The organism is Stutzerimonas stutzeri (assembly GCF_019090095.1).
Taxonomy (GTDB): domain Bacteria; phylum Pseudomonadota; class Gammaproteobacteria; order Pseudomonadales; family Pseudomonadaceae; genus Stutzerimonas; species Stutzerimonas stutzeri_AN.
The window spans coordinates 512,648-567,242 of record NZ_JAGQFP010000002.1; the positions used below are offsets into that span (position 1 = coordinate 512,648).

The following is a 54,595-nucleotide window of genomic DNA, read 5'->3' on the forward strand; positions in this document are numbered from 1 at the left end:
ATGGATTCGCCGGCGAACTGGCTAGCTCGCCTCCTGTCCGAGAATACGTAACGCATATTTTCGGACTTGAGGAGATCGCCAATGGGCATCATCGGAACCATCATCATCGGCCTGATCGTGGGCCTCATCGCACGTTTCCTGAAGCCCGGCAACGACAGCATGGGCTGGATCATGACCATCCTGCTGGGTATTGGCGGCTCGCTGCTGGCCACCTACGGCGGTCAGGCGCTTGGCCTCTACGAGGCGGGTGAGGGGGCAGGCTTTATCGGTGCGGTGGTCGGTGCGATCATCCTGCTGGTGATCTACGGCATGGTGACCGGCCGTAAGCACTGATTCGCCCGGGGCCGCGTCCCGTGGCGGCCCCGTTCCCTCACCACCTGGTTGTCATGCGCCCGATACTTCTTTTTCTGTTGCTCGCTTTTACCGCTTTGGTTCATGCCGCCCCGGCTGAACTCGACTGGCTCGAGCTGATGCCCGCCGAGGACCGCAAGGCGCTGGAGGAAATGCCCGAGATCGAGCACGACTCTCCGGAGGCCCGTGGCTTCAGCGACCAGGGCGGGCTCAAGCAGGACGCCGGACTGCCGGCCGTGATGTATTCGGCCAAGACCGTCCCGTCGCTGGCTGGCAAGGGCGTCCGGCTCGGCGGTTATCCGGTCCCGCTGGAAACGGACAACCAGGGACGCAGTACCGAATTCTTCCTGGTGCCCTATCCAGGCGCCTGCATCCACGTGCCGCCACCACCGCCCAATCAGATCGTGATGGTCCGCTATCCGCAGGGGATCACCCTTGACGACATTTATGCGCCGCTCTGGGTGGATGGCCGGTTGCAGATCGAGTCGGTCAGCAATGACCTGGCCGACGCCGCCTACGTGATCGCCGCCGACAAGGTGACTGTGGTCGATGAAAGCGACCTCTGAGCATCGGCCGGCCTCGGCTTCGCTCGATGAAGCGGAGCGTGAGGCCTTCCGCACGCTGGCAGCCCGGACGGACGGCATCGATGTCGAGGTCTACCGGAAATTCGACAAGGATCCGCTGGAGCCGATCATTGGCCTGGGCCGTGTCGATGCGCCGATCGCCTTCTTCGGGCGCGATCCGGGGCGCGAGGAAGTTCGCCATGGTGAGCCGTTCATAGGCGCGGGCGGGCAGTGGGTGCGCCGCGTGCTCTACCGGCATCTGCACGGCGAAGACATGCCGGATTTCGAGGCTGGCCGCGCGCTTGGCCACGAATTCTTCTGGATCAATACGGTGCCCTACAAACCACTGGGCAATCGCGCCTGGTCGATGGCGGTCAAGCGGCGCTTCCAGCCGCTCATGCAGCAGCTGCTGATCGAGCACTGGCAGGGCCGCGATATCGTCACGCTGGGTCGCGAGGCCTTCCTCTGGTTCGGCCTGGAACAACCTCGCGAGGTGCGCCAGCAGCTCGAGACTTTCTGGCGGCGGGAAGACCGCTTCAGCGAGCACATCGAGATCAGGCTGGCGTCGGAGCAGCGGGCTGATCGCGTGTTCCGCCTGCACCCGCTGCCGCATCCCTCGCCGCGCAATCGCACCTGGTTCGATCGGTTTCCAGCGCTGCTGGAGGCGCGTTTGCATCAGCTGCTCGGCTGAGCGAATCAGGCATCGGTACCCAGTTGGCGCATGAAACCCCGGTCGATGTGATCCTTCCAGCGCCCCAGCCAACGGCCCTCGGCTGTCAGGCCGGCCCAGCTCAGCAGCGCGCCGCGTTGTCCGTCGGCAAGCAGCGCGAGGCTGTGGGTCTGCGGATGATAGTGGCGCAGGGGCTGGCCAATCGCTGCCCGACCGAGGTTGGTGGCCAGCACGGCTGCCTGGCGTACCGCGTGCACGCCGTTGCGTTCGGCACCGGGCAGGCTGGCGCAGTCGCCACTGGCGAACACATGCGGATGCGAGCGGCTTTGCAGCGCCGGGGTGACTTCGATGAAGCCGCGGGCATCCAGGCGCAGGCCGGAGTCACGCAGCCATTCGATGGGGTTGGGCCCGGTGGCGACCACCAGCCGCCGACCGCGCCAGCGGACCTGGCCGTCACCGATCAGGGTGTTGCCGTGCACCGCCTGGATCGGCGTTTGCTCGCATACCTGAACCCCCGCAGCCTGCAGATGCTGCAGCGCCAGGCGGCGCAGGCGCGGCGGATGGCCCGCGAGCAGGGCGCCTGCGGTGAACAGGTAGGTTGCCGGGAGCCGTTCGGCCATCGCCAGGGCGAGTTCGACGCCAGCGGCGCCACCACCAAGAACGGCGACGGGCTCCGGAATCTCCTGCCATTGCTGCCAGCGCCGGATGAAGTCGGCGAATGGCTTCACCGAGAGCAGCTCCATGCCGTCGCCCGACTGCTCGGGCAGCCAGGGCAACGAGCCCAGGTTGAGCGACATCCAGGTGCTGCGCAGGGTCTCGCCGGTAGCCAGGAGCAATTCGGGCGTCTCGGGCAGCAGCGCGACCATCGTCCCCTGTACGAACTCCACTTCCGCGGCGGCGCACAGCTTGGGCAGTGCGACACGGCATTGGCGGGTGTGGTAATGCTCGGCGATCAGCCCGGGCATCATGCCCGAATACCAGGCGTGAGGCTCGGCCGAGACCAGGCCGATGCGGCCGACCGGGCGTTCGCGGCTGGCCCATTGGCGCAGCGCGCCGAGGTGGCTGTGGCCGGCGCCAGCGAGCAGCAGGTCGAAGTCAGTGTTCATGGCGCATCAGATCGAAGCTGATGCAGGCGGGGAGCGGATTGGCTGGGGGCTGTCAGCGTGACGTCCATGACAAGTGTCCTCCAGAGCAATGCAACCGGCAGGCAGGGTCGCGTCGCGCGCCGTCGACGGTGGCCCGTGCGGCGAACGATGCGTGTGTTGCAGTATAGATTCGATACGCCTGGGCGCCTGGCTCTTCTTCGTTTGACGGGCGCGAGGCAGGCCCTACAGAGCTTCGACGCCGATCGCCACGCTCAGGCTGTGGCGCGCGCCCGCTTCCAGCACGACGCAGTCTTCCATCACATTGGCCGTTTCGATGCAGAGCATGCGCTGCCAGGCGTCGTCGGCGAACTGCGACAAACGCCGGGCCTTGTCGATCCAGGGGTTCCACAGCACGGCCGAGCGCGAACCCTGCGTTTCCAGGATGATCCGCCGACCAAGTCCGTTATCGCGCAGGCACAGCACGGGCGGCAGGTCGAGGTAGATGCGGTCGGTTTCTCCGTTAAAGTGCAGATCACCTTGTTGTTGGCGCCGCTGCCAGGCCTCCAGGGTATCGATATAGGGGCGACCATCGAGGCCCTCCACTGCGACCTGGTCAATGTGGCTGATGGCGAAGTAGCTGTGCAGCGCCTGGGTCAACGCGACAGCGGAGGGGCCCTGGTTATGGCTGGTCAACGTCAGGTGCAGGCGCTGGTCCAGGCGGATCTGCAGGTTCAGTCCGACCGCATGCGGCCAACCCGGAAGGCTGGCCGCGTCGCAGGTGAATTCCAGTGTGGCGCTGTCGCTGCGCGTGTCCTTTAGCTGCCAGTCGATGTTGCGTACCAGGCCATGTGCCGGCGCGGGTGCGCTGCCCTGATAAGCCTCGCGCACCGGTTCCGGATTGCGCGCCAGGTCGCCAAACCAGGGCCAGCATACCGGTACGCCCCCGCGCACGGCCTGGCCGCGCTCGAATGCCGCCTCCTCGCTGAGCCAGATGATCGGGGCATCGCCATGGCGATAGCTGAGTACTTGCGCGCCCTGTTCGGCGACGAGCACTTCGGCCGCTCCGTTGCGGATACGCCAGCAGGCGAGTTGGTCCATTTCGATGCGCTGGATGTCGACGGGCATGACGGTTCTCGAAAGCAAGGGTTGGTAGGCGTTCTGACCCGGCCGGCACGGCTGAGGTCGGGCGAAGCGGGAGCGGGCCGATGCCCGGCGACCCTAGCGGCCCGGGCTCGGCTCGTTGCGGCGCTTAGCGCCCCTGGCAGGCGCCCACGCGCAGCCAGCGCTCCAGCAGTTTGAAGCCCTGCATGAGCACGAAGGCGATGATCAGGTAGATCAGGCCGGCGGTGAGGAACATCTCCTCGTGCATGTAGGTGCGCGCGGCGATCTTGCGTGCCATGCCGGTGAGCTCGAGCAGGGTGATGGTGCTCGCCAGCGCGCTGGCCTTGAGCATCAGGATCACTTCGTTGCTGTAGGCGGGCAGGCCGATGCGTGCCGCCCGTGGCAGGATGATGTGCCACAGCGCCTGGCGCCTAGACATGCCGAGTGCCCGCGCCGCTTCGACTTCCCCGGCTGGCACGTTCTGAATCGCGCCACGCAGGATTTCGGCGATATAGGCGGCGGTGTGCAGGGTCATGGTGATGATCGCGCACCAATAAGGTTCACGCAGGTAAGGCCAGAGCGCGCTCTCGCGCACGACCTCGAACTGCGCCATGCCGTAGTAGACGAGGAACAGCTGCACCAGCAGGGGTGTGCCGCGGAAGAAGAAGATGTAGCCGTAGGGCAGCGCGCGTATCGCCAGGATACGTGACGAGCGCGCGATGCCCAGCGGCAGCGCAAGAATCAGTCCGGCAACGACCGAGGCGCCGACCAGTTGCAGCGTCAGCCAGGCGCCCTCGATGAAGCTCGGTAGCCATTTGATGAACAGTTCCCAGCTCATGCGGCACTCCTGGCGAAGCCGCGACCGGCACGTTTTTCAAGAAAGTACATGGCGGTCATGGCGACGACCGTCAGGCCCAGGTAGATGAAGGCCGCGACGAGGAAGAAGGTGAAGGGCTCCTTGCTGGCGGTCACGGCGATCTGTGAGCGGCGCATGATCTCCTCGAGTCCGATTACCGAGACCAGCGCGGTGTCCTTCATCAGGATCATGAACAGATTACCCAGACCGGGCAGGGCCAGGCGCCACATCTGAGGCAGGATCAGCCGCAGGAAGATGCGCCGCTTGCCCAGGCCGAGTGCCAGGCCGGCTTCCCGGTGCCCCTTGGGAATCGCCAGCAGGGCGCCGCGGAAGACTTCCGTGGCGTAGGCGCCAAAACACAGGCCCAGCGCGATGGTGCCCGCGGCAAACGGGCTCAGGGCCAGGTTGTCGATGCCGAAGACTTCGCCGATACCGCGCACCAGGCCGATGGTGCCGAAATAGATCAGCAGCACCCAGAGCAGCTCGGGTACACCGCGGACGATGGTCGAATAGGTGCCGCCGAGCCAGCGCAGGGCGACATAGGGGGAGGTCTTGGCAAGCGCGCCGAGCAGACCGAGTACCAGCCCCAGCGCCAGGGCGGCAAGGGCCAGCTGAATGGTCATCCAGGTCCCGGCGATCAACGCCGGGCCGAATCCATGAAGGTCGGGAATCATATAGGCTCAAACACCAAAGCCCGACCTGCCAGAGCGGCGGCCGGGCTTTGATTCAGACGGATCAGTAAATGTCGAAAGGGAAGTACTTGGCGTTCAGTTTCTCGTAGGTGCCATCGGCCCGGATTTCCGCCAGCGCCTTGTTCAGCTTCTCGCGCAGTTCATCGTTGCCCTTGCGCACCGCGATGGCGATCTTGTCGTTGTCGAACACCGGCTTGCCCTTGAATTCGAAGTTCTTGCCGGCATCGCTTTTGAGCCACTCCCACTGCACGAACGAGTCGGCCAGAATGCCGTCGACGCGGCCCGAGGCCAGATCGAGGTAGGCGTTTTCCTGGGTGTCGTAGAGCTTGATGTCTACCACGTCGTCGAGGTTGTCTTCCAGCCAGGTGCCGGCGATGGTCGCGCGCTGGGCACCGATGGTCTTGCCTTTCAGGTAGCTCTCATCGGTCTTGAAGTCGACGGACTTGGGCGCCACGAACTGCAGCTTGTTGGTGTAGTAGTGGTCGGTGAAGTCGACGGCCTGCTTGCGCTCTTCGGTGACCGACATGGAGGCGGCGAGGAAATCGAACTTGCCGGCGTTCAGCGCGGGAATGATGCCGTCCCAATCGGAGGTGACCACTTCGCACTCGACTTCCATCTTGGCGCAGAGGGCGTGGGCGATGTCCAGGTCGAAGCCGACCACCTGGCCGCTGGCGTCGATCAGGTTGAACGGCGGGTAGGCGCCCTCGGTGCCGATGCGCAGCTTGTCAGCGGCAAAGGCGTTGGCGCCGAGCATCAGGGTGGCGGCGGCGGTCAGCAGAATCTTCTTATAGCTTTTCATTCGGTGTTGCTCCATTAACGGTGGCTGGACATGAACTGTTTACAGCGTGCCGATTGGGGGTTGTCGAACACCTGCTCCGGCGTTCCTTGCTCTTCGATCAGGCCCTGGTGGAGGAAAACCACCTCACTGGAAACCTGTTTGGCGAAGTTCATTTCATGGGTGACCAGCAGCATGGTCCGGCCCTCGTCGGCCAGTGACCTGATCACGGCAAGCACTTCTTGTACCATTTCCGGGTCGAGCGCCGAGGTCGGCTCGTCGAACAGGATCACCTGCGGTTGCATCGCCAAGGTGCGGGCGATGGCGGCGCGTTGTTGCTGACCACCGGAGAGCTGGTTGGGATAGACGTGGCGCTTGTCGGCGATGCCGACCTTGGCCAGCAGTGCCTCGGCTGTTTCGATGGCTTCGGCCTTGCTCTGACCGAGCACGCGGCGCGGGGCCTCGATGATGTTGTCGAGCACGCTCATGTGCGGCCAGAGGTTGAAATTCTGGAACACGAAGCCGAGTTTGCTGCGCATCAGGTTGATCTGCTTGCCGTCGGCGGCCACCAGATCGCCGTCTTTGGCGCGCTTGAGCCGTAGCTGTTCGCCGGCGACGATGATTTCGCCTTCGTTCGGGTTTTCCAGCAGATTGATGCAGCGCAGGAAGGTCGATTTTCCGGAGCCGGACGAGCCGAGTATGGAAATTACATCGCCGTCGCGCGCAGTCAGCGAGATGCCCTTGAGTACTTCCAGATCGCCGTAGCGCTTGTGCAGATTGCGGATTTCCAGTGCTGGGATGGCCTCGGCCATTGAGCTTCCTCTTCTCGGACCCGAGCGTTGCCTGGTCCTTTTTCTATGTAAATTGCGCTCCGGCCGACTGCTCGCCTTCCTGGCGAGGCGCAAACCTAGCATGGGCTGGGGCATGCGCCAAGCCGAGGTTTGTGACCGGTCGGTCACGGGCGGCGGGCCTGATTGCGTTGCCCTTCTATGTATAGATGAATTTGCCGACTTCGGTCGAAATCCCTACACAAGCTCTCGCGTCGTACCTCGGCATGTGCCTACGGCTGCTCGGGTTTGGGCAGGTCCGGTTCGCTGTCCAGCATCTCGTCGTGCTCCTGCATCCGCCACGGCAGGCTGCCGGGCGAAATATGCAGGAAATGCAGGTACTTCTCGAACTGGTCGAGGATGTCACTGATGATGTCCTGCTGGCCGTAACCATAGATGTCGTAATGCTGCCCGCCGCGGCGCAGGAATACTTCGGCGCGGTAGTACTGTTCCTCGGCATCCGGCCCTTCCGAGAGGGCGAAGGCGGGCATCGCGTAGCCGACCATGCGGATCTCGTAGATGAAGTCCAGCTGGTCGTCCTTGACGACTTCGAGGTAGACCCGGGCGTTGGCGTCGTCGCTGTGCACTTCGGCGTTCCAGCCCTGGCCGCCAAGCTCACGCTGCACCCGGCGCATGGCCTTGAGCACGGTGCTGTTCATGAAGTCCTCGACCTGTTCGCGGCCGGGGAAGCTGACCAGCCCGGCGAGGCGCTTCTTCCACAGGCCGGGACCGGCATTGCTGGCCAGGCGTGTGCTCTGCATGTGGCTCTGCAGGCTGGTTTCGTGGTGCCCTTCGATGACCAGCGCGCGCCACATGCCCAGCGCGGCGATCAGCATGATGATGGCAAACGGCAAGGCGCTGGCGATGGTCATGGTCTGCAGCGCGCTGAGACCGCCGGCGAGCAGCAGCGTCGCGGCCACCAACCCCTCGGCGGACGCCCAGAACACCCGTTGCCAGACCGGGGTGCGACTGGCGCCACCTGCGGCCAGCGAGTCGATGACCAGGGAGCCGGAATCCGAGGACGTGACGAAGAAGGTGATGATCAGCACCACCGCCAGGAACGAGGCGATGGCGGACATGGGGAGCAGCTCGAACAGCTTGAACAGCGCGATCGCGTTATCCGCCTGTACGTCCGAGATCAACGAGGTATAGCCCTCGACCATGATCAGGTGCAGGGCGGTGTCGCCGAACACCGAGAACCAGAGAAAGGTGAAGATGGTCGGCACGAACATCACGCCGAAGACGAACTGGCGAATCGTCCGGCCGCGGCTGATCTTGGCGATGAACAGCCCGACGAAGGGGGACCAGGCGATGGTCCAGCCGAAGATGAACAACGTCCAGTTGCCGATCCAGTCACTGCGCGAATAGGCCTGCAGGTTGAATGTGCGCTCGATGATGTTGTTCAGGTAACTGCCGGTGTTCTGCAGAAAGGTCTCGAGGATGAAGATGCTCGGCCCGACCAGGAACACGAACAGCATCAGGCCGATCGCCAGAATCATGTTCAGCAGCGACAGGTTCTTCACGCCCTTGTCCAGCCCGGCGACGACCGAGCAGATGGCCAGCGCGGTGATGATGGCGATGGCGATGATCTGTACCGTGATGCTCACCGGAATACCGGGCCACAGGTAGTTGATGCCAGCGTTGATCTGGGTGACCGACAGGCCCAGCGTGGTAGCGATGCCGAACAAGGTACCGAGGATGGCGAAGACATCCACCACATGGCCGATCGGCCCGTAGATGCGTTCGCCGATAATCGGATACAGCGCTGAACGCATCGACAGGGGCAGGCCATGGCGGAACGAGAAGTAGGCCAGCACCAGCCCGGTCAGGCCGTAGATCGCCCAGATGTGGAAGCCCCAGTGAAAGAAGGCGATCTGCATCGCCTGCTTGGCCGAGTCCACGGTCTGTGCGGCACCCGCCGGCGGCGAGGCGTAATGCAGCACCGGCTCGGCGACGCCGAAGAACAGTAGCGCGATACCGTAGCCGGCCGAGAACAGCATGGCGAACCAGGCGGGGAAACTGTATTGCGGCTCCGCGTGGTCGGGGCCGAGCTTGATACTGCCCCAGGGCGTCATCGCTATGCCGACGATGAACACCAGGAAGAACGCCACCGAGAGCATGTAGAACCAGCCGAAGTTGGTGGTGATGAACGCCAGCGTCGCGCTGAATACCTCGCCGGCCAGCTCCGGGTTGCTGATCGTACCGATCACCAGCAGCAGCGTGACGACCACCGCGGGGATGAATACCGGAAAAAGGATGATGGCTCGTGGCAGCTTCTTGTCGGCTTCCATGTGTCGTTCTGGCCTCTGGTTGGCAAGTGGGACGGACGCGCGGTGGCTCCCGAAAAAAGGCGGCACATAGGGGTAGACGGCCGTTTGCGGCGAAATACTCACGCCGCCAGGGCCGTCGCGAAAAAACGGCGTACGCGCATAGCTGCAGCGGGAGGGCCCGAAAGGCGGGTGATGGGGGCGGGTCAGTGGCTGTCTAGGCGGTCCCATAGCCGGCAGTCACCGGCTCAGTAGGCCGGCTCCAGCTGGTGCCGACGGAGAATGGCCGGCACCGTGCCGTCGCCGATCGCCTCGTCCAGGGCCCGCTCGAAAGCGTTGAATTGCGCCTCACTGACGGTCTTGCGTGACAGGCCGATGCCGTAGGTGATCGGCCCCAGTTCTCCCGCCTCGCGCAAGCCATCGAGCTGCTCGTCTTCGATCAGATGCCAGGCCACGTCCTCATTGAGCACCGCCACGCCGTCCTGGCCGAAACGCCCGGACTGCAGCATGCGTAACAGGCGGCGGTTGTCGGCGGTCAGGTGCAAGCGTACGTCCGGCACGGCCTTGAGCCGTTCGGAAAGCACGTAGGAGGTTCCGGAGGGGCCGTAGACACCGATCAGCCGACCGGCCAGATCGCTAGGCTGGTGATAGACGAAGGCGCTGTCCTTGCGAGCGAAGACGGCGTAGCGAGAGGTCACCAGCATGCGGCTGATATGGAAAAGCTGCTCGCGCCTGGGTGACCGCACCAGGGTGAAGATGCCATCGGCCTGGCCTTGTTCGGCCAACAGCAATGCGCGCCGCCAAGGGTATAGTGAAATGGTGCAGTCCTGCTGTAGGCGCCAGCACACCGCCTGCACGATTTCGACCAGGGGGCCACCGGCTCCGTCGCTGCCAGGTTCGCCGGCAGGGTAGGTAAAGGGTGGAAAGTCCTCGGTCACGAAATGCCAGGGCGCGGCACTGGTCGTGACAAGGGCCAGCGATAGCCATATCACGAAAATCGAGAGGGTCGTCTGCACGGCGTGGCTCCTTGCGTCTTGTTCGGCCATCCCTGGCGGCGGCGGTGCGGTCACGTGGCATCCACGCCATCACGCAGCTATCAGCCTAGCCGAGAATTAAGTCAAAGCGGCCAGAGCGAGCCGAGACTTAACGAGCAGATCTACAAGGTGCTTGGAGCAGCAGGCGCAGCCCGGCGGGTGCCCAGCTCAGGGTCAGTGCCACACTCATCGCCGCAGCGCTGGTCAGGAACAACCAGAGCAGGGTGCCGAAGCCTCCGCCCTGTGCATCGAGCAGCACGAGCAGCGCCGCCGACAGGCACAGCGTCGCGCAAAGCTTTCGCGCCCATTGGCCCTTTGCAGTGGCAGGACAGGCCTGCGCATCGACCCGTTTGCGTTGCGCTGGCTGACAGAGCGCCAACAACGCGAAGGCCAGGTAGCACAGTGCGAACGCGCAAAGGGTGCCGAGCCACTCAGGCATGTTGGCGTTCCTCATGGGCCGGTAGCGGTCCGGGTTCGGTTGAGGGCGCTCCACGCCGGATCCGCCGCGCCGCCAGCAGGCAGAAGCCGGCGAGTGCCAGCAGTGCCAAATCCATACCGGCGACTGCCGCGTTTTCGCTGCTGAGGCTGCGCAGCGGATGGTCGCCGGTAGTCATCCAGTTCAGCAAAACCGCGGCGACGGCCATTACCGAGGCCAGTTGCAGCTGCCGATGCCAGGCCTGCCTCGGGCGCAGCACGGCGTGAGCCAGCGCCAGCAACCAGCACAAATAGAAGGCCCAGCCCTCCAGCGCCGCGCGCCGGTTACCGACCGCCAAGCCCTCCGCTGGCAGCAGGCGATTGGCGATGAAGAAGGCCAGCGTCGCAATGATCAGCCCGGCACCCGCGGTTACGCTCAGTGCGTGGACCAGGCGCGCGCCAATACGCCCTTGGCGGGCGTGCCTGGCCTGCCGCGAGCCGGTCCAGAACAGCAGCCCGGTGCCGATCAGCACGCAGCCGCTCATGCCGCCGGCAAAGTACAGCCAGCGCAGCGTCCAATGGTCGAACTGGATGAAGTGCAGCCCCGTCAGGAAACGCTGGATTCCAGCGATGGGGGCGGCCGAATGCTCGCTCAGCAGCGCTCCGCTCACGCCATCGAAGGTCTGTCGATCAGCGCTCATGGTCACCGCGTCGGCGAAGGCGCGGCGTACCTCGACGTAGGCATTGCGGTCACCCGGATGCCAGACGCGCACCAGATAGGCTTCCGCCGGCGTGCCGTCGGCGCTCCAGCGTGCCGTCGCGCTCGCCAGCATGGCATCCAGCGAGGCGAGCTCGGCGTCCACACCGGCTGCCGGGCGCGAGTAGTTGCCCAGCGCTTCGAACTGGTGCCGGGCCTGCCCTTCGGGATAGAGCGCCTGGGTGATCCCAGGGAAATAGATCAGGTAGAAGATGATCAGTCCGGACAGGCTGATCACGAAATGAAACGGCAGCACCAGCACGCCGGTGAGGTTGTGCAGGTCGAGCAGGCTGCGTTGCAACCGCTTCTGTGGCCGGAAGGTGAAGAACTCAGCGAATACCTTGCGGTGGGCGACGACGCCGGAGACCAGCAGCACCAGCATGCCCATTCCGGCCATGCCGACCAGCCAGTAGCCAATGTTGCGCCAGCCGAGGTGCAGGCTGAAGTGAAAGGGGAAGATGAACCGGGTTGCGCCCCAGCTGCCCTGGTCGGCGATCAGCTCGCCGGTACGTGGATCGATGTAGCGGCGTACGGCGCCCTGCTGCGGGTCCTGATAATCGAACTGCAGGGTCGGTGCGCGCGGCGTTGGCAGGCTGAACGTCCAGACCGGCGCATCCGGCGCCAATCGTTGGGCATGGGGAAGGGCGAGCCGGTCGAGCGATACCTGCGCCGGTGGTGCCGCCAGCCGTGTACCGGGCTGCATCCAGCGGTCTATCTCTCGATCGAAGACCGACAGCGAGCCGGTCCAGAAGATCGCCAGCAGCAACCCGCCGAGTAGTACGCCGGCCCAGGTATGCAGCCAGCTCATCGATTGGCGAAAGCCTGTGCCTGGCGCCATTTCAACCCTCGACCAACGACGGAGCCAGTGCGTATCGCAGCGCAAGGCCGATCGCGATACCGGCCAGCAACAGCGCCCAGACCCGCCAGAGCCTGGGCTCGGCGAAGCTCCATAGCAGCAACGTGAGGTACAGGATGAAGCCCAGCATGGCGGTCAAGATCACCGCCTCGCTGCGCGCCATGCCGCCAGCCAGTACCAGCAGGTGAGCGCCGGCCGAGGCCAGCGCCACGGTGCAGGCATAGCCACCGCCGATGGCGGCGACGACGCGCAGCACCAGGCTGCTTCGCCGGGTCCACGGATGGCTGGGGAGAACGTCGCGCTTCATTGCGGCTGCGTACCTTTAGAAACTGACCTGGTAGCCGAGCGTGAGGGTGCGTCCACGCCCGTTGAAGACCCGCCCATCTCGGGTGACTTTCGAGCCGGTGTTGGCCGCCTGCGAGTAATAGGTCAGGTAGTCTTCGTTCATCAGGTTTTCGACGCCGACGCTGACTTCGCCGACCGGCAGGCGATAGCCCACGTACGCATCGACGAGGGTATAGCCGTCGAACTCCAGCCCGGGCGTGTCGAAGTCACGGCTGGCATAGTGGTTGGCCTGTAGCACGCTGTGCAGCTTGTCCGTCCAGTTCGCTTGCCAGCTGGCGCCGTAGCGGTCGGGCGATATGTTAGCGCCATTGAGATCGGTATCAACCTTGCCGTCGCCATCGGTATCGGAGCGACCATCGACCTGCGCGTACATCAGCTTCAGACGATGGGCGTCGTTGACCTGCCAACCGCCGGTGAATTCGATCCCGTCGATTTCGGTGCGTTCGCGGCGGATCTGATAGACCCCGCCAACGCTTTCCAGGCGTGAACCGAGATCGGCATCGGACTCGTAATAGCTGATCTCGGCATCGAACGGGCCATGCTTCAAGCGAAAGCCGATCTCGCGGTTTTCGGTTACCACCGGCTGCAGGTCGAGGAAGTTGTCGACGCTGGTGTTTGGCTGGCCAATGCCGCGCAGCACACGACCCACATCGGGCATGCCGAAACCTTCCGAATAGTTGGCGAACAGCTGCACCCAATCGGTCATCTGCCAGACCACGCCGGCGTTGTAGAGGGTTTCCTCGAAGGTCGGGTTGCCGCCTTCGACCTCCACGCCGCCCAGCGCGGGATTGGTCGAGGCGATGGTTCTGAAACTGTCGACGTCCAGGTCGGCGAACTCATGGCGAACGCCGGCAAAGAAGGTCAGGTCTTCGACCGCGCGGATCTCGGCCTGCAAGAAGGGTGCGTAGTTGCGGAAGACGGTCTCCGGTACCCATTCCCGATCGGTGAGGATCAGTTGCTGGCTGGTGGTGTCCTGCAGCACGTCGAGGCCGCCGGTGAGCATCAGGTGGTTGTCGAGCATGCCGTCGCGGCTGAGCGTTAGCTTGCCGCCGATCTTGTCCGATTCGTTCTGCGACTGATCGAACAGCGTGCCGACCGGTGCGATGTCGGCGTCCTGGAACGTACCGTTCGTTCCACCGCCGAAGCGCGCGCGGAAGCGCTGGGTATACAGCTGCAGACCCAGTTCATTGCCGTACAGGTCGGCATGCTTGTAGGACAGGCTGGTCGCCAGCACTTCGTTCTGTGGCGCCTTGCCCTGCGGGTCGCCCTTGCGTGACGTCGCCGGTACATCGGCGTCGGCATCGCCCGGCACGTTGATGTATTCGTGCTCACCCTCAACCTGGTAGCGATTGACCATCAAGCCGATGTTCTGGTTGTCATCGAGCCAGTAGCCGAGCTTGAGCAGCAGATCGGTGCTGGTCGAGTCCATGACGTCACCCTGGGTGTCGTCGACGCCGATCAGGTCGCCGTTGGCATCGTAGAACATGCCCTGGGTCTGCCAGCTGCTGCCAAGGAGATAGTCGAAGTTGCCCTGGGTACCCTCGACGCGATAGTCGAGCTTGTAGCCGAACCCTTCGGACTCGTAATTGGTGGGGGCGGTGACGCTGACCCCGGCGTGCTGACGCAGGGTCCCGCTCTCGGGGCGGCGAGTGACGTAGTTGATGATGCCGCCGGTTGCGCCCAGGCCATGCTCGGCGCTGGCGCCGTGGATGACCTCGATGCGTTCGACCATGGACAGATCGATGGTGTAGCCATCGCGCTGGCTGTCACGCAGGGGGGTCGATTGCGGCACGCCGTCAATCAGGATCAGTGCGGAGCGCCCGCGGAAGGTCTCGCCGGCGCTGCTCATCTTCTGCCGGCTCGGTGAGTAGGAGGGGATCAGGTTGCTCAGCACCGCGCCGTGATCCGACGTGATCGCCAACTGCTGTTCGATCTGCTCGCGACTGATTACCGTGATCTTTTGCGGCGTTTTGCCGGCCTCGCTCCTGGCCCGTGTTGCGCTGATGGTGACCGCTTCGAGCTCCGTTGCCTCCTCGGCCAGGGCAGACATGGACGACAAGGAGAAGGATGCAAGCGAAATGGACAGGCACAGACAGGATTTGCGAAACACGAGGCGCTCCCGATGTTGGTGTTGTTGGGAAATCGGGGCGGGAATGTAAACTAAATGAAAACAATTTGCATTGTCTTTGTGTTTCATGGTGATGCATTGCGTTCGCTGCGCGGGTGTGATCGCCGGCATGCATCGCTCCGTATCAGGCGCACGCGAAGTCGCGGCGTGAGCGGCCGTTTGGGCATGGGTTCTGGCATGGAGCAGGGAAGGCGCGTAGCGGACGCCGCTACGGTGGCGACACGAGCGGATCGATCGGGATGCCGGCCGCAAAACCGAGGTTGCGCCTCCGGGAGCTGGGTTGGTGTCCATCGCGGCAAGACGGGAGGGGAAGCGAACCCCAGAAAGCAAAAAGGCCCACCACACGGGTGAGCCTTTTTCGGTATTAGTGGTGCCCAGGGACGGAATCGAACCGCCGACACGGGGATTTTCAATCCCCTGCTCTACCGACTGAGCTACCTGGGCAACGGGGCGCTATTAGACGGATTTGGCATTTGCCTGTCAAGCGCGGTCGGGAAAAATATTTAGTCAGAACGGGCGTTTAGCGTTGCGAGGACGTTCTTGCGTGCGATTCGGGATGTCACGACACCCTCGCGGAGCGAGTCTTGCGCTGGCAGGACCCGCTCCGGTGGCCGATCACTCGCTCGGCGGTACGTAGCCTTCGGCCTGGGCGTAATCCTCGCCGGAGAAGAACTTGTCCATCTCGGCCTGGAGAAACTTGCGATCCTCGGCGTTCATCATGTTCAGTCGGCGCTCGTTGATCAGCATGGTCTGGTGTTTCTGCCAATCGTCCCAGGCCTTCTTCGAGACGTTGTTATAGATGTCCTCGCCTTTCGGGCCCGGATAGGGTGGGCGCTCGAGGCCTGGCAACGGTTCTTTGTACTTGCGGCAGTTCACGGTGCGGGTCATGACATCTCTCCTGCGTTCAGTTCAGCGGCGGCGCGCTTGAGCAGCGTCTTCACCGGGGCAGCAAGCCCCAGTCGCGGCGGGGTGGCGAGGTTATACCAGAGCCAGTCTGGCTCGGCCACGGCGTCGCTCCTGGACTTGACTCTGATCAGCCAGGGCTCGATGGCCAACTGGAAATGGCTGAAGGTGTGGGTCAGGCCCGGCAGCTGATGGCGCTGTTGCAGTTCCAGGGCGTGACGTTCGGCGAGGGGCGCTAGCGCAGCCAGGTCGTTCAGTTCAGGCAAGCTCCAGAGCCCGCCCCAGAGCCCGGACGCCGGGCGACGATAGAGCAGGATGGCGCCTTCGTGGTTGGCCAGCAGCGGCATCAGCGTGCGTTTCTGGGGCAACGCCTTGCGCGGCTTGGCGGCCGGGTATTCGGTTTCGCGACCGAGCAGATGTGCGCGACAGCCTGCCTTCAGCGGGCAGAGCAGGCAGCTGGGTTTGCTGCGCGTGCAGAGCGTCGCGCCGAGATCCATCATCGCCTGGGTGTAATGATTGACGCGCGTGTGCGGGGTCAGGCGTTCGGCCACATCCCAGAGTTGTCTGGCGACTTTCGGCTCGCCTGGATAGCCCTCCTGAGCCGCATAGCGAGCCAGCACGCGCTTGACGTTACCGTCGAGAATCGGTGCCCGCAGACCCATGCTGAGGCTGGCGATGGCGCCGGCCGTAGAGCGGCCGATACCGGGAAGCTCGGCGAGGCGCTCGACGCATCGGGGAAATTCGCCACCGTGCTCGGTGACGATCAGCTTGGCGGTCTTGTGCAGATTGCGCGCGCGGCTGTAGTAACCGAGCCCGGTCCACAGGTGCAGCACTTCATCTTCAGCGGCATCGGCCAGGGCTTCGACCGTTGGCAGGGCCTCCATGAAACGGTCGAAATAGCCGAGCACGGTGCTGACCTGGGTCTGCTGCAGCATGATCTCGGATACCCAGACCCGGTAGGGCGTGATGCCCTGCTGCCACGGCAGGTCCTTGCGGCCGTGTCGGTCGTACCAGTCGAGTACGGCTGCGCCGAACTGCGCGTCGCTCATGGCCGGTCCGCTCATCGCTTGAACAGGCCCTTGAGCGCGTCTTTGAGTTCCGGGCTGACCTTGTCGCCCAGCTTCTCCTCGATTTTCTCGTTGAGCTTTTCGCCGGCGAGCCGGGCGGCGATCTTGCCGAGGCCGTCCTTGTCGAAGCGGCAGGCCTTGGCGCCGAGTTCCAGCGGGCCGCGGCAGCGCAGCGGCCACTCGATACCCACATAGCGTTCGTTGACCGAGCAGGCCGGATCGGGCATGTCGCCCTTGTCGCCCTCGACGACGATGCCGACGCGGTAGTCCATGCCGAGCACGCGCAAGTCGAGGTCGCCGTTGCCATTGACCGTCAGGCCGGGAATGCTGGCTTTGAGGTCCGGATTGCTGGCAACTCCGTCACGCAGGGTCAGGTTGCCCTTGAGCTCGCGGAACGGCGTGTCCTTGCCGCGTGGATCTCCGGTCAGGGGCTTGCGGTTGAGCGTGGCAATGGCATGGCAGAGCTGCTGCTCGAGATTGGCGTCGACCAGCACGCCGTTGTCGATGATGAAGCCGATCTTGCCGTTGAGGTTGTCGATCCAGGCCTTCTCGCTGTTGCCCTGGCTGCGAAGGTCGGCGTCGAGGTTCAGCAGGCCCTTGATCACCACCTTTTCGTCCTGGCTTTGCAGCAGCCGCTCGACCGGGACGCGCGCCAGGCGAGTCTGACTGGTCAGTAGCGGCACCGGCGGCCGGACGTCGAGGCTGGCCGAGGCTTCCAGCCGACCGTTGTACAGGCCGGCGCGCAGCTCCTCCAGCGTGAGCAGGCCGCCTGCACTGCGTGCCCGCAGCGCGAAGCTGTCGAGCGGCAGTTTCATCGCCGTGAGACTGCCGATGTCCAGTTTGATGCGCGTATCCAGGCCGCGCAGCGCGCTGACCGGCAGCACCTGTGCATCGCTCCAGGCGTGCTGGGTCGGCTTGTCTGGCAGAGGCGTGGTGCCGCTACCGATTGCAACGGCCTCGGTGGTTTCGACTTCGCTCTTGCGTGCCGCATCGGCCGAGTCTTCCTTGGCCGGCGGCGGCAGATAGCGATCGAGATTCAGCTTGTCGCCCTTGAGCTCGGCGCGCAGCGCCTGCTTGGCGAAGTCACTGATGGCGATCCGTCCGGTGAAGGCGCTGTCGTCCAGTTTCAGGTTGAGGTCTTCAAGGCTCAGGCTGGTCGAACTGCTCTCGACTCGGGTAACCAGTTCGACTTTGCTGAGGGCGGTGCGGTCAGCCATGGCAGGAAGCTGCTGACCGATATTTTCGAGGAATTCGTTCAGGTTGAACGCGGCGATGGTCAGGGTGCCGGCGAGCTTCGGTTGTTCGTCCAGATCGCGCACTTTCAGCTCGCCGAGACCGCGCAGCTGGTTGGCGGTGAACTTGAGGCTGGTCCATTCGGCGATGTTGGCTGCCAGGTCGGCCAGCAGTTGCCCTTGGGCACTGAACGAGAGCGTTTTTCCTTGCAGCGGCTCGCCAGAGGCCTCGCCGCTCAGGCGCAGGTCTTCGAGCTGGTAGCGCTGCAGTTTGCTGTCGAAACGCAGCGAACCTTGCAACTCGGTTCGTGCGCGCATCACCGGCTTGTTACTGCCGAAGAAGGCGTTGAGCTTGAGCGGGATGGAGGTCGCTTCACGAATCGCGCCGGTAGTCAGTTCGATCCCCTCGGCGCTGAATTGCTGGCCGCTTTGCGCATCGTGGTAGGCCACCCGGGCATCGCTGATGGTCAGGCTGTCGATATCCAGCTGCAGCGGGCGCCGAGGATTGGCCGCCGGCGCCTCGCTGGCGGGTGCGGTTGCTTCGGCCGGCGTCGCCTCGTCGGGCTGCGCCTGCCGATCGCTCGGCTGACCGACGCCTTCCCAGTTGCCTCGGCCCTGTTCGTCGCGGGTCAGGGTCAGGTTGAGGCCGTTGAGGGTGATGTCGCTCATCTGCACTTCACGGCTGAACAGTGGCAGCACGCGTACCGAAAGGCCAAGCATGCGCAGGTCGGCGAAGGGCTGCTCAGGTGTCCGCACACTGGCCAGCGTGGTGTCGTGCAGCTCCAGGCCCAGCCAGGGGAACAGGCTCCAGCCGATGTCGCCGCCGATATCCAGCTCGAGCCCGGCCTTTTCCCGAGCCAGCGCGCGGATTTCGTCCTTGTAATCGTTGGGGTCGAACAGGTGGGTCAGGGCAAAACCCAATGCGACGATGAGGAGCAGCAATCCGAGGATTACCAGTCCCAGGATCTTGCCGAGCGCTTTCATGGACAGGTCCTTTGTTTAGGCTATTCAAAAGCAGCGAGTATAGCGTCACGAACCTCGGCTTTCGCCGCGGTGGGCGTTGGAGTGGCAGTCGGCGCCGGGGTTCCGGCTACCCGCTTCGCCGCGCAACGCAGGCGGCGCCGATGATGCTAGATCGGCTCCAGCGGCAGGTGGGTCCGCGCCGCCAGGGCTTGTGCCTCGAGCTGATCGACGGGCGCCGCCAGTCGCAGGACGGTGCCCGCTTCGCCTGCCAGGCGCTGGCTTTCCTCGAGGATCCGTCTGCCCACGCCACGGCGGCGGGTGATCCGGCGCACGCAGAGGTGCGACAGGCGCCAATGGTCGGCGCCGCGTTGCAGCAGGGCGGCACCGAGCAGGCGATCGTTGAAGCGGCCGGCGATCAGGCTTCCCTCTGTCAGTCCCGCCTCGATCAGGGCGGCAGCATCGGCGTAGGGTGCCAATAGCCAGTCCGGGGCGTCGGCAAAGATTTTCGCCAGATCGATGCGGTCCTGCTGGCTGGGCTCGGTGATGTGTTCGATTAAGACGGGCATGCTGACCTGATGCGCTGTGTGAGTGCCGGCAAGCATAACCGTGCCGGCCCGCTGGCGCACCCGGTCGGCCACGGTTCGCCTGGATGCCGGAAGGCGCGCCGGGCGCGTATCCCCCGGCGGGGTTTGCGCCTATAATGTCTGCCTTTTTCGCCCCACGATCAGCGGAGCTGTTGATGTCCGAACGTACGGCTTGCGTAGAGCGCAACACCCTGGAAACCCAGGTCAAGGCCACCATCAACCTGGACGGCACTGGCAAGAGCCGCTTCGCCATCGGCGTGCCGTTTCTCGAGCACATGCTCGATCAGATCGCCCGCCACGGCTTGATCGATCTCGACATCGAATGTCAGGGTGACCTGCACATCGATGATCACCATACCGTTGAAGACGTCGGCATCACCCTCGGTCAGGCCTTCGCCAAGGCGGTGGGCGACAAGAAGGGCATGACCCGCTACGGGCATTCCTACGTGCCGCTGGATGAGGCGCTGTCGCGCGTGGTCATCGATTTCTCCGGTCGCCCGGGCCTGCAGATGCATGTGCCCTACACCCGCGCCACTGTCGGCGGCTTCGATGTCGATCTGTTCCAGGAGTTCTTCCAGGGCTTCGTCAACCACGCGCTGGTCACCCTGCATATCGACAACCTGCGCGGGCACAACACCCATCACCAGATCGAAACCGTCTTCAAGGCCTTCGGCCGCGCGCTGCGCATGGCCGTGACGCTGGACGAGCGCATGGCCGGGCAGATGCCATCGACCAAGGGTTGCCTGTAATGCAGACCGTCGCAGTCATCGATTACGGCATGGGCAACCTGCACTCGGTCGCCAAGGCGCTCGAACACGTGGGCGCCGGCCGGGTCCTGATCACCAGCGATGCGCAGGTGATCCGGGAGGCGGACCGTGTGGTGTTTCCGGGCGTGGGCGCGATTCGCGACTGCATGGCGGAGATCCGTCGCCTGGGCTTCGACGAGCTGGTCCGCGAGGTCAGCGCCGACCGTCCCTTCCTCGGCATCTGCGTGGGCATGCAGGCACTGATGGAGCGCAGCGAGGAAAACGGCGGTGTCGACTGCATCGGCCTGTTTCCCGGTCAGGTGCGCTACTTCGGCAAGGAGCTGGAAGAGGATGGCGAGCGGCTGAAGGTGCCGCACATGGGCTGGAACGAAGTGGAGCAAGCGGTCAGCCATCCGTTGTGGCACAACATCCCGGCTGACGGCCGTTTCTATTTCGTGCACAGCTATTACGTCGAGGCGGCTCAGCCGCGCCAGGTCGTCGGGCGGGGTCGCTACGGCAAGCCGTTTGCCGCCGCGCTGGCTGACGGCTCGCGCTTCGCCGTGCAGTTCCACCCCGAGAAAAGCCACACCCATGGCCTGCAGCTGCTGCAGAATTTTGCCGCCTGGGATGGCCGCTGGTAATGAGCCGGGCCAAGCCAAAGGCACCGGTCCTGACGCTGGATTCCGCTCAGGAGCAGGCCGCGCAACAGACCCTCAAGCGCTTCCTGGAGGACCGTTTCGAACTGGAGCTGGGCTCGTTCGAAGCGCAGGAAGTGCTCGATCTGTTCGCGCGGGAGATCGCTCCGCTGTATTACAACAAGGCGATTTTCGACGTGCAGACGCACCTGAAAGACAGGTTCGAAAGCATCGAGAGCGACTTGTGGGCGCTCGAGAAGAGCTGACCTTAACCGACACTTGATTTGAACAGGTTCGAGCCATGCTGATTATTCCCGCCATCGATCTCAAGGACGGCGCCTGCGTGCGTCTGCGTCAGGGCCTGATGGATGACGCGACGGTGTTTTCCGATGATCCGGTGGCCATGGCCGCGAAGTGGGTCGAAGCCGGCTGCCGTCGCCTGCATCTGGTCGACCTCAACGGTGCCTTCGAGGGCCAGCCGGTCAACGGTGAAGTGGTGACCGCGATCGCCAAGCGCTACCCGAACCTGCCGATCCAGATCGGCGGCGGCATTCGCTCGCTGGAAACCATCGAGCACTACGTGCGCGCCGGCGTCAGCTACGTGATCATCGGCACCAAGGCGGTCAAGCAGCCCGAGTTCGTCGGCGAAGCCTGCCGCGCCTTCCCGGGCAAAGTCATCGTCGGCCTGGACGCGAAGGACGGCTTCGTGGCCACCGACGGCTGGGCCGAGGTCAGCAGTGTGCAGGCCGTCGATCTGGCCCGCCGGTTCGAGGCCGATGGCGTCTCGGCGATCGTCTACACCGACATCGCCAAGGACGGCATGATGCAGGGCTGCAACGTCGAGGCCACGGTGGCGCTGGCCAATGCCAGTCGTATCCCGGTGATCGCTTCCGGTGGCATCCACAACATCGGTGATATCCAGAAGCTGCTCGACACCAATACGCCCGGCATCATCGGCGCCATCACCGGGCGCGCGATCTACGAGGGCACCCTCGACGTCGCCGAAGCGCAGGCGCTCTGCGATCTGAAGTTCAAAGACGAGTAAACGTAGGGTGGGCGTAGCCCACCGCAAACGCTGCATACATTGGTGGGTTGCACCCACCCTACGGGAAATCCGCTATGGCTTTGGCAAAACGTATCATCCCCTGCCTCGACGTGGACAACGGCCGCGTGGTCAAGGGCGTCAAGTTCGAGAATATCCGCGACGCTGGTGACCCGGTGGAGATCGCCCGCCGCTACGACGAGCAAGGCGCCGACGAGATTACCTTCCTCGACATCACCGCCAGCGTCGACAACCGCGACACCACGCTGCACACCGTCGAGCGCATGGCCAGCCAGGTGTTCATTCCGCTGACCGTGGGCGGCGGCGTGCGCACCGTTCAGGACATCCGCAACCTGCTCAACGCCGGTGCCGACAAGGTGTCGATCAATACGGCCGCGGTGTTCACCCCGGAGTTCGTCGGTGAAGCTGCCGATCGTTTCGGCTCGCAGTGCATCGTCGTGGCGATCGACGCCAAGCGCGTCTCGAAGCCCGGCGAGCCAGGCCGCTGGGAGATTTTCACCCATGGCGGCCGCAAGCCCACCGGGCTCGACGCGGTGCTCTGGGCGCAGAAGATGGAGGCCTTGGGCGCTGGCGAAATCCTGCTGACCAGCATGGATCAGGACGGTGTGAAGAGTGGCTATGACCTCGGGGTGACGCGCGCCATCAGCGAGGCGGTGCATATTCCGGTGATCGCGTCGGGTGGTGTCGGCAATCTGCAGCACCTGGCCGACGGCATCCTTGAAGGCAAGGCCGATGCGGTACTGGCCGCGAGCATCTTTCACTTCGGCGAATACACCGTGCCGGAAGCCAAGGCCTACATGGCCAGCTGCGGCATCGTGATGCGCTGACCGCATACCGCAAAGCGCTCAAAATCAACCAGGAACACAGCCGTGGACACGCCGCGGCTGCCGCTTCACCAGGGAGTCACCATGCTCAAGACCATGCTAGTCGCATTGGCTGTCAGCCTGTCGCTGGGGGCCGGCCCGGCACGGGCTGCTTCGGAACCGATCAATCTGCTGACCGAGAATTTCCCGCCGTACAACATGGCGGTCGATGGCAAGAATTTCGCTCGCGACGAACATATCTCCGGCATTGCGGCCGATATCGTCCGCGAGATGTTCAAGCGTGCCGAGGTCGACTACACGCTCACGCTGCGCTTCCCCTGGGAGCGAATCTACAAGATGGCGCTGGAAATGCCTGGTTACGGCGTATTCGTCACCGCCCGACTGCCCGAGCGTGAGGCGTTGTTCAAATGGGTGGGGCCGATCGGCCCGGATGATTGGGTATTGCTGGCGCGTGCCGACAGCACTATCGAGCTCAGCAGTCTGGAGCAGGCCAGGCAGTACCGGATCGGTGCCTACAAGGGCGATGCGATCGGTGAACACCTGGTGGCGCAGGGGCTGGAACCCTCACTCGCCTTGCGCGACCAGACCAACGTCGAGAAGCTGCAGAACGGCTCCATCGATCTCTGGGCGACGGGCGATCCCGCCGGGCGCTTTCTGGCGAAGCAGCAAGGCGTGACCGGACTCAAGCGGGTTCTGCGCTTCGATAGCGCCGAGCTGTATCTGGCGCTGAACAAGCAGGTTTCCGACGAGACGGTCAAGAAGCTTCAGGCGGCTCTGGAGCAGATGCGCGCAGACGGCACCGTCGATAGTATTACCGGGCGCTACCTCTAAGCTGCGTTGGGTTGGAATGACTGCGGAGCGCCCTTTGCGGGGTGCTTCCAGCAGACCTGCTGGGCCAGCCCTTAGCGAACGGGCTTGCCGTGATCGCATGGAGCAGCGCTCGAATCTGAGTGATATCAAAATAATATCTCTGGCTTGTGCGGCTCGTCGCATTTCGCTCTGGACCACGCCGCTTCGTTGCCCACTCGTTGCTACACCTAATGAAGCGACGTTCGTTCGACCCTGAGTCGGCCAACCGTCGCGCATGGGGGTTTTACAGCGTCGGGGGTGTGATGAGACGGATTCTAGTGGCGGGGTTGCTGATGCTGATGGCGGCATCGGTCAGGGCAGCGTTGCCGGATGACTACAAGGTCGTGCTGCTGACCGAGAACTTCCCGCCGTTCAATATGGCAGCGGACGGTAAAAATTACGCGGCCGAACGCAACATCAGCGGCATCAACGCGGACATTGTTCGCGAGATGTTCAAGCGCGCCGGGATCGCCTACAGCATGACGCTGCGTTTCCCATGGGAACGCATTTATAACCAGGTCCTGGAGCAGCCGGACCAGGGGCTGTTTTCCACCACCTACACGCCGGAACGCGAGCCGCTGTTCAAATGGGTCGGGCCGCTCGCCAGCACCGGTTGGGTGCTGCTGGCGCCGCCCGGCAGCCCGTTGCGTTTGAGTTCGCTCGAACAGGCGCAGTCCTACCGGATCGGGGCGTACAAGAACGATGCAGTCAGTCAGCATCTGGAAAGTAAGGGCCTGGCGCCAATCAACTCGTTGCGCGACCAGGAGAACATCAGCAAGCTCCTGAAAGGGCGGATAGACCTGTGGGCGACGACCGACCCGGTCGGGCCTTATCTGGCCAAGCAGGACGGGGTGAGCGGGCTGACCACGGTCTTGCGCTTCAACGATGCGCAGCTGTTCCTCGCGCTGAACAAGCAGACGCCGGCCGAGGTCGTTGCGCGGCTGCAAAAAGCGCTGAACGAGATGAGGGGTGACGGCGCCATCGACGCGATCATGCGGCGTTATCTCTGATCGATGCTCTAGCGATAGATGCCGTGCGTGCCGTGGGCTGCCATGGCACGGTTGCCCCGCGTTGCGATCATCTGGCCGACATCTACCCAGTCGATGCCTTGTGCCGATAGGCGCGGTAGCTCCCGCTCCAGCAGCGCCAGCGTGCTCGGATGCGGGTGCCCGATCATGACCACTGAGCCCTGCTTGCGCGCCAGCGCCAGAGCCGCGCGAAATTGTGCGGCCACCGCGGCGGGGCTGGGGTCGTCATCGAGAAAGATGTCGCGCGACAGACTGGCCAGGCCGATACGCTGTGCCGCGGCCGCAGCGACCGTTGCCCGACTGGTTCGGCTGTCGAGAAAAAACAGGTGGCGGCGCTGCAGCTCGCTCATCAATGTGGTCATCGCTGGGCGGAGACTGGTCATCTGGCTGCCCATGTGATTGTTGACGCCTCTGGCGCCAGGAACCTTCTGCAATGCGCGGTTCAGGCGGCTGATCAGCTCGGCCTGCGGCAATGGCGGCTGCCAGGCGTAGGGGCCGCCCGCTGGCGCCATGGGCAGGTGCAGCATGACGGTCTTGCCGGCCGTTCGGGCCTGTTTGGCCAGTGCTGTCGCGTGAGGCGTGTCGGGCAGGATTGCCATGGCGACGGGGCCCGGTAGCGCCAGAACCCGTTGGTTCTGACGCGAGCTCTGGCCCAAATCATCGATGATCAGGGCCAGCTTGGGCATGTTCGCGATGGCGGTCAGGCGCTGCTCGTCGCTTGGGGAAGGCTTGTGCGGCGCGCCGACCACCAGCAGCGGCGTGAGCAGGCCCAGTAGCGCTGCCAGTGCGTATCGCAGCATCCCTTACTGGCCGCGGGTGAGGTTCAACCCCTTGAGCAGGTTCAATGCCTGGCCGAGCTGGTAGTCCTCATCCTGCGGCCGTGTCGAGTCACTGGCGATCGGTGCGCTGCTGGGGCGCTCCGGACCGCCGTTGCCGTTGCCCAGGTGCCCGGACAAATCCGCCTCGCGAATGCCTTCGACGGCCTGCTCACGGGTGAGCTTGGCGCGGGCGACTTCGATATCCGGCTGAATCCCCTGCGCCTGGATGGAACGCCCGTTCGGCGTGTAGTAGAGGGCGGTCGTCAACTTCAGGGCACGATCGTTGTTCAGCGGCAGTACGGTTTGTACCGAGCCCTTGCCGAAGCTGTCGGTGCCCATCAGCACGGCACGCTTATGGTCCTGCAGGGCGCCAGCGACGATCTCCGATGCCGATGCGCTGCCGCCGTTGATCAGCACCACCAGGGGGACTCCCTCGCTGGCATCGGCCGGGTCGGCGCTGAAGCGCAGCTCGGAATTGGCGATGCGGCCTTTGGTATAGACAATCAGGCCGTCAGTGAGGAAATGGTCGGATACCTCGACCGCCGCCTGCAGCACGCCGCCGGGGTTGTTGCGTAGATCCAGCACCAGGCCGTTGAGCTTCTTGCCGTTTTCCTTGCGCAGGCGTGTCAGGGCCTTGCCGACTTCCTCACCGGTGTTGATCTGGAACTGGGTGACTCGCAGGTAGCCGTAGCCGGGCTCGAGCATCTGGCTCTTGACGCTGTTGACCTTGATCACTGCGCGCGTGAGCTTGACCGTGAAGGGTTTGCCCCCCTCGCGTACCAGCGACAGGGAGATGCTACTGCCGGGTTTGCCGCGCATCATGCCGACCGCATCGATCATCGACATGCCTTTGGTGGGCTTGCCGTCTATCTTGACGATCAGGTCGCCGGCCTCGATGCCAGCCTTCGACGCAGGGGTGTCGTCGATCGGCGAGACGACCTTGATGAAGCCGTCTTCGACACCCACCTCGATGCCGAGGCCGCCAAACTCGCCGCTGGTGCTTTCCTGGAGCTCGGCGAACGCCTCGGGTTCAAGATAGGCAGAGTGCGGATCCAGGTTGCTGAGCATGCCCTTGATGGCATTTTCCAGCAGGGTCTTGTCGTCGACCGGTTCGACGTAGGCCGCCTTGATCCGGTCCAGGACTTCGGCAAAGGTGCGCAATTCGTCCAGCGGCAACGGGGCCTTCCGGCTCGGCTTGTCCAGGGCAATCGGTTCTGGCGCCGGCTCTGCAGGTGGCTGCTGGGCCCAGGCGTTAGCGCACATCCCCAGCAAGATGGACAGGGCCAGGGTAGAGGGTTGGGCGAAACGGCACAGGTGCAGCATGTTTGACTCCAGTTGTGAGAGGTGCGCGACCGGTTCTTATCCTTGCGCACGACACCATTGTGCCGGATCGCTCGGGCGACCCTGCTGGCGAATGGCGAAATACAGGGCGGCGGATTCTTGCCCACCGCTGGTACCAACAGTGGCGATCGGCTCGCCCGCCTTGACGATTTCTCCGGCGTTGCGCAGCAGGCTCTGGTTATGGCCATACAGGCTCAGGTAGCCATTGCCGTGATCGAGGATCACCAGCAGACCGGCGCCGCGCAGCCAGTCGGCGAACACCACCCGGCCGCCATGTACCGCGCGCACCTGGGTGCCGACAGCGGCACCGATCAGCACACCGTCCCATTTGGTTCGAGCATCGCCACCGCGAGGAGTGCCGTAGCGGGCGATCAGGCGTCCATCCACGGGCCAGGGTAGTTTGCCCTTGGCGCTGGCGAACGGGCCGCCGTAACTGCTTCCGGCGCTGGAAACGAGTGGGCCGGCTGGCGTCGGGCGCCCGGCCTGTTGCTGGCGTGCTTCTTCTTCGCGGGCCTGGGCCAGCGCACGCTGGCGCTCAAGCTCGGCTTCACGTGCCTGGCGCGCAAGGGTTTGCTCGATGGTTTGCAGGACGCGCTCGAGCTGCGCCTGCTCCTGCTTGCGCGCCTTGAGTTTCTGGTCGCGGCTGGAAAAGTCCTGGTCGAGCTTGGCCAGTGCCAGCTGACGTTCCTTGCGCACTTCGGCGAGCTGGGCACGGCGTTGCTGCAGACCATCCTGCTGTTCGGCCAATGACGCTTGCTGCGCTTCGATGCCGGCCTCGACCTTGGCCAGTTGGCGCAGGGTTTCGTTGAAGTCGGCGACCTGCTCGAAACGCGCCTTGCTGAGATAGTCGTAGTAGGTGAGGGTGCGGCTGAATTTTTCCGGGTTCTGCTGGTTGAGCAGCAACTTCAGATATTCCTGCCGCCCGTTCTGGTAGGCCGCTCGGGCCTGGATGCCGATCAGCCGCTGCTGCTCCATGCGAGCGCCTTCGAGCGTGGTCTTCTCGTCGTTCAGGCGCTCGAGCTCCGATTCGCTGCGGTCGATTTCCTGTTGCAGCGAGTCGACCTGCTTTTCCAGCTCGCCCATCTCGCTTTCGGTGGTCTTCAGCTGCTTCTGGACCGTGGATTTCTCCTGTTCGATCTGCTTGAGCAGCTTTTGCAGCTCGGCCACGTCCTTGCGTGCCGCTTCGATCTGTTGGCGGGCGTCGGCGCGCTCGTCCGCCGTGGCTGAGCCAAGCAGACAGAGCAGTGCGAGGGCGAGAATCATGCGAGACATAGAGGGGCGTAACCGAGCGTTTGACGACCGCCGTAGTATGCCTAAAAAAGCAGCTGGAAGCTTGAAGCCCTGGACGGGAACAGCAGCTGGCTTCCAGCTATCGGCTATCAGCCCAGCTCGACGATCGAGCGACCGGTCATTTCGGCGGGTACCGGCAGGCCGAGCAGTGTCAGCATGGTCGGCGCCACATCGGCCAGCACGCCGCCTTCGCGGATCGTCAGGTTGCGTTTGCCGTAATAGATGAATGGGACCGGCTCGCAGGTGTGTGCGGTGTGGGCCTGGCCGGTCATGGCGTCTTCCATCTGCTCGACGTTGCCGTGATCGGCCGTGATCAGCGCCTCGCCGCCCACCTTGTCCAGTGCCTCGACGATACGGCCGATGCATGTGTCCAGGCATTCCACGGCCTTCACCGCCGCTTCGAATACGCCGGTGTGGCCGACCATATCGCCGTTGGCATAGTTGACGATGATCACGTCATAGCGCTGTTGCTCGATGGCCTCGACGATGCGGTCGGTAACCTCGGGTGCGCTCATTTCCGGCTGCAGGTCATAGGTGGCGACCTGCGGAGATGGGATCAGGATTCGCTCTTCGCCTGCGAACGGCTCCTCGCGGCCGCCGGAAAAGAAGAAGGTCACGTGCGCATACTTCTCGGTTTCGGCGATGCGCAACTGAGTCTTGCCGTTGTTGGCCAGGTATTCGCCCAGCACGTTGGTCAGCGGCTCGGGAGCGAAGGCAGACGGCGCCGGGATGCTGGCCGCGTACTGAGTGAGCATGACGAAGCCCGCCAGCTGTGGCACGCGGGCGCGCTGGAACGCATCGAAACCCGGTTCGACGAAGCAGCGGGTCAGCTCGCGGGCACGGTCGGCGCGGAAGTTCATGAACACCACCGCGTCGCCATTCTCCACGCGCACCGGCTCGCCAATGCTGGTGGCCTTGACGAACTCGTCGCTTTCGCCGCGTTCGTAAGCGGCAATCAGGCCGTCAACCGCGTAGTCGGCACGATACTCGGCCTTGCCCTCAACGATCAGGTCGTAGGCCTGTTCGACGCGATCCCAGCGATTGTCGCGATCCATCGCGAAGTAGCGGCCGATCAGGCTGGCGACCCGGCCCTTGCCAAGGCGAGTAAAGGTGGCCTGCATCAGTTCGATGGAGTGCTGCGCGCTTTTCGGCGGCGTGTCGCGGCCATCGAGGAAGGCGTGCAGGTAGATCTTTTCCGCGCCGCGCTTGACCGCCAACTCGGCCATGGCGACCAGGTGATCCTGGTGGCTATGAACGCCGCCATCCGACAGCAGGCCGAGGATATGCACCGCCTTGCCGGCTTCGACAGCCTTGTCCACGGCCGCGCAGAGGGTCGGATTCTCGAAGAAGTCGCCGTCGCGAATGGCCTTCGTCACGCGGGTGAAATCCTGATACACCACGCGGCCCGCACCGAGATTCATATGGCCGACTTCGGAGTTGCCCATCTGCCCCTCCGGCAGGCCGACATCCATGCCGCTGCCCGAGATCAGGCCGTGCGGTTGGCTGGCCAGCAGACGGTCATAGACCGGCTTGTTGGCGGCGTGGATGGCGTTGAATTCAGGGCTGTCGCTGTGTCCGAAGCCGTCGAGAATCATCAGTACCAAAGGTTTGGGTGCGGCAGGCATGTCACGGGCTCCTTGCACTGGGGGCGAAAAAATGGCGGCCAGTCTACTGGCTGGTCGGTTTGACGTCACGATTGGCAGGGTTCAGCCCGGTTGTGGGGCTGTGTATACTGGCCCGCATTTTATCCCCCGGGTACCCAATAGATGGTCGCTAACCTGATTGAATTCGTCTCCAACCACTACGTTCTGGTCAGCATCTTCCTGGTGCTGCTGGCCCTGCTCGCTATCAGCGAGGCGCGCAAGGGCGGTAAGAGCCTGAGCAACCGCGAGCTGACCGGCCTGGTCAATCGCGACGAAGGCGTGGTCTTGGACGTTCGCGCGAAGAAGGAGTTCGATGCCGGCCACATCGTCGATTCATTGAACATTCCCTACGAGAAGCTGGTCAGCCGTCTGGGCGAGCTGGAAAAGCACAAGGGCAAAACGATCGTGATCGTCGATGCCATGGGCCAGCATGCCGGAACAGCCTGCCGTGAACTGCAGAAGGCGGGCTTCAACGCCGCCAAACTGTCTGGAGGGATTTCCGGCTGGCGCGGCGAAAATTTGCCAGTGGTCAAGTAACTATGCCTAAGGTCGTCATCTACACCACCGCCTGGTGTCCGTATTGCATCCGTGCCAAAAATCTGCTCGATCACAAGGGTGTCAGCTACGAGGAGATTCCCGTGGACGGCAAGCCTGCCTTGCGCTCGGAAATGGCAGCCAAGGCCGGGCGTACCTCGGTTCCACAGATCTGGATCGGTGACGCACACGTCGGTGGCTGCGATGAGCTGCACGCGCTGGAGCGGGCCGGTCGGCTGGATGCGCTGCTGCAGGCTTGATTGGCTCCACGGTCTGCCAGGCTGCTGACCTGCTTGGCGCTGGCGGGCGATTCCATAACGATATGCACAACAAGAAGGCTTCACATGACTGAACAAGCAAACAACGGCGCGGCCGCAGGACAGCAAGAGCAAGGCGCGCAATTCTCGCTGCAACGGATCTATGTCCGTGATCTGTCTTTCGAGGCGCCGAAAAGCCCGGAAATCTTCCGTCAGGAGTGGAATCCGAGCGTTGCGCTGGACCTGAACACCAAGCAGAAGTCGCTCGAGAACGATTTCCATGAGGTGGTTCTGACGCTGTCGGTCACGGTCAAGACCGGTGAGGAAGTGGCCTTCATCGCCGAAGTCCAGCAGGCGGGCATCTTCCTGATCAAGGGGCTCGAGGCGCAGGCCATGAGTCATACCCTGGGCGCGTTCTGCCCGAACATCCTGTTCCCGTATGCCCGCGAGACCCTGGACAGCCTGGTCACCCGCGGTTCGTTCCCGGCGCTGATGCTGGCACCTGTGAACTTCGATGCGCTTTACGCGCAAGAGATGGCACGCATGCAGCAAAGTGGCGAAGCGGCAGCTACTGCGCACTGATACGCATAGCTCGCGTCAAACCGAAAAAGCGCAGGGTGATGGCGAGTTGCTCCTTCACCCTGCGCTTTTTGCTTTTTGCTTTTTGCTTTCTGCTTTAACGCACCTTCACGACCAGCTTGCCCACGGCCTTGCGCTGGGCCAGCGTATTGATTGCGTCGGCAGCCTGCTCAAGCGCGAAGGTCTGTGAGACCAGGGGCTTGAGTTTGCCTTCGGCGTGCCAGGCGAACAGTTGCTTGAAGTTGGCCGCGTTATCTTGCGGCTGGCGGCGCGCAAAGGTCCCCCAGAACACACCGACCAGCGAAGCGCCCTTGAGCAAGGGTAGATTGGCTGGTAGCGAAGGGATGTCACCGGCCGCAAACCCGACGACCAGCATGCGCCCGTTCCAGGCAATGCTGCGAAACGCTTCTTCGAACAGCTGGCCGCCTACCGGATCGTAGATCACGTCCACGCCCTGGCCGCCGGTCAGCTCCTTGAGCCGCTCCTTGAGGCTGGCCTCGGAATAGTTGATCAGCTCATCGGCACCGGCGCGTTTGGCGACCTCCAGCTTTTCGGCGGTGGAGGCCGCGGCGATGACCTTGGCCCCCATCGCCTTGCCGATCTCCACGGCGGCGAGACCGACGCCGCCCGAAGCGCCTAGCACCAGCAGGGTTTCACCTGGCTGCAGGTTGGCGCGCTGCTTCAGTGCGTGCATCGAAGTCCCGTAGGTCATGCTAAAGGCGGCGGCCGTTTCGAAATCCATGGTCGGCGGTACGGGAAGCACGTTGTCCGCTGGGACGGCGACCTGCTCGGCGAAGCTGCCCCAGCCCGTCAGCCCCATCACGCGATCGCCAACCTTCAGGTGGCTGACGCCGTCGCCCACCGCGGCGACCACGCCGGCCGCTTCACCGCCAGGCGAGAATGGCAGCGGTGGCTTGAACTGGTACTTGCCCTCGATGATCAGGGTATCCGGGAAGTTGACGCCGGCGGCATGCACGTCGAGCAGAACCTCACCCTTCTTGGCCTGCGGGCTATCGGCCTGATCGACGACGAGATCTTCGGCCGGGCCGAACGCTTTGCACAGGACAGCTTTCATCGGATTTCCTTTTTGTCGTTGGAGATGAGGCGAATGGCTTTCTGAATGCGTCCAGTCTAGGAGGCTACCCAAGGGGTGCAATGAGCATGGTCGGTTCTGATGGTGATACATAAGGCCGAGCTTGGGTCCGCGCTCGGCACTGGTTATGCTGGTGGCCGGTCCCTATGGAGTCGTCCAGTGAAGCGCATCCTTTTCTTTTTTCTCGCTCTTTGTATGGCGTTACCGGCCCTGGCAGAAACACCCGAAGGCGAGGAAGCCGCGCCGAAAGTCATCTATTACGCTCTGGTGCCGGCGCTGGTCGGCAACTACGGCTCGGACGGCAAGCTCAGGTACTACAAGGCGGATATTGCGCTACGGGTCAGTGGCACCGAGGCAGAGGAGAAAGTCAAACATCACGAGCCGCTGATTCGCAATCAGCTGGTGACACTGTTTTCGCAGCAGACCGATGCGAGCCTCGGAACGGTCGAGGCCAAGGAGGCGCTGCGCCAGGAGGCGCTCAAGCAGGTGCAGGCGGTGCTGACGCAGGAAGAAGGCAAGCCCCTGGTCGACGATCTGCTCTTCAACAATCTGATCATTCAGTAGCGCGCAGGCGCGCGCCGTCAGCGCATGGCCAGGATGGCGCGCCACTCGCTTTCGCTGACCGGCATTACCGATAGTCGATTGCCCTTCTGCACGAGCGGCATTTGCTCGAGCGCCTGTGCAGCCTTCAGCTCCGGCAGCGTCACGGTGTTGCTGAATCGCTCGGCGAAGCCGACATCGACGGCGCTCCAGGGATTTTTGGCTTCGCTGGCCCGGGCGTCGAAATAAGGGCTCTGCGGATCGAGAGCAGTGGGGTCCGGATAGGCACTGCGTCTGATCGTGCCGATTCCTGCAATTCCCGGTTTTGCGCAGCTAGAGTGATAGAAGAAGAAACGGTCGCCGTCGGCCATCTGCCGTAGGAAGTTGCGTGCCTGGTAATTGCGCACGCCATCCCAGCGGGCAGTACCGATTTTTTCCAGGTCCTGAATGGAAAATTCGTCCGGTTCGGATTTCATCAGCCAGTACGGCATGGTCTTTGCTCACAGCTGGTTGCTTGGAAGGGTTCTCAAACGCAAAAGTCCCCGACAATCGGTGGTGGCGCTGATTTGCGCTGCATCGAGGCATGACGGAGAATGCCGCGCTTGAGGTTGGCATTGTCGAGTCTGAAAAACGAAAACGATACTGACTCGACTACAGACTGTTCGCCTGGCAGGGGGAGGCGAGAAACTATGAAACGCAAACCAGATATTCTTTGGGTGCTGGTGCTGATTTTTGGTCTTGGCGTTGTGACGACAGGCTATACGCAGGGCCTTTGGGAGCGTACCGACAATACATCGTCGGCCATTCCGATCAGTCATTCCCAGCAACTGCAGCGTTAAGCTGACCTGCCGCATGGACGCGGCGTGCCATCCCGCCCTGATTCCCCCACCTTAGCTTGCGTACCAGCCCTTATCGGTAACGGTCGCTTGTAGCGCTACATCCCAGCTGGCCAACGGCAATCGATCAACCTTCTGGCACTCATGGGCAAGACCTAAAAGTGTCGGTTTGTGACCATTTTTGCGCCTTTTACGGTAGGCCAGGCTGCGATCGTAAAATCCGCCGCCCATGCCCAGGCGCCCGCCCTGCTCGTCGAACCCTACCAGCGGCATCAATACCAGATCGAGTGCCCAGATGGGACGCTGCCGAGCGGGTCGATACCTCGGCTCGTCGATGCCGAATCGATTCGGCATCAGTCGTTCTTTCGGCATGATCCGCTGAAACACCATACGTGTGCGTGGCCAGGCGTTAAGTACGGGCAAGTAGGTCGCCTTGCCGCGTCGTTGTGCTTCGAGCAACAGGGCGCGGGGATCGATCTCGCCGTCATTGGGCAGGTACAAGGCAACATGGCGAGCGCGGCGAAACAGCGGATGCTGGGCCAGTTGTCGGTAGAGTGTCTTGGCGGCCCGCCGCTGTTGCGCGGCGGTGAGCTGACGGCGAGCTTGTCGCAATTGGCGTCGCAGCGCCGGACGTGAAAGGCCTTCGGCTGCGATCATGAAATGAGGCTCCCCAGCATGCCGCTGCCAGCGTAGGCCCTTGAACCCGAGAGTTCAAGGTGGCGACTACAGAGTACCTTAAGGCTTTCCGTCAGGCGGACATGCACACCGGCACTACGTGTAGCCTCCATGGTGTTGCTTATCGGGAGAGGGTCATCGCCGACTGGCGAACATGCCAGGGAGTGGGCGGGATTATAACGCAATCTGTCTACCGTTCATCAGTTGCCGGATGGGTTTGGATCGGTGGCCAGCGCGCTGTCGACCCGCTCGAGCAACACGCGGACGTGCTCGCGAGCGCTGTTGGCTTCTGCGTCGAGTCGGTCGTGCTTGTGCAGCAGTTCGTGCGTGATGTTCAGTGCGGCCATTACCGCGACACGATCGGCGCCGATGACTTTGCCGCTGCTACGGATTTCCCGCATCTTTCGATCCAGATAATGGGCGGCGCCTTCGAGGTTGCTGCGTTCTTCAGGTGGGCAGGAAATGCAATATTCCTTGTCCATGATGTGCACGGTAACGGTGTTCGGCTGGGTCATGAGTCCTGCTCCAGGGCTTTCAGGCGCGAAATCATTGATTCGACCTTCACCCGTGCCATTTCGTTCTTCTCGATCAGATGAGCGCGCTCCTCGCGCCATGCCCGCTCGCTGTGAAGCAGCAGGCGATTCTGTGCCTTGAGTTGCTCGATACGCTGAATCAGCTGTTCCAGCTTGGCGGTCAGCAGTTGCAGATCGGCGTCTTCCATGGGATTCCCGGGTAAATGGCGCGAGCGTTGGGTCATCCGGCTTCGATGGTCTTGGCTCGTATGCCGATGCTAGGATACGAGGCCTCATTCTAGACATTTGCGCCTCCGCGCGCCTAGCTGCCAATGCCCATTCAGAACTCACCGTACGCCGCTTTTGCCACCTTACTGATCAGCAGTGCCCAACCCGTCACACCTGCCGAGCTGCATGGCCTGTTGCTGGGACGCAGCTGTGCCGGTGCCGGTTTCGATACCGATGCCTGGCTGGCCGACGCGGCCGAGCTGCTCGGTGACGAGCCCGAGGAATCGGTGCGTCAGGCGCTCATCGGCTTGCAGGAGATGGTCAAGGGCGAACTCGCCGGTGACGACATTGCCATCGTCTTGCTGCTGCCCTCCGATGACGCGCCGCTGGCCGAGCGCGCGGTTGCCCTGGGCCAGTGGTGCCAGAGCTTCCTGGCCGGCTTCGGCCTGATCGCCGGTGACCGTGCACTGAGCCGCGAAGCCATGGAAGTGCTGCAGGACATGGCGGCGATCGCCCAGATTCAGGATTCGCTGGACGAGTCGGAAGACGGCGAGAGCGACTACATGGAAGTCATGGAATATCTGCGCGTCGCGCCATTGCTCTTGTTCACCGAGTGCGCCAAGCCCGTACCGCCGATGCCCAAGCCTTCCCTGCATTGAGGATTCGCCTGCCATGACCCGTATCCCGAAAGCGGAATATGCCCGTCGGCGCAAGGCGCTGATGGCTGAGATGGAACCCAATAGCATCGCGATTCTGCCGGCTGCGCCGATGTATATCCGCAATCGCGACGTCGAACATATCTACCGTCAGGATAGCGACTTCCAATACCTGTCCGGCTTCCCCGAGCCGGAAGCGGTCATCGCGCTGATCCCCGGGCGCGAACACGGCGAGTACGTGTTGTTCTGTCGTGAGCGCGATCCCGCGCGCGAGCTGTGGGATGGCCTGCGGGCTGGCCAGGATGGCGCGATCGCGGAATACGGCGCCGATGATGCATTCCCCATCGGGGATATCGACGACATCCTGCCCGGGCTGATCGAGGGGCGTTCGCGTGTCTATTACGCCATTGGCAGCCACCAGGAGTTCGATCATCGGCTGATGGAGTGGATCAATACCATTCGCTCCAAGGCTCGCCAGGGCGCCCAGCCGCCTAACGAATTCGTCGCCCTCGATCATCTGTTGCATGACCTGCGCCTGTACAAGTCGGCGAACGAGGTCAAGGTGATGCGAGCGGCGGCTGAGATTTCCGCCCGTGCGCACATGCGCGCCATGCAGGCCAGTCGCGCCGGACTGTACGAATACCATCTCGAAGCCGAGCTGGATTACGAGTTCCGCAAGGGTGGGGCGAAGATGCCGGCTTACGGCTCAATCGTCGCGGCCGGCAAGAACGCCTGCATCCTGCATTACCGCGAGAACGACGCACCGCTCAAGGATGGCGATCTGGTCCTGATCGACGCCGGCTGCGAGATCGACTGCTACGCCAGCGACATCACCCGTACCTTCCCGGTCAACGGTCGCTTCTCGGCAGAGCAGAAGGCCATCTACGAGCTGGTGCTGGCGGCCAATGAGGAGGCCTTTAAGCATATTGCGCCAGGCAAACACTGGAACGAGGCGCACGAGGCGACCGTCCGCGTCATCACGGCTGGGCTGGTCGATTTGGGGCTGCTCCAGGGCGATGTCGAGGAGCTGATCGCCAGCGAAGCCTACAAGCCTTTTTATATGCACCGCGCCGGCCATTGGTTGGGTATGGATGTGCACGACGTTGGCGACTACAAGGTCGGCGGCGAATGGCGCGTGCTCGAGCCCGGCATGGCGATGACCGTCGAGCCCGGCATCTATATCGCGGCCGATAACCAGGACGTGGCCAAGAAATGGCGTGGCATCGGCGTGCGCATCGAAGATGACGTGGTGGTGACCCGCACTGGCTGTGAAATCCTCACTGACGGCGTGCCGAAAACGGTGGCTGACATCGAGGCTTTGATGGCGGCTGCGGCCGAGGTCGCCTGACATGGGCACGCTGGCCGTGGTGGGCGGCGGGCTGGTGGGGGCCAGCCTGGCGCTGGCCCTGCAACAAGGCGCGAAGTCACGTGGCTGGGAAATTGCCGTGATCGAGCCGTTCGAGCCCGGGAGCGAATACCAGCCCAGCTATGATGCGCGCTCCACTGCGCTTTCGTACGGCACCCGACTGATCTATCAACGTCTGGGCGTCTGGGAGCGGATTGCCGAGCGCGCCGAACCGATCACCCAGATCCAGGTGTCCGACCGGGGCCGCGCCGGAGCCACCCGTCTCGATGCCAGCGACCAGCAGGTGCCGGCGCTGGGCTACGTGGTCGAGAACGCCTGGATTGGCCATTGCCTGTGGCAGGCGCTGGATGATCGAGTGGTGACCCGCCATTGCCCCGCCGAGGTCGAGCGGATGCAGGCCGTAGCCGGCGGCTACCAATTGACATTGACCGATGGCCAGGTGCTGGACTGCGATCTGGCGGTGCTCGCGGACGGCGGGCGATCGGCCTTGCGCGAGCAGCTCGGTATCGCCATCAAAAGCACGCCCTATGACCAGTCAGCGCTGATTGCCAATGTGACGCCGGGCAAACCTCACGGCGGACAAGCGTTCGAGCGGTTCACCGATGACGGGCCCATGGCGCTGCTACCGCTACAGGACAACCGTTGTGCCTTGGTCTGGACGCGGCCCGAGGCCGACGCGGCGCGTCTGGCCGCGCTTCCCGAGGCGGGCTTTCTCGACGAGTTGCAGCAGGCCTTCGGCTACCGCCTGGGCGGTTTTCAGCAGGTCGGGGCGCGGCATCTCTATCCCCTCGCGCTGATCGAAGCCGAGGAGCAGGTCCGTTCCGGTCTGGTGGTGTTGGGCAACGCCGCGCACAGTTTGCACCCCATCGCCGGGCAAGGTTACAACCTGTCCCTGCGCGATACCGAGGCGCTTGCGACGGCCCTGTTGAGCAGCTCGGCAAGGCTGGGCGACATCGGCGTGCTGCAGGCTTACCATCGGCAGCAGCGCACGGACCAGTGGCTCACGGTCGGCTTTTCCGACCGGCTGACGCGGCTGTTCGCCGGCTCGGCGCTGCTGTCTGTCGGCGCTCGAAATGTCGGCCTGCTGGGGCTCGACTTGTTGCCCCCGGCCAAGGGCTGGTTCGCACGGCAAGCCATGGGATTGGGCGTGCGCGAGCGCTGAGGCCTGTCTTCGTCGAGCCCGGGCAAGCCGAACCACTAGACATGCCGCACGCGCGGCGCTCAGGAGAGCATTAATGCAAGCGGACCTCATCATCGTCGGTGCCGGGATGGTCGGCAGTACCCTGGCGCTGGCCCTGCGAGACGCTGGTCTGACGATCAAGCTGGTCGACGCCGGGCCGCTGACCGCACAGCCCTTTGCCCCCGATGCACCCTTCGAGCCGCGTGTCAGTGCGTTGTCGGCCGCCAGCCAGCGGATTCTTGAACGCGTCGGTGCCTGGCCAGGCATTTCCAGTCGCCGCGCCAGCCCCTATACCGATATGCGCGTCTGGGATGGCTCCGGAACCGGCCAGATTCATTTTTCCGCAGCCTCGGTGCATGCCGAGGTGCTCGGGCATATCGTCGAGAATGCGGTCGTGCAGAACGCGCTGCTCGACGCCTTGAGGGCCGATGGCTCGGTTGAGCTGATCCCCGGCGAGCGCCTGGAACAGCTGCGGCAAGACGAAGCGGGCTGGACCCTGACCCTTGCCAGCGGTCGGCAACTGAGCGCGGGTCTGGTGGTTGCGGCCGACGGCGGCAACTCGGCAGTCCGCCGTCTGGCCGGCTGCGAGACACGCGAATGGGACTATCTGCATCACGCCATCGTGACCAGTGTTCGCTGCACCGAGCCCAACCAGCAGACCGCCTGGCAGCGCTTCACCGATGACGGCCCGCTGGCATTCCTGCCTTTGCAGCGCGACGGCGACCCGCATTGGTGCTCCATCGTCTGGTCGGTGACCGAAGACCAGGCGCAGCGCCTGATGGCATTGGATGACGAAGGGTTTCGCCAGGCGTTGGGGCGGGCTTTCGAACACCGCCTGGGCGATATCCTGGAGGCTGATCCGAGGTTGTGTATTCCGTTGCGCCAGCGCCACGCCAAGCGTTATGTGCAGCCGGGACTGGCGTTGATCGGTGATGCTGCCCACACCATTCATCCGCTGGCGGGGCAGGGGGTCAACCTCGGTCTGCTCGATGCGGCGGTACTGGCTGAGGTCTTGCGAGCGGCTCTGGACCGTGGCGCGTCACCCTCCGATCCCCGGGTACTGGCGCGTTTCGAGCGTCGGCGCATGCCCCACAACCTGGCGATGATGGCTGCGATGGAAGGCTTCGAGCGCTTGTTCCAGGCCGACGCGCTACCCCTGCGCTGGTTGCGCAATGCCGGCTTGAAAGGCGTTCAGGCGTTACCGGAAGCCAAGGCACTGTTCGTTCGCCAGGCGCTGGGCTTGAGTGGTGACCTGCCGGAACTGGCGCGACGCTGAAGCGTGCGCCGCCACGTGCCTTGCAACATTTGTCGCGTTGAGAAAGTAAATGACATTCACTAGTATTTAGACTCTTACATCAAAGCAAGAGGCTAAATCCATGCAGGCAAGCAAAGGTTTACTCGCCGCTGTGGCGCTCGCGGCGTTGTCGAGCGCAGCACAGGCTGCCGATGAAGTAGTGGTTTACTCCTCGCGAATCGACGAGCTGATCAAGCCGGTTTTCGATGCCTACACGGCCAAGACTGGCACCCCGATCAAGTTCATCACCGACAAGGAAGCGCCGCTGATGGCCCGGATCAAGGCCGAGGGCGAGAATACGCCGGCTGACCTGCTATTGACCGTGGATGGCGGCAACCTCTGGCAAGCCGAGCAGATGGGTATCCTCCAGCCGCTGAACTCCGAGGTGGTCAAGGCCAACATCCCCGCCCAGTACCGCTCGTCGAGCGATGCCTGGACCGGCCTGTCGTTGCGTGCACGGACCATCGTCTACTCGCCCGAGCGGGTGGAGCAGGGAGAGCTGAGCACATACGAAGCCCTCGCCGATGAAAACTGGGAAGGCCGGCTTTGCCTGCGCACCAGCAAGAAGGTCTACAACCAGTCGCTGACCGCGACCCTGATCGAGACCCATGGTCCCGAGAAAACCGAAGAAATCGTCAAGGGCTGGGTGAACAATCTGGCTACCGACGTATTTGCCGACGACACGGCGTTGATCCAGGCGGTCGACGCTGGTCAGTGCGACGTCGGTATCGTCAACACCTACTACTACGGCCGTCTGCACGCTCAGCAGCCGGATCTGAAAGCCCGACTGTTCTGGCCAAACCAGAAGGACCGTGGCGTTCACGTGAATCTTTCCGGTATCGGTCTGACCAAGCATGCACCGCATCCAGAGGCGGCGCGCAAGTTGGTGGAATGGATGACGACACCCGAGGCGCAGAACATCTTCGCCGATATCAACATGGAATTCCCGGCCAATCCGGACGTGAAGCCGTCGGCTGAAGTCGCCGCGTGGGGCGACTTCAAGGCGGACACCATCCCGGTTGAGGTGGCTGGCAAGCGCCAGGCCGAAGCCATCATGCTGATGGACCGCGCCGGCTGGAACTAAGCCGTAGCGGCGAGCGCCAGTGTTCGCCAGCCCTGCCTGAAAGGCACTGCGCGCTATGCGGCTTCGGCCGCCGCTCACTGGCCCTGGCAGCCTGCGCTGCCGTTATACTCGACGCCCCGGTTTGCCGGGGCGTCGTTTTTTCTGGTTCGAGGCTTGTGTGTCCCACCCCGTCGAGCACCGTTGGTATCCCATTTCCTTTGCTGTCGCCGCGCTGGTGCTGTTGCCGCTGAGCGTGTTGCTGTTCAGTTGGGGCGACATCGACACCAGTATCTGGGCGCACCTCTGGCAGACCCAGATGCCGAGATTGCTCAGCAATACGCTGACCTTGGTGCTGGGGGTTGGGATTGGCGTCACCTTGCTGGGTGTCAGTCTGGCCTGGCTGACCTCGCTGTGCGAATTCCCCGGACGGCGCTGGCTGGACTGGGCACTGATGCTGCCTTTCGCAATACCCGCCTATGTGCTGGCGTTCGTCTTCATCGGGCTGCTGGATTTCGCCGGGCCGGTCCAGACGCTGGCCCGCGAATGGTTTGGCAACGGGGTGCGCTTTCCCAGGGTCCGCTCCACGGGCGGGGTCATCGTCGTTCTGGTGCTGGTGTTCTACCCCTACGTCTATCTGCTTGCCCGCTCGGCCTTCATCGCGCAGGGCAAGGGCTTGATGGAAGCGGCGCGGGTACTCGGGCAATCGCCGTGGAAGGCGTTCTGGACGGTTGCGCTGCCCATGGCGCGGCCGGCGATCGGCGCCGGGCTGGCGCTCGCCCTGATGGAGACGCTGGCCGACTTCGGGGCGGTAGCGGTGTTCAACTTCGACACCTTTACCACCGCCATCTACAAGACCTGGTATGGCTTCTTCAGCCTGACCAGCGCGACCCAGCTGGCCAGCCTGCTCCTGCTCGCGGTGATGCTGGTGCTCTATGGCGAGCGGCGTGCGCGGGGCGCGGCCAGGCCGGCCAATGACCGAGCGCGATCTTCGGCTCTGTACCGCTTGCGCGGTTTCAAGGCGCTGGCGGCCAGCGGTTGGTGCATCCTGGTGTTCCTCTGTGCCTTCGTCGTTCCCATGCTGCAGCTGCTGGTCTGGCTCTGGCAGCGCGGTCGCTTCGATCTCGACGAGCGCTACACCGGGCTGATCCTGCATACCCTGTATCTGGGGTCGATGGCGGCATCGATCACGGTCGCGGTGGCGTTGCTGCTGGCCTTCGCCCGCCGCCAGGCACCGCTGCGTTCGGTGAAGGCCGCGGTGGGGCTGTCGAATCTGGGGTATGCACTGCCGGGCTCGGTGCTGGCCGTGTCGATCATGCTCGCCTTCAGTTATCTGGATCGCGAGGTGGTCATCCCCCTGTCCGCGTGGCTCGGCGGCGAAGGCAAGCCGATCCTGCTCGGCAGTCTCGGGGCCTTGCTGCTGGCTTATCTGATTCGCTTCATGGCGGTGGCCTTCGGCCCGCTGGAAAGCGCCTTGGCCCGGATCCGCCCGTCGCTGCCCCAGGCGTCGCGCAGTCTTGGCGTCGGCGGGCCGGCGCTGTTCTTCCGCGTCTATTTGCCGCTGCTGCTGCCCGGCACGCTGAGCGCGGCGCTGCTGGTGTTCGTCGATGTGCTGAAGGAGATGCCGGCGACGCTGCTGATGCGGCCATTCGGCTGGGACACGCTGTCGGTACGTATCTTCGAGATGACCAGCGAAGGCGAATGGGCGCGGGCCGCGCTGCCGGCGCTGACGCTGGTGCTGGTCGGCCTCCTTCCGGTCATTCTGCTAATCCGCCGCTCGGCCCGCCGAGTCGGTTGAGCGCGCTCGATCACCTCGTCGTGACCTGCCTCGACCTTGGGGCTACAATGCGCGCCATTCAAAAAACGTCGGGCCTGCGCCCGGCTCTAATGAGCTTCAGCCACGCCGTTTTGGCGACCTGCCCGGAAGGAGAAACCCATGGGTCAGCGTACTCCCCTATATGATCAGCATCTCGCACTTGGCGCCAAGATGGTCGATTTCGGCGGCTGGGACATGCCCCTGCACTACGGCTCCCAAGTAGAGGAGCATCATCAGGTACGACGCGATTGCGGCGTGTTCGACGTGTCCCATATGACCGTGGTCGATGTCGCCGGCCCGGACGCCAAGCGTTACCTGCAGCGCCTGCTGGCCAACGATGTGAATCGCCTGGTTCAGGTGGGTAAAGCGCTCTATACCGCGATGCTCAACGAGCGTGGCGGGGTTATCGATGATCTGATCGTCTATCTCACCGACTGGGGCTACCGGCTGGTCGTCAACGCCAGCACGCGCGACAAGGACCTCGCCTGGATGCAAGCGCAGGCCGACGGTTTCGATGTCCAGGTGACCGAGCGTTCCGAGCTGGCGATGCTGGCGATCCAGGGCCCCCAGGCACGAGCGCGAACAGCCGAGCTGGTCGACCAATCGCGGGCGGCTTTGATCCACGAACTCAAGCCATTCAACGGCCGCGCGGCCGGCGACTGGTTCATCGGTCGCACCGGCTATACCGGCGAGGATGGTTTGGAAATCATTCTGCCGGCCGAACAGGCGCCTGATTTCCTCAGCGAGCTGGTCGGCGCCGGTATTTCGCCGATCGGCCTGGGCGCCCGCGACACCCTGCGCCTGGAGGCCGGCCTGAATCTCTACGGCCAGGACATGAACGAGGACGTTTCGCCACTGCAGGCCAACATGGGCTGGACCGTGGCCTGGGAGCCTGTCGAGCGCGATTTCATCGGCCGCGCGGCGCTGGAGGCTGAGAAGGCCAAGAGCGACCGGCCGAAACTGGTTGGCCTGGTGCTCGAAGAGCGTGGCGTATTGCGCGCCCATCAGACCGTCCGGGTCGCCGGTGTTGGCGAAGGCGAAATTACCAGCGGCAGTTTTTCGCCTACGCTTGGCAAAGCTATCGCCTTGGCACGCGTTCCGGCTGGCGCCGGTGATCGTGCCGAAGTGGAAATTCGTGGTAAGTGGTATCCCGTGCGCGTGGTGCAGCCGACTTTCGTGCGTCACGGCAAAGTACTGGTGTAAATTCGGCCGACTGCTTCTTTGCAGCGGGTCGCCAAGCCTGCGTCGTGCCCGCAAACCGACAGCTTTTTTGAGGACATACGAATGAGCGACATTCCCAGCGATCTGCGTTACGCCGCCAGCCACGAGTGGGCTCGCCTCGAAGCGGACGGCAGTGTAACCGTCGGCATCTCCGATCACGCTCAGGAAGCCCTGGGCGACGTGGTCTACGTGGAACTGCCAGAAGTCGGCCAGCAACTGTCTGCCGGCCAGCAGGCGGGTGTGGTGGAGTCGGTCAAGGCTGCTTCGGATATCTATGCACCGATTTCTGGGGAAGTGATTGCCATCAACGAGCAACTCACCGATTCGCCCGAGATGGTCAACAGCGAACCCTACGGCAGCTGGTTCTTCCGCCTTCAGCCGAGCGACGCCTCGGCGCTGGACAAACTGCTCGATGCAGAGGGTTACAAGGCCTCCTGCGACGCCGAAGCCTAAGCGTTCCCATTCAAGAGCCCCGCGTTGCAGGTGAATGAAAATCGAGCGAAGTCGTTTTCATTGGCGCCTGCATAACGGGGCTTTGTACTTTTTCGAGAGAAGCCGTGATGTCCCAAGTGCCGCGCCTTTCCCAGCTCCAGCAACCTGACGCCTTCCTGCGTCGTCATCTCGGCCCCGATGCGGCTGAACAGCGAGCCATGCTCGAAGCGCTGGGCCTGTCCAGCCGCGACGAACTGGTGCAGCAGACCGTACCGCCGGCGATCCGCCTGCAGGGCGAGCTGGCACTGCCGCCGGCGCTGGATGAGCAAGGTGCGCTGGCAAAGCTGCGCGGCTATGCCGAGCAGAATCAGCTCTGGACCAGCCTGATCGGCATGGGCTACCACGGCACCATCACGCCGCCGGTGATCCTGCGCAACGTCCTGGAAAATCCGGGTTGGTACACCGCCTATACGCCCTATCAACCTGAAATTGCTCAGGGTCGTCTGGAGGCGCTGCTCAATTTTCAGCAGCTGACCATCGACCTGACCGGACTCGATCTGGCAAACGCCTCGCTGCTCGACGAAGCGACCGCGGCGGCCGAAGGCATGACGCTGGCGCGGCGCATGGCTAAGAGCAAGAGCAACCGCTTCTTCGTCGATGAGAATTGCCACCCGCAGACGCTCTCCGTAGTGCGCACGCGTGCCGAGGCGTTCGGCTTCGAGCTGGTGGTCGGCCCGATCGATGATATCGCCGCGCAGGATGTGTTCGGCGCGCTGCTGCAATACCCCGACACCCATGGCGAGATCCGTGATCTGCGCCCCGCGATCGCAGCGTTGCATGCCAAGCAGGCGCTGGCCTGCGTGGCGGCCGACCTGCTCAGCCTGCTGCTGCTCACGCCACCGGGCGAGCTCGGCGCGGATGTGGTGCTCGGTTCAACCCAGCGCTTTGGCGTGCCGATGGGTTACGGCGGCCCGCATGCCGCCTATTTCGCCACGCGTGACGCCTTCAAGCGCGCCATGCCTGGCCGCATCATCGGCGTGTCCAAGGATGCTCGCGGCAACACCGCGCTGCGCATGGCGCTGCAGACGCGGGAGCAGCATATCCGTCGCGAGAAGGCCAACTCCAACATCTGCACCGCTCAGGTGTTGCTGGCCAATATTGCCAGCTGCTACGCGGTCTACCACGGCCCGGAAGGGCTCAAGCGCATCGCCCAGCGCACCCATCGACTGACATCGATTCTGGCCAGCGCGCTGGAGCGACATGGCATCAAGCGGCTCAATCAGCACTTCTTCGACACGCTGACTCTGGAAGTCGGTGGCGCACAGACCGCCATCCTCGAAAGCGCCCAGGCCGCACGGATCAATCTGCGCATCCTCGGTCGTGGCAAGCTGGGCGTCAGCCTCGACGAGACGTGCAGCGAGCAGACCGTCGAACAACTGCTGGCAGTGTTCCTCGGCGCCGATCACGGGTTGGACATCGCGACGCTGGATGCCGGCGACATCGTCAGCGGCATCCCCACCGAGCTGCAGCGTAGCAGCGGCTACCTGAGCCACCCGGTGTTCAACAGCCATCACAGTGAAACCGAGATGCTGCGCTACCTCAAGCAGCTGGAAAACAAGGACCTGGCTTTGAACCAGGCCATGATTCCGCTCGGCTCATGCACCATGAAGCTCAACGCCACCAGCGAGATGATTCCGATCACCTGGCCGGAATTCGCCAACCTGCACCCCTTCGCACCGCAAGAGCAGGCCCACGGCTACAAGTTGATGATCGACGAGCTGGAAGCCTGGTTGTGTGCGATCACCGGTTTCGATGCGATTTCCATGCAGCCCAACTCCGGTGCGCAGGGTGAATATGCCGGCCTGGTTGCGATCCGCAAGTATCACGAAAGCCGCGGCGAAGGGCAGCGCGACATCTGCCTGATTCCGTCCTCGGCGCATGGCACCAACCCGGCGTCGGCGCAGATGGTCAGCATGCGTGTGGTCATCGTCGAGTGCGACAAGGCGGGCAACGTCGACCTCGAGGACCTCAAGCGCAAGGCTGCCGAGGCCGGCGACAAGCTGTCGTGCCTGATGATCACCTACCCGTCGACCCATGGCGTCTACGAAGAGGGCATTCGCGAGATCTGCGAGGCGATTCACGCCCAGGGCGGCCAGGTCTACATGGACGGTGCCAATCTCAACGCTCAGGTCGGCCTGGCACGGCCCGCGGACATTGGTGCGGACGTCTCGCACATGAACCTGCACAAGACCTTCTGTATTCCTCATGGCGGCGGCGGCCCTGGCATGGGCCCGATCGGCATCAAGGCGCATCTGCAGCCGTTCGTCTCGAACCATCCGGTGATCGAGCTGCAGGGCCCGAATCCCGAGAACGGCGCGGTCAGTGCCGCGCCCTGGGGCAGCGCCAGCATTCTACCGATCAGCTGGATGTACATCGCCATGATGGGGCCGCAGCTGCGTGACGCTACCGAGGTCGCGATTCTTAGCGCCAACTACCTGGCAATGCGTCTGGGTGACGCCTTCCCGGTGCTTTACAGCGGTCGCAACGGTCGGGTCGCGCACGAATGCATCATCGACCTGCGACCTTTGAAGGCGCAGACCGGCATCACCGAAGAGGATGTTGCCAAGCGTCTGATTGACTACGGTTTTCATGCGCCGACCATGTCCTTCCCGGTACCGGGCACGCTGATGATCGAGCCGACCGAGAGCGAGTCGAAGGCCGAGCTGGATCGTTTCGTCGAGGCGATGCTGAGCATTCGCGCGGAGATTGCCAAGGTCGAGGACGGTGCATGGTCGGCCGAGGACAACCCCTTGGTACACGCGCCCCATACCCTGGCTGACGTGACCCACCCATGGGATCGCCCATACAGCATTGCCGAAGGGGTCACGCCAAGCGCGCACACCCAGGCGCATAAATACTGGCCGGCGGTGAATCGGGTGGACAACGTGTTCGGCGACCGCAACCTGTTCTGCGCTTGCGTGCCGGTCGACGACTACCGCGAGTAATGCTGCGCCGCCCGGTCTGATGCTAGTGTCAGGTCGGGCGGTCTCCCTCCGAAGGTTCAGCCTTCGTGCGAAGGCTCGTCGGGCAATTCGTCGCCTTCTTCGCCAATCATTCCCAGCAACTGTGCCAGCACCAGCTGTGCTTCCTCGACGCCCTGACGTTTCGGCGCCGAGAACAGTTGCACGCTGACGCCGTCTCCCCAGCCCTTGCGGATGTCGCGCTGGATCGCCAGCAAGGCATTCTTCGCCGCGCCGAAGGCGAGTTTGTCGGATTTGGTCAGCAGAATATGCAGCGGCATCTCGCTGGCGCTCGACCAGTCGAGCATCATTCGGTCGAACTCGGTCAGCGGATGGCGGATGTCCATCATCAGGAACACCCCGGCCAGGCTTTCGCGGCTGCTCAGATAGGCTTCCAGGTGGCGCTGCCAGTGCTGCTTCAGCGGAATCGGCACTTTGGCGTAGCCGTACCCGGGCAAGTCGACCAGACGCAGATGTTCGTCGAGGCGGAAGAAGTTGAGCAGCTGGGTGCGCCCCGGGGTTTTCGAGGTGCGCGCCAGGCTGGCATGGGTCAGGGTATTGAGCGCGCTGGACTTGCCCGCGTTCGACCGACCGGCGAAGGCGACTTCAAGCCCCTCGTCAGCCGGGCACTGGTCCACCTTGGCGGCGCTGGTCATGAAGGTGGCTTGCTGGCAGAGGCCGAGAATCGGGTTTTTGGGAGGCATGGGCATTCCGGTAGGTGCGCGAGGGGTGCGGCAATGGTTCATTTCCGTTTCAAGAACGCCAGTATATAATGCCGCAGATTTTGTGTGCGCTTTGGTCTTGATCGAGCCCGGATCGCGGTCGTACCGGCATCGACATGACGCCGGAGATAGCACCGCCCGGACGCCGGATCAGTTGCCACTTCTAACGAGCAATTGCCATGACCCACGCGCTTGGCTTGCCGAATAAGATTGTCTTTTAACCCTTAGCCGTAGTTGGATGAGCTGATGAACAAAGTACTCGTGAGTCTGCTGTTGACCCTTGGCATCACCGGTATCGCCCATGCGGCTGGTAATGCCGAAGCCGGTCAGGAGAAGGTTGCAGTCTGTGGCGCTTGCCATGGTGCCGACGGCAACAGCGCCGCCCCGAACTTCCCGAAACTGGCAGGCCAGGGTGAGCGCTACCTGTTCAAGCAGCTACAGGACATCAAGGCCGGATCCAGTCCGACCGCCGAGCCAGGCGTTGGCCGCAAGGTGCTGGAAATGACCGGTATCCTCGAGCCCTACAGCGATCAGGACCTGCAAGACATCGCCGCCTATTTCTCTAGCCAGAAGATGACCGTCGGCATGGCCGATCCGGCGCTGGTCGCGCAAGGCGAAAAGCTGTTCCGCGGCGGCAAGGTGGAAGAGGGCATGCCAGCCTGCACCGGTTGCCACTCGCCGAATGGCGTGGGTAACAACCTGGCCGGCTTCCCGCATCTGGGTGGCCAGCATGCGGCCTACACGGCCAAGCAGCTGACGGCCTTCCGCGAAGGCGAGCGCACCAACGACGGCGACGCCATGATCATGCGCACCATCGCCTCGAAGCTGAGCAACAAGGATATCGAAGCCCTGTCCAGCTACATCCAGGGCCTACACTGACAGCGTCGGCTGCGGCCGGCTAGAGAAGGCGTTCAGGTCGCGTACCTGAACGCCTTTTTTGTTTTCCCGCCGCTACAATGATTGTCAAGATATTGAAAAGCGTCGAAAAGCGCTGGCGAGCGGGCGCCATATGCTGCAGCCTGTGGCGCTTTCGGTCAGTTGTTCCAAGCCAAGGGAGTCCACATGCGCAAACTCATTCTCAGTGCTGTTCTCGTTACCGCCAGTCTGTTCGGCTTTGCCGCCAACGCAGCCGAGTTTCAGGCGGGCAAGGAATACGTCGAACTGAAGAATCCGGTCCCGGTGTCCGAGCCCGGCAAGATCGAGGTCGTTGAGCTGTTCTGGTATGGCTGCCCGCACTGCTACCAGTTCGAGCCAACGATCAATCCGTGGATCAAGCAACTGCCGGATGATGTCGACTTCAAGCGCATCCCGGCGATGTTCGGTGGCGTGTGGAACGCGCACGGCCAGATGTTCCTGGCGCTCGAGTCGATGAACGTCGAGCAGAAGGTGCACGACGCGATATTCAACGCGTATCACCGCGAGGGCAACAAGCTGGATACGCCGGAAAAGATGGCCGAATTCCTGGCTGGACAGGGTGTTGATGCCGATGCATTCCTGAAGGCGTACAACTCGTTCGGGGTCAAGAGCCGCGCCGAGCAGGCCAAGAAGCTGGCCATGGCCTATCAGATCACCGGTGTTCCGGTGATGATCGTCAACGGCAAGTATCGCTTCGATATCGGTTCTGCCGGCGGTCCGCAGCGCGCGCTGGAAGTGGCCGACTACCTGATCGAAAAAGAACGCGCTGCGCAGTAAGCCATGTTGCGGCGTTGGAGCTCACCGCGCCTGGCCGGACCCCGCCAGGCGCGAGTCAACCCGCTCTGCCTCGACGCCAGCGGGCTTCCCTGCGATGGCCGTCTGCGGCTGTTGAGCTTCAACATCCAGGTCGGCATCAGTACCGAGCGTTACCACCATTACCTGACTCGCAGCTGGCAGCACCTGCTGCCGCATGCCGGGCGCGCCAGCAACCTGCAGCGTATCGGTGAGCTGCTCGGCAGCTACGATCTGGTCGCCTTGCAGGAGGCCGATGGCGGCAGCTTGCGCTCAGGCTATGTCAACCAAGTCGAGCAACTCGCTCAGCTCGGCGCCTTCCCCTACTGGTATCAACAACTGAACCGTAACCTCGGCCGCTTTGCCCAGCACAGCAACGGCGTGCTCAGCCGCCTGGAGCCGCAGGGGTTGGAGGATCACCCGCTACCCGGGCCATCCGGGCGCGGGGCCATCCTGCTGCGGTTCGGCGAGGGGAAGGATGCGTTGGTGGTGGTGGTCATGCATCTTGCGCTGGGGGGCGGGGTGCGGACGCGCCAGCTGGCCTACATCCGCGAGCTGATCGGCGGCTACAAGCATCAGGTGCTGATGGGCGACATGAACACCCATGCCAGCGATCTGCTGGAATATTCACCGCTACGCGACCTGGGCCTGCAGGCACCACAGATCCAGGCGACGTTCCCTAGTTGGCGCCCGCAGCGCTGCCTCGATCATATCTTGCTGAGCCCCAGCCTGACGCTCGAACGCGTCGAGGTGCTGAGTCAGGCCAGTTCTGATCACCTGCCAGTGGCTGTGGAGATTCGCTTGCCCGACACCCTGCACACTGACGCATTGCCGGTACCTACGGACAGGATTTGATGAGCGACGATACGCAGCGCTGGAAAGAGAAATACCTGCATTCCCTGGAACAGCAGGAGCAGCTTGAACACCGTTGGAATGCCCGGTTGGACCTGCTTCGGCGCAGCCTGGTACGCAGCAGTTTCGCCGTTGACGACGCCGATCCCGCCGTCACGCAGTGCATGCGCGAGCTGCGCGACGTGCTGCGCGACGACGTGCAGGACGACCGCCTGGATGCATTGGTTCCGCAGCTCGAGCGGGCCGTATTGGCGACCGAGCGCAGCAAGCAGGAGCGCTTGAAACGGTTGACCGAGGCGCTTGATCGGCTGGCATTGCAACTCCTCGACCTGCCACTGCCCAGCGAAATTCGAAAGCCACTGAAGAAATTCTCACGTCAGGTCGGCGAGCGCGCGGCTCAATCGGGTGAGTTGCCCGGACTCCTGAGAGAGCTCGGGACGCTCCAGCAGCAGGCCCTGGCCGCGCAAAAGGGAAGCGCACCCTCCTCCGTAGGGCTGTTTGGCCGCTTCTTCGGCCAGCGCGAACGTACCGTGGAAACCGTCGCGACGACCGCAAGCGATCCGCTACCGTCGCAGCCGGCCGAGCAACAATCGCTTGCGCAGCCCCTGCCGGAGGCGCCTCTCGACGTCGCTCAACAGGCGCTGCCTGCCGCAGAGCTGAAGGCTCAGCCCGATGCAACAGCGGAGCCTGTAGAGCATCGCGATGCAATGGATGCTCCGTCAGGCGAAGAAGCGACGACACCGGAGCAAGCGGCAGATCCTTATTCGCTGCCGCCTTCTCCGGAGCAGGCCTACAGTGCCATCGCCGAGCGGGTGGAAGCGACCCTGGTGGGGCTGCTCGAAGACCTCCAGCTGCCCGAGCACCACAAGCTGCAGGCGACTGTCTTGCGTGAGCGGATCGAGAAAGGCTTGAACTGGTACGAGCTGGTGCCCGTGCTGGACGATCTGGCTCAGTTGATGATCGCGGTCGCGAATCAGGGCCAGCGGGAGTTCGAAAGCTATCTGACGTTGCTGAACGAGCGCCTGGCGACCATGCAGCACAGCCTCGGCGCCGCCAAGGAAGGGCACGTACAGAGCAAGGAGGCGGCCCAGGCGCTGGATGAGGAGTTGCGCCAGCAGGTGGGCGGCTTGCAGCACAGCATGCTCGAAGCCACCGATCTGCCCAGCCTGAAGCAAGCGGTCCAGGCCCGCCTGGATGGGCTGTTGGAAACCGTCGATACCTACGAGCGGCAACGTGGCGAGCACGAGCAGCAGCTGGCCGAGCGGCTCAGCACCTTGGTCGGCCGCGTTGCGAGCCTGGAACAGGCGGCCACCGGCATGCGCGAGCATCTCGAGGAGCAGCGGCAAAAGGCGCTGCGCGACCCACTGACCACTCTGCCCAATCGGACCGCCTGGAACGAGCGCCTGGAACTGGAAGTGGCGCGTCAGCAGCGATATGGCGGCCAGCTCCTGCTCGCGGTCCTGGATATCGACCATTTCAAGCGCATCAATGACAGCTTTGGCCACCTGGCCGGCGATCGGGTGCTCAAGATCATCGCTAACGAGCTGAGCAAGCGGCTGCGCAAAACCGATTTCATCGCACGTTTCGGTGGAGAGGAGTTCGTCCTGCTGTTGCCCGAGACCCCGCTCGACGCCGGCCAGCGGTTGCTCGACAGCCTGAGAGCGGGCGTGGAGAGCTGCCCGTTCCACTTCAAGGGCGCGCGGATACAGGTCACTCTCTCGGCCGGCATTGCCAGCTTTACTGCCCAGGAGGACGCCGAGCAGGTATTCGAGCGTGCCGACCAGGCGCTCTATCGGGCGAAACAGGGCGGTCGTAACCGCATCGAGGTGGGCTGACCAAACGGTCTGGGACCGTCCGCAGCGTCTCGCTATACTTTTCCATCATTCTGCCCAGCGCCATCTGCAGGTTTGGTGCACGTGCGTCGCACAGCCAAGCCGCAGTCTGCGTCATTTCGCTGTCGACCCAGAGGTGCCAATGAGAGCTTTGATCCTGATCGCGATGATCGTCCTGGCCGGTTGTGCCAGTGGCCCGCGTATCGACACCCGTTACACCTCGCTGGGCCAGGACAGCCGGGCGCAGTACATCGTCATTCACTACACCTCCAGCGACCTGCAGCGCTCGCTGGATATCCTCAAGGGTCACGATGTCAGCAGCCATTACCTGATTGGCGAGGCGCCAGCGACTATCTACCGGCTCGTGGACGAGAATCGACGCGCCTGGCACGCCGGCGAAAGCGAATGGGATGGGCGAACCTGGCTCAATTCCAGCTCCATCGGCATCGAACTGGTCAATCGCGGCTATGTCGAGACGGAGCGCGGAAGGCTCTGGTATCCCTATTCCAACGAGCAGATCGACGCCCTGATCGTGCTGCTCAAGGACATCATGCAGCGCCATGGCTTGAAGCCAGGTGCCATCGTTGGACATAGCGATATCGCGCCACAGCGCAAGGTAGACCCGGGCCCGCTGTTCCCCTGGAAGCGCCTGGCCGATGCCGGCCTGATCCGTTGGCCGGACGCCGCTACCGTTGCGCATCAGCGAAGCCTGTTCGCGGTCAGGCTGCCGGATATTGCCTGGTTTCAGGCACAGCTCGCCAAACAGGGCTACAAGGTTCCCGTCCATGGCCACCTGGACCTGGAAACCCGCAATGTGATCGCCGCGTTTCAGATGAAATACCGTCCGGGACGCTTCGATGGTGAGCCGGATGCTGAAACCGCGGCCATTCTGGCCGCCCTGGCGAACCCGTCCTGACGCGACGTCAGCGGCGAGACGAGCAGGCGATCAGCCGCGAATCGGCCAGCGCGGCGGTGCGGTGCACGGTGGCGGCGCGGTATTCCTCGTCGGCCAGCATGGCGAGAAACGCCTCGGGCGAGGGGTAACGCACCAGCAGCATGTCGTCCCAGGATTCCTGCTCCGGTGCTATCAGGGCCAGCTGTACACCCGCGGCCACCTGCACATCACCGCCGGCGGCCCGGACCTTGTGCAAGGCGGTGCGGCTATAGCGGCTGTAGGCTTCCTGCCCGCTGCAGGGCGTATGGCCGCTGTCGGCCGGGTAGTCGGCTTGCTGGTTGAAACGCAGCAGGTTGAGCATCAGGATCGGTTCGCCGGCCGGCATTCGTTCGGCGAAGCGTTTCAGTTGGTCGGCGCTGGGGTTGAGGCTGGGCATCGGGGCTCCTTGTTGTTCTTCTGGCCCCGCAGGCTCAAATCGGCAGGGCGATATAGAAGATGGTGCCGTGACCGATTCGCGAATGCACGCCGATACGACCACCATGCAGCTGCGCAATCTCCTTGCATAAGGCCAGGCCCAGTCCGGCCCCACCTCGGCGGCGACCGATCTGCACGAAGGGTTCGAAAATGCGCGCCTGCTGGCTGTAGGGAATGCCTTCGCCGTTGTCTTCGACGCTCAAGATCACGCGTTCGCCATGATGCCGCGCCAGCAAACGGATCTCGCCGCCATCGGGCGTATGGCGCAGCGCGTTGCTGAGCAGGTTGTCGAGCATCCGCTCCATCTGCTGCCGGTCGAGCAGCAGGCTGGGTAGCGGCGGCTGCAATTCCAGCTTGATGTCGATGTCGCTCTGCGCGGCGATGGGCTGGAAGCGCTGGCGTGCCTGTTCCAGCAGTTCGGCCGGATCGCAGGGCTCTCGTTCGAGCTTCTGTTGGCCGCTCTGGTAGCGCGAGAAGTTCAGCAGGTCGTTGATCAGGGTGACCAGACGCTGCATTTCCTCGTAAACGGTACTGAACAGATCGGCTTCGCGGCTGTTTTCCGGGTAATGCGTCCGCTCCCGGAGCAGGCTGAACGCCATCTGCATGCCGGTCACGGGGGTGCGCAGCTCGTGCGAGGCCCGCAGCACGAATTCGTTGCGTACGCGTTCGAAAGTCCGCTGGTCGGTGACATCGTGGAGCACCATGACCGCGCCACTGATGCGTCCATCGTGATGATTGACCGGGCTCATGCGCCACGACAGCAGCCGACGCTCACCGTCAGCCTCGATCACCAGGTCCTCGGGCGGGCCGGACAGCGGCTTGTCATCCAGCACCTGGCGGGCAGCTTCGTCCAGCTCCGGATAGCCGAGCGCCTGCCCGAGCGTCGAGCCCAGGTGCTCGCTTTCCCAGGCCAGTTGCCGTTGCGCGACCGGGTTGGCGTGCTCCAGTCGGCCCTGGCGGTCGATGATCAGCAGGCCGTCGTCGATGCTGTCCAGCAGCGCCTGCAAGCGTTGCTGGCCATTGACTAGCGCCTCGACGTTGGTCTGTTTGAAGTCGTGCAGGGCTTGCGCCATCAGGCCGAAACGCCGAATCAGGGACGACAGTTCG

The 54,595-nt window shown here is 63.5% G+C and carries 57 protein-coding genes, 1 tRNA gene and 1 other RNA gene (1 of these 59 only partly in view); 29 read left to right on the forward strand and 30 right to left on the reverse strand.

Annotated features, from left to right (window positions below):
- Positions 1-81: 81 nt before the first annotated feature.
- The 3 genes from KVO92_RS12015 to KVO92_RS12025 are packed head-to-tail and all read left to right on the forward strand — an operon-like array spanning position 82 to position 1,605.
- Positions 82-333 carry a GlsB/YeaQ/YmgE family stress response membrane protein gene (locus KVO92_RS12015; protein WP_021206181.1) on the forward strand — a complete coding sequence of 84 codons (252 nt, stop codon included), beginning with the start codon at positions 82-84 and terminating at the stop codon, positions 331-333.
- Between the two features lie 53 nt (positions 334-386).
- On the forward strand, positions 387-917 hold the full coding sequence (locus tag KVO92_RS12020) for a DUF3299 domain-containing protein (protein ID WP_217475878.1): 531 nt from the start codon (positions 387-389) through the stop codon (positions 915-917).
- Complete coding sequence (locus tag KVO92_RS12025; protein WP_217475879.1) at positions 901-1,605, forward strand: uracil-DNA glycosylase family protein; 705 nt, start codon at positions 901-903, stop codon at positions 1,603-1,605. Before KVO92_RS12020 ends, KVO92_RS12025 begins: the two co-directional genes overlap by 17 nt.
- A 5-nt stretch (positions 1,606-1,610) precedes the next feature.
- On the opposite strand, the gene KVO92_RS12030 is transcribed toward KVO92_RS12025, so the two are convergent.
- The 17 genes from KVO92_RS12030 to panM all read right to left on the reverse strand — a co-directional run bounded on the left by KVO92_RS12030 (position 1,611) and on the right by panM (position 19,452).
- Complete coding sequence (locus KVO92_RS12030; RefSeq protein WP_217475880.1) at positions 1,611-2,690, reverse strand: FAD-dependent oxidoreductase; 1,080 nt, start codon at positions 2,688-2,690, stop codon at positions 1,611-1,613.
- Positions 2,691-2,912: 222 nt separating this feature from the next.
- Positions 2,913-3,794 (reverse strand): D-hexose-6-phosphate mutarotase, encoded by an 882-nt coding sequence (locus KVO92_RS12035; RefSeq protein WP_217475881.1) that lies wholly within the window; start codon positions 3,792-3,794, stop codon positions 2,913-2,915.
- A gap of 124 nt (positions 3,795-3,918) precedes the next feature.
- Positions 3,919-4,608 (reverse strand): ABC transporter permease, encoded by a 690-nt coding sequence (locus tag KVO92_RS12040; RefSeq protein WP_217475882.1) that lies wholly within the window; start codon positions 4,606-4,608, stop codon positions 3,919-3,921.
- Positions 4,605-5,300, reverse strand: coding sequence for an ABC transporter permease (locus KVO92_RS12045; protein WP_217475883.1), 696 nt, complete (start codon positions 5,298-5,300; stop codon positions 4,605-4,607). The genes KVO92_RS12040 and KVO92_RS12045 overlap by 4 nt, the downstream gene beginning before the upstream one ends.
- Before the next feature lie 61 nt (positions 5,301-5,361).
- Positions 5,362-6,117: an ABC transporter substrate-binding protein gene (locus KVO92_RS12050; protein ID WP_217475884.1), complete on the reverse strand. Its 756-nt coding sequence runs from the start codon at positions 6,115-6,117 to the stop codon at positions 5,362-5,364.
- A 14-nt stretch (positions 6,118-6,131) separates the two neighbouring features.
- A complete protein-coding gene (locus tag KVO92_RS12055) occupies positions 6,132-6,905 on the reverse strand; it encodes an ABC transporter ATP-binding protein (protein WP_212618718.1) in 774 nt (257 codons plus the stop codon).
- A gap of 248 nt (positions 6,906-7,153) precedes the next feature.
- Positions 7,154-9,211: a BCCT family transporter gene (locus KVO92_RS12060; protein ID WP_217475885.1), complete on the reverse strand. Its 2,058-nt coding sequence runs from the start codon at positions 9,209-9,211 to the stop codon at positions 7,154-7,156.
- Positions 9,212-9,435: 224 nt separating this feature from the next.
- Positions 9,436-10,203, reverse strand: coding sequence for a substrate-binding periplasmic protein (locus KVO92_RS12065; protein ID WP_336512635.1), 768 nt, complete (start codon positions 10,201-10,203; stop codon positions 9,436-9,438).
- 127 nt (positions 10,204-10,330) lie between these two features.
- Positions 10,331-10,660, reverse strand: coding sequence for a DUF3325 family protein (locus KVO92_RS12070; protein ID WP_217475886.1), 330 nt, complete (start codon positions 10,658-10,660; stop codon positions 10,331-10,333).
- On the reverse strand, positions 10,653-12,230 hold the full coding sequence (locus KVO92_RS12075) for a PepSY-associated TM helix domain-containing protein (RefSeq protein ID WP_217475887.1): 1,578 nt from the start codon (positions 12,228-12,230) through the stop codon (positions 10,653-10,655). The genes KVO92_RS12070 and KVO92_RS12075 overlap by 8 nt, the downstream gene beginning before the upstream one ends.
- Position 12,231: 1 nt before the next feature.
- Complete coding sequence (locus KVO92_RS12080) at positions 12,232-12,555, reverse strand: hypothetical protein (protein WP_217475888.1); 324 nt, start codon at positions 12,553-12,555, stop codon at positions 12,232-12,234.
- Between the two features lie 15 nt (positions 12,556-12,570).
- Positions 12,571-14,703 (reverse strand): TonB-dependent receptor, encoded by a 2,133-nt coding sequence (locus KVO92_RS12085; RefSeq protein ID WP_217475889.1) that lies wholly within the window; start codon positions 14,701-14,703, stop codon positions 12,571-12,573.
- 386 nt (positions 14,704-15,089) lie between these two features.
- Positions 15,090-15,165: transfer RNA gene (locus tag KVO92_RS12090), tRNA-Phe, on the reverse strand.
- A 171-nt stretch (positions 15,166-15,336) separates the two neighbouring features.
- A complete protein-coding gene (locus KVO92_RS12095; RefSeq protein ID WP_217475890.1) occupies positions 15,337-15,609 on the reverse strand; it encodes an oxidative damage protection protein in 273 nt (90 codons plus the stop codon).
- Positions 15,606-16,673 (reverse strand): A/G-specific adenine glycosylase, encoded by a 1,068-nt coding sequence (gene mutY / locus KVO92_RS12100; RefSeq protein WP_217475891.1) that lies wholly within the window; start codon positions 16,671-16,673, stop codon positions 15,606-15,608. The genes KVO92_RS12095 and mutY overlap by 4 nt, the downstream gene beginning before the upstream one ends.
- Positions 16,674-16,684: 11 nt before the next feature.
- Complete coding sequence (locus KVO92_RS12105; RefSeq protein WP_217475892.1) at positions 16,685-18,907, reverse strand: AsmA family protein; 2,223 nt, start codon at positions 18,905-18,907, stop codon at positions 16,685-16,687.
- A 146-nt stretch (positions 18,908-19,053) separates the two neighbouring features.
- Positions 19,054-19,452 (reverse strand): aspartate 1-decarboxylase autocleavage activator PanM, encoded by a 399-nt coding sequence (panM, locus tag KVO92_RS12110; RefSeq protein ID WP_217475893.1) that lies wholly within the window; start codon positions 19,450-19,452, stop codon positions 19,054-19,056.
- 173 nt (positions 19,453-19,625) lie between these two features.
- On the opposite strand from panM, the gene hisB reads away from it, so the two are divergent.
- From hisB to KVO92_RS12145, 7 genes are all read left to right on the forward strand, one after another.
- Positions 19,626-20,219, forward strand: a complete 594-nt coding sequence (hisB, locus tag KVO92_RS12115) for an imidazoleglycerol-phosphate dehydratase HisB (protein ID WP_019341947.1) — start codon at positions 19,626-19,628, stop codon at positions 20,217-20,219.
- A complete protein-coding gene (gene hisH / locus KVO92_RS12120; RefSeq protein WP_217475894.1) occupies positions 20,219-20,857 on the forward strand; it encodes an imidazole glycerol phosphate synthase subunit HisH in 639 nt (212 codons plus the stop codon). Before hisB ends, hisH begins: the two co-directional genes overlap by 1 nt.
- The gene (locus KVO92_RS12125) at positions 20,857-21,117 is read left to right on the forward strand and encodes a DUF2164 domain-containing protein (RefSeq protein ID WP_217475895.1); all 261 of its coding nucleotides are present in this window, start codon (positions 20,857-20,859) and stop codon (positions 21,115-21,117) included. Before hisH ends, KVO92_RS12125 begins: the two co-directional genes overlap by 1 nt.
- Positions 21,118-21,152: 35 nt before the next feature.
- The gene (hisA, locus tag KVO92_RS12130; protein ID WP_217475896.1) at positions 21,153-21,896 is read left to right on the forward strand and encodes a 1-(5-phosphoribosyl)-5-[(5-phosphoribosylamino)methylideneamino]imidazole-4-carboxamide isomerase; all 744 of its coding nucleotides are present in this window, start codon (positions 21,153-21,155) and stop codon (positions 21,894-21,896) included.
- A gap of 74 nt (positions 21,897-21,970) precedes the next feature.
- Positions 21,971-22,741 (forward strand): imidazole glycerol phosphate synthase subunit HisF, encoded by a 771-nt coding sequence (hisF, locus tag KVO92_RS12135; protein WP_217475897.1) that lies wholly within the window; start codon positions 21,971-21,973, stop codon positions 22,739-22,741.
- 81 nt (positions 22,742-22,822) lie between these two features.
- Positions 22,823-23,569, forward strand: a complete 747-nt coding sequence (locus tag KVO92_RS12140; protein WP_217475898.1) for a substrate-binding periplasmic protein — start codon at positions 22,823-22,825, stop codon at positions 23,567-23,569.
- A gap of 281 nt (positions 23,570-23,850) precedes the next feature.
- On the forward strand, positions 23,851-24,597 hold the full coding sequence (locus tag KVO92_RS12145; RefSeq protein WP_217475899.1) for a substrate-binding periplasmic protein: 747 nt from the start codon (positions 23,851-23,853) through the stop codon (positions 24,595-24,597).
- Positions 24,598-24,605: 8 nt separating this feature from the next.
- Here the strand turns inward: KVO92_RS12145 and KVO92_RS12150 are convergent, their stop codons facing one another.
- The 4 genes from KVO92_RS12150 to gpmI form a co-directional block, all read right to left on the reverse strand.
- Complete coding sequence (locus tag KVO92_RS12150) at positions 24,606-25,400, reverse strand: divergent polysaccharide deacetylase family protein (protein ID WP_423836245.1); 795 nt, start codon at positions 25,398-25,400, stop codon at positions 24,606-24,608.
- A gap of 18 nt (positions 25,401-25,418) precedes the next feature.
- Entirely contained in the window at positions 25,419-26,756 is a 1,338-nt protein-coding gene (locus KVO92_RS12155) for a S41 family peptidase (protein ID WP_217475901.1), read from the reverse strand.
- A 36-nt stretch (positions 26,757-26,792) separates the two neighbouring features.
- Positions 26,793-28,046 carry a murein hydrolase activator EnvC family protein gene (locus KVO92_RS12160; protein WP_217475902.1) on the reverse strand — a complete coding sequence of 418 codons (1,254 nt, stop codon included), beginning with the start codon at positions 28,044-28,046 and terminating at the stop codon, positions 26,793-26,795.
- Positions 28,047-28,153: 107 nt separating this feature from the next.
- Positions 28,154-29,689 carry a 2,3-bisphosphoglycerate-independent phosphoglycerate mutase gene (gene gpmI / locus KVO92_RS12165; RefSeq protein WP_217475903.1) on the reverse strand — a complete coding sequence of 512 codons (1,536 nt, stop codon included), beginning with the start codon at positions 29,687-29,689 and terminating at the stop codon, positions 28,154-28,156.
- A gap of 141 nt (positions 29,690-29,830) precedes the next feature.
- Here gpmI and KVO92_RS12170 point away from each other — a divergent pair, with 141 nt between their 5' ends.
- The 3 genes from KVO92_RS12170 to secB all read left to right on the forward strand — a co-directional run bounded on the left by KVO92_RS12170 (position 29,831) and on the right by secB (position 31,080).
- On the forward strand, positions 29,831-30,244 hold the full coding sequence (locus tag KVO92_RS12170) for a rhodanese-like domain-containing protein (protein ID WP_217475904.1): 414 nt from the start codon (positions 29,831-29,833) through the stop codon (positions 30,242-30,244).
- Between the two features lie 2 nt (positions 30,245-30,246).
- Complete coding sequence (grxC, locus tag KVO92_RS12175; protein ID WP_217475905.1) at positions 30,247-30,501, forward strand: glutaredoxin 3; 255 nt, start codon at positions 30,247-30,249, stop codon at positions 30,499-30,501.
- An 84-nt stretch (positions 30,502-30,585) separates the two neighbouring features.
- Positions 30,586-31,080 (forward strand): protein-export chaperone SecB, encoded by a 495-nt coding sequence (gene secB, locus KVO92_RS12180; RefSeq protein WP_217475906.1) that lies wholly within the window; start codon positions 30,586-30,588, stop codon positions 31,078-31,080.
- Positions 31,081-31,174: 94 nt separating this feature from the next.
- Here the strand turns inward: secB and KVO92_RS12185 are convergent, their stop codons facing one another.
- Complete coding sequence (locus KVO92_RS12185) at positions 31,175-32,152, reverse strand: NADPH:quinone oxidoreductase family protein (protein WP_217475907.1); 978 nt, start codon at positions 32,150-32,152, stop codon at positions 31,175-31,177.
- A 177-nt stretch (positions 32,153-32,329) separates the two neighbouring features.
- On the opposite strand from KVO92_RS12185, the gene KVO92_RS12190 reads away from it, so the two are divergent.
- Positions 32,330-32,734: a flagellar basal body-associated protein FliL gene (locus KVO92_RS12190; RefSeq protein ID WP_336512636.1), complete on the forward strand. Its 405-nt coding sequence runs from the start codon at positions 32,330-32,332 to the stop codon at positions 32,732-32,734.
- 17 nt (positions 32,735-32,751) lie between these two features.
- On the opposite strand, the gene KVO92_RS12195 is transcribed toward KVO92_RS12190, so the two are convergent.
- Positions 32,752-33,201: an EVE domain-containing protein gene (locus KVO92_RS12195; RefSeq protein WP_217475909.1), complete on the reverse strand. Its 450-nt coding sequence runs from the start codon at positions 33,199-33,201 to the stop codon at positions 32,752-32,754.
- 198 nt (positions 33,202-33,399) lie between these two features.
- Here KVO92_RS12195 and KVO92_RS12200 point away from each other — a divergent pair, with 198 nt between their 5' ends.
- On the forward strand, positions 33,400-33,549 hold the full coding sequence (locus tag KVO92_RS12200; protein ID WP_217475910.1) for a hypothetical protein: 150 nt from the start codon (positions 33,400-33,402) through the stop codon (positions 33,547-33,549).
- Positions 33,550-33,600: 51 nt separating this feature from the next.
- On the opposite strand, the gene KVO92_RS12205 is transcribed toward KVO92_RS12200, so the two are convergent.
- The 4 genes from KVO92_RS12205 to KVO92_RS12220 all read right to left on the reverse strand — a co-directional run bounded on the left by KVO92_RS12205 (position 33,601) and on the right by KVO92_RS12220 (position 34,942).
- A complete protein-coding gene (locus KVO92_RS12205; RefSeq protein ID WP_217475911.1) occupies positions 33,601-34,203 on the reverse strand; it encodes a 5-formyltetrahydrofolate cyclo-ligase in 603 nt (200 codons plus the stop codon).
- Positions 34,204-34,209: 6 nt separating this feature from the next.
- A non-coding RNA gene (gene ssrS / locus KVO92_RS12210) (6S RNA) lies at positions 34,210-34,388 on the reverse strand.
- 33 nt (positions 34,389-34,421) lie between these two features.
- On the reverse strand, positions 34,422-34,736 hold the full coding sequence (locus KVO92_RS12215; RefSeq protein ID WP_025243513.1) for a cell division protein ZapA: 315 nt from the start codon (positions 34,734-34,736) through the stop codon (positions 34,422-34,424).
- Positions 34,733-34,942, reverse strand: a complete 210-nt coding sequence (locus KVO92_RS12220; RefSeq protein WP_217475912.1) for a TIGR02449 family protein — start codon at positions 34,940-34,942, stop codon at positions 34,733-34,735. Before KVO92_RS12220 ends, KVO92_RS12215 begins: the two co-directional genes overlap by 4 nt.
- 123 nt (positions 34,943-35,065) lie before the next feature.
- Between KVO92_RS12220 and KVO92_RS12225 the strand changes: the two genes are divergently transcribed.
- From KVO92_RS12225 to gcvP, 9 genes are all read left to right on the forward strand, one after another.
- Positions 35,066-35,620, forward strand: coding sequence for a YecA family protein (locus KVO92_RS12225; RefSeq protein ID WP_217475913.1), 555 nt, complete (start codon positions 35,066-35,068; stop codon positions 35,618-35,620).
- A gap of 13 nt (positions 35,621-35,633) precedes the next feature.
- A complete protein-coding gene (pepP, locus tag KVO92_RS12230) occupies positions 35,634-36,965 on the forward strand; it encodes a Xaa-Pro aminopeptidase (protein ID WP_217475914.1) in 1,332 nt (443 codons plus the stop codon).
- A 1-nt stretch (position 36,966) separates the two neighbouring features.
- Positions 36,967-38,145, forward strand: a complete 1,179-nt coding sequence (gene ubiH, locus KVO92_RS12235; RefSeq protein WP_217475915.1) for a 2-octaprenyl-6-methoxyphenyl hydroxylase — start codon at positions 36,967-36,969, stop codon at positions 38,143-38,145.
- A 73-nt stretch (positions 38,146-38,218) separates the two neighbouring features.
- On the forward strand, positions 38,219-39,439 hold the full coding sequence (locus tag KVO92_RS12240; protein ID WP_217475916.1) for a 2-octaprenyl-3-methyl-6-methoxy-1,4-benzoquinol hydroxylase: 1,221 nt from the start codon (positions 38,219-38,221) through the stop codon (positions 39,437-39,439).
- 100 nt (positions 39,440-39,539) lie between these two features.
- Complete coding sequence (locus tag KVO92_RS12245; RefSeq protein ID WP_217475917.1) at positions 39,540-40,541, forward strand: extracellular solute-binding protein; 1,002 nt, start codon at positions 39,540-39,542, stop codon at positions 40,539-40,541.
- Between the two features lie 157 nt (positions 40,542-40,698).
- A complete protein-coding gene (locus KVO92_RS12250) occupies positions 40,699-42,315 on the forward strand; it encodes an ABC transporter permease (RefSeq protein WP_217475918.1) in 1,617 nt (538 codons plus the stop codon).
- 138 nt (positions 42,316-42,453) lie between these two features.
- Positions 42,454-43,536 (forward strand): glycine cleavage system aminomethyltransferase GcvT, encoded by a 1,083-nt coding sequence (gene gcvT, locus KVO92_RS12255; RefSeq protein WP_217475919.1) that lies wholly within the window; start codon positions 42,454-42,456, stop codon positions 43,534-43,536.
- Between the two features lie 81 nt (positions 43,537-43,617).
- Positions 43,618-44,007 carry a glycine cleavage system protein GcvH gene (gene gcvH / locus KVO92_RS12260; RefSeq protein ID WP_217475920.1) on the forward strand — a complete coding sequence of 130 codons (390 nt, stop codon included), beginning with the start codon at positions 43,618-43,620 and terminating at the stop codon, positions 44,005-44,007.
- A gap of 107 nt (positions 44,008-44,114) precedes the next feature.
- Entirely contained in the window at positions 44,115-46,991 is a 2,877-nt protein-coding gene (gene gcvP / locus KVO92_RS12265) for an aminomethyl-transferring glycine dehydrogenase (RefSeq protein WP_217475921.1), read from the forward strand.
- A gap of 56 nt (positions 46,992-47,047) precedes the next feature.
- Here gcvP and yihA read toward each other — a convergent pair whose 3' ends face one another.
- Positions 47,048-47,710: a ribosome biogenesis GTP-binding protein YihA/YsxC gene (gene yihA / locus KVO92_RS12270; protein ID WP_217475922.1), complete on the reverse strand. Its 663-nt coding sequence runs from the start codon at positions 47,708-47,710 to the stop codon at positions 47,048-47,050.
- 264 nt (positions 47,711-47,974) lie between these two features.
- Between yihA and KVO92_RS12275 the strand changes: the two genes are divergently transcribed.
- From KVO92_RS12275 to KVO92_RS12295, 5 genes are all read left to right on the forward strand, one after another.
- Positions 47,975-48,607, forward strand: coding sequence for a c-type cytochrome (locus KVO92_RS12275; protein WP_217475923.1), 633 nt, complete (start codon positions 47,975-47,977; stop codon positions 48,605-48,607).
- Positions 48,608-48,790: 183 nt separating this feature from the next.
- A complete protein-coding gene (locus KVO92_RS12280) occupies positions 48,791-49,420 on the forward strand; it encodes a thiol:disulfide interchange protein DsbA/DsbL (RefSeq protein WP_217475924.1) in 630 nt (209 codons plus the stop codon).
- Between the two features lie 3 nt (positions 49,421-49,423).
- Complete coding sequence (locus KVO92_RS12285) at positions 49,424-50,290, forward strand: endonuclease/exonuclease/phosphatase family protein (RefSeq protein WP_217475925.1); 867 nt, start codon at positions 49,424-49,426, stop codon at positions 50,288-50,290.
- Entirely contained in the window at positions 50,290-52,122 is a 1,833-nt protein-coding gene (locus KVO92_RS12290) for a diguanylate cyclase (RefSeq protein WP_217475926.1), read from the forward strand. Before KVO92_RS12285 ends, KVO92_RS12290 begins: the two co-directional genes overlap by 1 nt.
- 139 nt (positions 52,123-52,261) lie before the next feature.
- Positions 52,262-53,035, forward strand: coding sequence for an N-acetylmuramoyl-L-alanine amidase (locus KVO92_RS12295; protein WP_217475927.1), 774 nt, complete (start codon positions 52,262-52,264; stop codon positions 53,033-53,035).
- Between the two features lie 7 nt (positions 53,036-53,042).
- Here the strand turns inward: KVO92_RS12295 and KVO92_RS12300 are convergent, their stop codons facing one another.
- A complete protein-coding gene (locus KVO92_RS12300; protein ID WP_217475928.1) occupies positions 53,043-53,450 on the reverse strand; it encodes a DUF1330 domain-containing protein in 408 nt (135 codons plus the stop codon).
- A gap of 34 nt (positions 53,451-53,484) precedes the next feature.
- A protein-coding gene (locus tag KVO92_RS12305; protein WP_217475929.1) for a KinB sensor domain-containing domain crosses the window boundary here: on the reverse strand, positions 53,485-54,595 show its 3' portion. The gene runs 683 nt beyond the window's last position; 1,111 of the gene's 1,794 nt are visible here — the last part of the coding sequence; its start codon lies beyond the right edge, outside the window; its stop codon occupies positions 53,485-53,487.

Excerpts from the sequence above, each read along its gene's own strand:
- KVO92_RS12105 (WP_217475892.1), bottom strand. The coding sequence starts at position 18,907 with ATGAAAGCGCTCGGCAAGATCCTGGGACTGGTAATCCTCGGATTGCTG.
- KVO92_RS12055 (WP_212618718.1), bottom strand. The coding sequence starts at position 6,905 with ATGGCCGAGGCCATCCCAGCACTGGAAATCCGCAATCTGCACAAGCGC.
- KVO92_RS12025 (WP_217475879.1), top strand. The coding sequence starts at position 901 with ATGAAAGCGACCTCTGAGCATCGGCCGGCCTCGGCTTCGCTCGATGAA.
- KVO92_RS12225 (WP_217475913.1), top strand. The coding sequence starts at position 35,066 with ATGCCCATTCAGAACTCACCGTACGCCGCTTTTGCCACCTTACTGATC.
- yihA (WP_217475922.1), bottom strand. The coding sequence starts at position 47,710 with ATGCCTCCCAAAAACCCGATTCTCGGCCTCTGCCAGCAAGCCACCTTC.
- KVO92_RS12205 (WP_217475911.1), bottom strand. The coding sequence starts at position 34,203 with ATGATCGCAGCCGAAGGCCTTTCACGTCCGGCGCTGCGACGCCAATTG.
- KVO92_RS12050 (WP_217475884.1), bottom strand. The coding sequence starts at position 6,117 with ATGAAAAGCTATAAGAAGATTCTGCTGACCGCCGCCGCCACCCTGATG.
- KVO92_RS12185 (WP_217475907.1), bottom strand. The coding sequence starts at position 32,152 with ATGAAAGCTGTCCTGTGCAAAGCGTTCGGCCCGGCCGAAGATCTCGTC.
- KVO92_RS12070 (WP_217475886.1), bottom strand. The coding sequence starts at position 10,660 with ATGCCTGAGTGGCTCGGCACCCTTTGCGCGTTCGCACTGTGCTACCTG.
- gcvH (WP_217475920.1), top strand. The coding sequence starts at position 43,618 with ATGAGCGACATTCCCAGCGATCTGCGTTACGCCGCCAGCCACGAGTGG.
- KVO92_RS12290 (WP_217475926.1), top strand. The coding sequence starts at position 50,290 with ATGAGCGACGATACGCAGCGCTGGAAAGAGAAATACCTGCATTCCCTG.
- panM (WP_217475893.1), bottom strand. The coding sequence starts at position 19,452 with ATGCCCGTCTTAATCGAACACATCACCGAGCCCAGCCAGCAGGACCGC.
- KVO92_RS12200 (WP_217475910.1), top strand. The coding sequence starts at position 33,400 with ATGAAACGCAAACCAGATATTCTTTGGGTGCTGGTGCTGATTTTTGGT.
- secB (WP_217475906.1), top strand. The coding sequence starts at position 30,586 with ATGACTGAACAAGCAAACAACGGCGCGGCCGCAGGACAGCAAGAGCAA.
- KVO92_RS12160 (WP_217475902.1), bottom strand. The coding sequence starts at position 28,046 with ATGTCTCGCATGATTCTCGCCCTCGCACTGCTCTGTCTGCTTGGCTCA.
- KVO92_RS12030 (WP_217475880.1), bottom strand. The coding sequence starts at position 2,690 with ATGAACACTGACTTCGACCTGCTGCTCGCTGGCGCCGGCCACAGCCAC.
- hisA (WP_217475896.1), top strand. The coding sequence starts at position 21,153 with ATGCTGATTATTCCCGCCATCGATCTCAAGGACGGCGCCTGCGTGCGT.
- grxC (WP_217475905.1), top strand. The coding sequence starts at position 30,247 with ATGCCTAAGGTCGTCATCTACACCACCGCCTGGTGTCCGTATTGCATC.
- KVO92_RS12015 (WP_021206181.1), top strand. The coding sequence starts at position 82 with ATGGGCATCATCGGAACCATCATCATCGGCCTGATCGTGGGCCTCATC.
- gcvP (WP_217475921.1), top strand. The coding sequence starts at position 44,115 with ATGTCCCAAGTGCCGCGCCTTTCCCAGCTCCAGCAACCTGACGCCTTC.
- KVO92_RS12075 (WP_217475887.1), bottom strand. The coding sequence starts at position 12,230 with ATGGCGCCAGGCACAGGCTTTCGCCAATCGATGAGCTGGCTGCATACC.
- KVO92_RS12300 (WP_217475928.1), bottom strand. The coding sequence starts at position 53,450 with ATGCCCAGCCTCAACCCCAGCGCCGACCAACTGAAACGCTTCGCCGAA.
- KVO92_RS12155 (WP_217475901.1), bottom strand. The coding sequence starts at position 26,756 with ATGCTGCACCTGTGCCGTTTCGCCCAACCCTCTACCCTGGCCCTGTCC.
- KVO92_RS12035 (WP_217475881.1), bottom strand. The coding sequence starts at position 3,794 with ATGCCCGTCGACATCCAGCGCATCGAAATGGACCAACTCGCCTGCTGG.
- hisB (WP_019341947.1), top strand. The coding sequence starts at position 19,626 with ATGTCCGAACGTACGGCTTGCGTAGAGCGCAACACCCTGGAAACCCAG.
- ubiH (WP_217475915.1), top strand. The coding sequence starts at position 36,967 with ATGGGCACGCTGGCCGTGGTGGGCGGCGGGCTGGTGGGGGCCAGCCTG.
- mutY (WP_217475891.1), bottom strand. The coding sequence starts at position 16,673 with ATGAGCGACGCGCAGTTCGGCGCAGCCGTACTCGACTGGTACGACCGA.
- KVO92_RS12240 (WP_217475916.1), top strand. The coding sequence starts at position 38,219 with ATGCAAGCGGACCTCATCATCGTCGGTGCCGGGATGGTCGGCAGTACC.
- KVO92_RS12195 (WP_217475909.1), bottom strand. The coding sequence starts at position 33,201 with ATGCCGTACTGGCTGATGAAATCCGAACCGGACGAATTTTCCATTCAG.
- KVO92_RS12295 (WP_217475927.1), top strand. The coding sequence starts at position 52,262 with ATGAGAGCTTTGATCCTGATCGCGATGATCGTCCTGGCCGGTTGTGCC.
- KVO92_RS12095 (WP_217475890.1), bottom strand. The coding sequence starts at position 15,609 with ATGACCCGCACCGTGAACTGCCGCAAGTACAAAGAACCGTTGCCAGGC.
- gcvT (WP_217475919.1), top strand. The coding sequence starts at position 42,454 with ATGGGTCAGCGTACTCCCCTATATGATCAGCATCTCGCACTTGGCGCC.
- KVO92_RS12215 (WP_025243513.1), bottom strand. The coding sequence starts at position 34,736 with ATGACCCAGCCGAACACCGTTACCGTGCACATCATGGACAAGGAATAT.
- hisF (WP_217475897.1), top strand. The coding sequence starts at position 21,971 with ATGGCTTTGGCAAAACGTATCATCCCCTGCCTCGACGTGGACAACGGC.
- KVO92_RS12285 (WP_217475925.1), top strand. The coding sequence starts at position 49,424 with ATGTTGCGGCGTTGGAGCTCACCGCGCCTGGCCGGACCCCGCCAGGCG.
- KVO92_RS12125 (WP_217475895.1), top strand. The coding sequence starts at position 20,857 with ATGAGCCGGGCCAAGCCAAAGGCACCGGTCCTGACGCTGGATTCCGCT.
- KVO92_RS12170 (WP_217475904.1), top strand. The coding sequence starts at position 29,831 with ATGGTCGCTAACCTGATTGAATTCGTCTCCAACCACTACGTTCTGGTC.
- KVO92_RS12080 (WP_217475888.1), bottom strand. The coding sequence starts at position 12,555 with ATGAAGCGCGACGTTCTCCCCAGCCATCCGTGGACCCGGCGAAGCAGC.
- KVO92_RS12140 (WP_217475898.1), top strand. The coding sequence starts at position 22,823 with ATGCTCAAGACCATGCTAGTCGCATTGGCTGTCAGCCTGTCGCTGGGG.
- gpmI (WP_217475903.1), bottom strand. The coding sequence starts at position 29,689 with ATGCCTGCCGCACCCAAACCTTTGGTACTGATGATTCTCGACGGCTTC.
- KVO92_RS12040 (WP_217475882.1), bottom strand. The coding sequence starts at position 4,608 with ATGAGCTGGGAACTGTTCATCAAATGGCTACCGAGCTTCATCGAGGGC.
- pepP (WP_217475914.1), top strand. The coding sequence starts at position 35,634 with ATGACCCGTATCCCGAAAGCGGAATATGCCCGTCGGCGCAAGGCGCTG.
- KVO92_RS12020 (WP_217475878.1), top strand. The coding sequence starts at position 387 with ATGCGCCCGATACTTCTTTTTCTGTTGCTCGCTTTTACCGCTTTGGTT.
- KVO92_RS12245 (WP_217475917.1), top strand. The coding sequence starts at position 39,540 with ATGCAGGCAAGCAAAGGTTTACTCGCCGCTGTGGCGCTCGCGGCGTTG.
- KVO92_RS12280 (WP_217475924.1), top strand. The coding sequence starts at position 48,791 with ATGCGCAAACTCATTCTCAGTGCTGTTCTCGTTACCGCCAGTCTGTTC.
- KVO92_RS12145 (WP_217475899.1), top strand. The coding sequence starts at position 23,851 with ATGAGACGGATTCTAGTGGCGGGGTTGCTGATGCTGATGGCGGCATCG.
- KVO92_RS12060 (WP_217475885.1), bottom strand. The coding sequence starts at position 9,211 with ATGGAAGCCGACAAGAAGCTGCCACGAGCCATCATCCTTTTTCCGGTA.
- KVO92_RS12275 (WP_217475923.1), top strand. The coding sequence starts at position 47,975 with ATGAACAAAGTACTCGTGAGTCTGCTGTTGACCCTTGGCATCACCGGT.
- KVO92_RS12045 (WP_217475883.1), bottom strand. The coding sequence starts at position 5,300 with ATGATTCCCGACCTTCATGGATTCGGCCCGGCGTTGATCGCCGGGACC.
- KVO92_RS12220 (WP_217475912.1), bottom strand. The coding sequence starts at position 34,942 with ATGGAAGACGCCGATCTGCAACTGCTGACCGCCAAGCTGGAACAGCTG.
- hisH (WP_217475894.1), top strand. The coding sequence starts at position 20,219 with ATGCAGACCGTCGCAGTCATCGATTACGGCATGGGCAACCTGCACTCG.